The organism is Saccharopolyspora antibiotica, from assembly GCF_047200635.1.
Lineage (GTDB): Bacteria > Actinomycetota > Actinomycetes > Mycobacteriales > Pseudonocardiaceae > Saccharopolyspora_C.
Genome location: NZ_JBJZOI010000015.1, coordinates 111,159 through 158,473, shown reverse-complemented (window position 1 = coordinate 158,473; position 47,315 = coordinate 111,159). Strand labels below are relative to the sequence as shown.

Sequence of the window (47,315 nt, the reverse complement as noted above, 5' to 3'; positions counted from 1 at the left end):
CTCCCCCCCCCCCCGGGGTCGGGTCCGCGTCCGCACCAGCGGCGGCGACCAGCGCACCGGCACCGGCCGGTGCGGCAGCACAGCGAAGCGGGAGGAGGGGCGCCCGGTGAGTGCCAGGGAATGGCTCGACAAGGACTTCTACGGCGAGCTGGGCGTGTCGTCCGACGCGAGCGCTGACGACATCAAGAAGGCGTACCGGAAGCTGGCGCGGGAGAACCACCCCGACGCCAATCCCGGCAACAGCACGGCGGAGGCCAAGTTCAAGGCGGTCTCCGAGGCGTACGGCGTGCTCTCCGATCCGGAGAAGCGCAAGCAGTACGACGAGGCGCGCCGCCTGTTCGGCAGCGGCTTCGGCGGCAACCAGGGCGGCTTCGGCGGTTTCGGCTCCGGCGCGGGAGCGGGCGGCTTCGACCTCGGCGACCTGTTCGGCGGCGCCGGTGGCGCCCGGCCCGGCGCCGGTGGCGCGGGTGCCGGCGGACTCGGCGACCTGTTCGGCGGGCTGTTCGGCGGCGGCGGTGGTGGTGGCCGTCGCGGCGGCACCTCGGCCGCGAGCAGGCCGCAGCGCGGCTCGGACGTGGAGACCGAGGTCCGCATCGACTTCGCCGAGGCGGTGCGCGGTGCCACCGTGCCGCTGCGGCTGTCCAGCCCGGCGACCTGCCTGACCTGCCACGGCTCCGGCGCGAAGCCGGGCACCCGTCCGCGCACCTGCGGCACCTGCTCCGGCGCGGGCCTGGTGACCCGCAGCCAGGGCGCCTTCGCGTTCAGCGAGCCCTGCCCGGACTGCCGCGGCCGCGGGCAGATCATCGACGACCCGTGCCCGGACTGCCGGGGCGAGGGCGTCTCGACCCGCACCCGGACCCTGACCGTGCGCATCCCGCCCGGGGTGAACGACGGCCAGCGCATCCGGCTCGCCGGGCAGGGCGAACCGGGGCGCAACGGCGCGGCCGGCGGCGACCTGTTCGTCGTGGTGCACGTGAACCCGCACCGGGTGTTCGGACGATCCGGTGATGATCTCACGGTCACGGTTCCGGTGACCTTCCCCGAGCTGGCGCTGGGCACTACGTTGACCGTGCCGACCCTGGACGGGAAGGTCTCGCTGAAGGTGCAGCCCGGTACCGCCAGCGGGCGGACGCTGCGGGTGCGCGGCAAGGGCGTGGGCAGGAAGTCCGGCGGAGCCGGGGACCTGCTGGTCACCCTGCAGGTCGTCGTCCCGTCCGCGCTGGACGATGCGGCGACCGAGGCGTTGCGGTCCTACGCGGAGGCCACCGCGGAGCACGAGCCGCGTGCGGAGTGGGACGAGCTGCTCGGGAGGTAGGCATGGGTGATGGTCCACGAGCCCGGCTGGGCGTGGCGATCGGCTTCCCGCCGGGTGCCAACGAGGACACGCCCGTCTTCGTGATCTCAGTGGCGGCGGAGCTCTCCGGGCTGCACGCCCAGACGCTGCGCAGCTACGACCGGCTCGGTCTGGTCTCGCCGGGTCGCACCCCGGCGGGCGGGCGGCGCTACTCGGCCCGCGACATCGCGCAGCTGCGCGAGGTGCAGCGGCTCTCCCAGGAGGAGGGCGTCAACCTCGCGGGCGTGAAGCGGATCATCGAGCTGGAGAACGAGGTCGACGCGCTGCGCGACCAGGTGCAGGGCCTGATGGAGGAACTGACCACCGCCTACGCGGCGGTCGAGCAGAAGGCCGCCCAGGTCCACGCGTCCTACCGCCGCGATCTCGTTCCGCTGCACCAGGAAACGGCCCTCGTCGTGTGGAAGCCCGAATCCCGGCGCTGATCTCCCCGGCGGCCCGCCCGCGTCGCGGGCGTCCGCCGCATCCCCGGCGCGGCGAGCGCGGGGCCCGCCGCCTCAGTCCAGGGCGAAGGGGTCGTAGTGGATCTGGTCCAGCGGCACCCCGGTGACCAGGAGCTTCGAGACCGTGGCGCGGACCATCGCGGGTGAGCCGCTGATCAGGACCTCGTGGCCGGACCAGTCGTGCTGCGCCACCACCTCGGGCAGCGAGCCCTGCTCGGCGATCGTCGCCGTCGGGTCGTCCTCCAGCACCGGCACCACGTGGAACCACGGGTTCGTCATGGCGACCCGCTGCAGGTTCGGCAGGTCGTAGAGGTCGTCCCGGGTGCGCCCGCCGTAGTACAGCCGCACCTGCGGGTTCCGGCCGTACTGGGCCAGGTCCTCGACGATCGCGCGCATCGGTGCCAGGCCGGTGCCACCCGCGATCATGAGCACGTCCCGCTCGTTCTCCCGGTCCACGTGCAGGTGGCCCATCGGCGACCCGATCCGCCAGCGGTCTCCGCGCTGGGTGTGCCCGACCAGCGCGCGGCTCACCCAGCCGCCGTCCACCGAGCGGACGTGGAACTCCAGCACGCCGTCCTCGCCGGGCTGGTTCGCCGGGGTCAGGTAGCGCCACAACCGGGGGCGCTGCGGCACCTCGACGCTCACGTACTGGCCCGGTTGGTAGGGCACCGGATGATCGGTCTCGACCCGGATCACCGCGAGATCCCTGGTCAGCCGGGTGTGGCCGATGACCTCGCCGTCGTACCAGGCGGGCCCGTCGTCCTCGTTCGCCGCAGTGATCATCGCGGTCGCCATCACGGTGTAGGCCTCGGCCCAGGCGCGCTCGACCTCCTGGGTCCAGGCGTCCCCGGAGTGCTTCTTGATCGCGGCGAGCAGCGCGGTCCCGACGGCCTCGTAGTGCTGGGCGACCACGCCGAACTTGCGGTGGTCCCTGCCGAGCTGGTGCAGGAAGGGCACCAGGTCGTCCGGGCGGTCGATCATCTGGATGATGTGCACCAGCGCCCGCATCAGCCGGTCGCGCACCGTCTCCATGTTGGCCGAGAAGAGCTCGCGGGTGCCGGGGGCGATGCTGAACAGCATCGCGTAGAAGAACCGGGCGACCTCGTCGGATCGCGCCTCGATGCCAGCCCAGCTCTCCCGGATCAGGTGGACCATCTGGCTCGCGCGCTCGGGCGTCGGCCGGTTCGGACGGGGTCCCGGGCTCAGTACGGCGTTCGCTGACATGGTTCGGTCGTGGTCCCCACGGAGTCGGAGTGGCACCTGGTCCGGTGCGCGGTGCTGCTGGCGTGACTGTCCCCCGACGTGCAGGACCATAACGCCTCGTCGTCCCTCACACTATTGATCCCACGGATGAGGGCGTTTCGACTACACACGGTAGATCGTTTGGGAATGTTCCGGGGAAACCTGCGGCTGATGGTGTGGATCGTGGCGTGCACATGACACTCTGTGCGCGTGCGTTCCGACATTCAGCCCGCTGACCCCTCGACCGGGGGACGCGGCGACGAGGCGCTCCGGCGCGGGCCGAGCCAGGAAGCCGACCGCGGGGACGCCGAGCTGCCCGGATCCGACGGCGAGCACTTGCTGCAGGACGCCTACGGGACGCGGCAGCGCGCGCGGCGGTTCTACGACGACCAGGTCCTCGACCACCTCAACCCGACGATGCGCGAGTTCATCGGCCGCATGGAGCTGGCCTTCGTCGCCACCTCCGACTCCCGGGGCGAGTGCGACTCCAGCCTGCGCGCGGGCCCACCCGGGTTCATCGAGGTCCTCGACGACCGCCACCTCGCCTACCCGGAGTACCGGGGCAACGGCGTGCTGGCGAGCCTGGGCAACATCACCGAGAACCCGCACGTCGGCATCCTGCTGGTCGACTTCGCGGAGGACCTGATCGGTCTGCACGTCAACGGAGTCGCCGAGATCGTCGAGGACGCCGAGCTGCGCGAGCGGCATCCCGGGCTGCCGGAGGAGTTCGACCGGGGCCGAACCCCGGAGCGCTGGGTGGTCGTCGAGGTCGAGGAGGCCTACATCCACTGCCGCAAACACATCCCGCGCATGGTCCCGGTGCTGCGCAAGCGCAGCTGGGGGACCGACGACGCCAAGCGCAAGGGTGGCGACTACTTCGGCGCGAAGTCCGGCCGGGCCGACCGGTCCTGAGCCGGGCGCGGCACCCCGGAAGCCGGGCGCGATCGGGCGAACGGGACACTGGAGATGCGCGGGAACGCGCGCCAGTGCAGGTCGGAGGGCGGAGACGGCCGTGGTCGAGGAGATCGAGACGCCGGTGGACGGACCAGCAGCGGGTTCCGGACCCTCCGATCGGGAGCGCCGGAGAGCGGCCGAATCGGTCGAGCGCGAGCTCGTGATGATGTTCCGGCGCGCTCGCAACTTCTCCATGACGGTGGCGTCCCAGGTGCACCCGGACCTCGATCCCGCCTCCTACAGCCTGCTGCTGATGGTCGACGACGCCGGCTCGCTGCGCGGGATGGACGTCGCGGACCGGACCGGGCTGGACAAGTCGACCGTGAGCAGGCAGATCGCCACGCTGGTCGAGCTCGACCTGCTGGAGCGGGTGCCGGACCCCGACGACGGGCGGGCGCGGCGGATCCAGCTGTCGGCCTCGGGTCGTTCCCGCCTGGCGCAGGTGCGCAAGCAGCGCCGCGAGCACATGCACGGCGAGTTCGCGCACTGGTCCACCGACGACCTCAAGCAGCTCTCCCGCCTGCTGGGGCAGCTGAACCGGATGTTCTGAGCCCCACCCCGCCGCCGCACCGAGTCCGGCCGGGTGAGGTGGCGCAGCGCACCCTCAGGTAAGTTGCCTTCTGCAACTAACGTCCCATATAGTTGCGTGCAGCAACTAAAGGATGGGGCTGATGGGACCGACACCGGAAACGTGCGGCGAGCTGCTCCGGCCCATGCGCACTCTGATGGGCCTCAAGCAGGCCGCGATGCAGACGCTCCAGCACTCCAAGAACGACCTGCCCTACGCCGCCACCGGCCTGCTCGGCGAGCTCGTGCACTGCGGGGAATCACGAGCCTCCGAGCTGGCCGCGCATCGCGTGGTCGACGCGTCCGTGGTGAGCAGGCAAGTGTCCCAGCTCGAACAGGCCGGGCTGATCACCCGGCGCCCCGATCCGCGGGACCGCCGCGTGGCGCTGCTGCGCGCCACCCCCGAGGGCGAGCAGGCGCTCGCCCGGATCGAGCGGCGCCGCGCCGAATGGCTCAGCGAGGCGCTGCGCGACTGGGACGAGAACGAGATCCGCCACCTGGCGGGACTGCTCGACACCTGCGTCACCGACATCCGGCGAGCGGTGGTTCCCGAGCACCACGACGAACCCCGGGCCGAACCAGCCGCCGCGCACCCCGGCGACGGTCCCGAGCCCCCCGCGCAGAAAGGAACTCGATGACACGCTCGACGCTCGGCGAGGCCGCGCCGGCGAGCTCGGCATCGACCGCGAGTCCGGGAGCCGCCGGCAACGGCAGGCACCAGCGGACTCCGGACGTGCCGGCCGCTGACTCGCCGATGACCCACCGGCAGATCCTCGAGGCGATGTCCGGGCTGATGCTGGCGCTGCTGGTCGCCATCCTCAGCTCGACCATCGTCTCGAACGCGCTGCCGCGCATCCTGGCCGACCTGGGGGGAAGCCAGAGCCAGTACACCTGGGTGGTCACGGCGATGCTGCTGACCTCCACCGCCTCCACCCCGATCTGGGGCAAGCTCTCCGACCTGTTCAGCAAGAAGCTGCTGTACCAGATCGCCATCACCGTGTTCACGCTCGGCTCGGTGCTCGGCGGCTTCGCGCAGACGATGCCGCAGCTCATCGGGTTCCGCGCCGTGCAGGGCATCGGCATGGGCGGCCTGCAGGCGCTGATCCAGGTCGTGATCGCCGCGATGGTCGCGCCGAAGGAGCGCGGGCGCTACAGCGGCTACATCGGGGCCACCTTCGCGGTGGCCACGGTCAGCGGGCCGCTGGTCGGCGGCCTCATCGTGGACACCTCCTGGCTCGGCTGGCGCTGGTGCTTCTGGGTGACCGTGCCGATCGCGGTGATCGCGTTCATCGTGCTCGGCCGCACGCTGAAGCTGCCGGTGATCAAGCGCCCGGTGCGCATCGACTGGTTCGGCGCGCTGTTCCTCGTCGGCGGCGTGAGCCTGCTGCTGGTGTGGGTCTCGCTGGCGGGCAAGCAGTTCCCCTGGGCGTCCCCGGAGACGGCCGCCTACGTCGGCGGCGGGATCGTGGCGCTGATCATCGCCGTGATCATCGAGTCCCGGTTCCCGGAACCGATCGTTCCGCTGAGCATGTTCCGCAACCCGACGGTGACGCTGGCGACGATCAGCACCGTCGCGGTCGGCACCGCGATGTTCGGCGGGGCGGTGTTCCTCGGGCAGTACTTCCAGATCGCGCGCAGCTACACCCCCACGCACGCCGGGCTGATGACGCTGCCGATGGTGCTGGGGCTGTTCCTGTCCTCCACGCTCTCCGGCCAGATCATCTCCCGGGGCAGCGGGCGGGTGAAGCCGTTCCTGATCTTCGGTTCGATCGTGCTGGTGGCGGGCATGGGCCTGCTGTCGACCGTCGACCACACCACGAACCTGGTGCTGGTCGGGGTGTACCTGGCGCTGATGGGCATCGGCGTCGGCTCGCTGATGCAGAACTTGGTGCTGACCGTCCAGAACGTCACCACCGGCAAGAACGTCGGCTCGGTGACCTCGGTGGTCACCTTCTTCCGGACCCTGGGCGGTTCGGCGGGCGTCTCCGTGCTCGGCGCGGTGCTGGCGTCCCGGGTCACCGACTACGTCAACGAGGGCCTGGCTGAGCGGGGCGTGTCGACCGGCGGCGGGGCGGCGGGCGGCGGCTCGCTGGACATCGGCGCCCTGCCCCCGGCGATGCAGGAGGTGGTGCGCGCGGCCTACGGCGACGCCATCGGAGACATCTTCCTGGTCTCCGCCTGCATCTCGGTGATCACGCTGCTCGCGGTGGTGTTCATCCGGGAGGTCCCGCTGCGCACCACCATCGACTCCCCCGGAGAGGCCGAAGCTGTGGACAACCGCCAGCTACCTGTGGACAACTCGGCGGAGCGGACCGCATCGGCGGTCGCTCAGCAGGGTGGTTCTGCGCAGCTCGCCGCAGTGTCGCCCGAGGCGGGACCGCGCCACGACGAGCCTGTGGACAACTCTGTGGGCAACCACTCCCGTTCCTGGTCAACGACGCCGGTGTGGAACAACCACAGCACCGAGGGCAGCTTCCTGGCCGGCGATCTCGCGGGGGCCGGGCACGAGGGCCCCGACGGCGGTGGCCTGTTCGTGCACGGCTCGGCGCAGGACTCGGCGGGCCAGCCGGTCGCCGGCGTGGTGCTCACCCTGACCGACTCGCTCGGCAGGCAGGTGGAGCGGGCCCGGACCGCGCCCGACGGCGGCTTCCGGCTCGACCTCACCCACGGCGGCACCTACGTGCTCATCGCGGCCGCGGGCACCTACCAGCCCACGGCCTCGATGGTCGTGGTCAGCGACAAGCCGGTGCGCCACGACGTGCGGATGTTCGGCTCCGGCGCGATCACGGGCGCGGTGCGCTGCGGTGAGCGCGGGATCTCCGGGGCCACCGCGGTGCTCACCGACCTGCGCGGCGAGGTCATCGGCTCGGCCGCCACGGGACCGGACGGCGGGTACGAGTTCACCGACCTCGTGGGCGGCTCCTACGCCCTGACCGCGACCGCCGAGGGCTTCCGCCCGGCCGCCCTGCCGGTGGTGGTCGGGGACGGCGAGCGCCTGGAGATCGACGTGTCGCTGCAGACCGGCGCCTCGCTGACCGGGGTCGTCCGCTCCGCGAAGCTGGGACTGCCGGTGCCCGACGCGCGGGTGACCCTGCTCGACGCGGCCGGGGAGGTCGTCGCGGCGGTCACCACCGACGGCGAGGGCGACTACGCCTTCACCGACCTGCCCGACGGCGACTACACCGTGATCGCCACCGGGTACCCGCCGGTCGCCGCTCCGCTGCGGCTCGCGGGCGAACGCACCACCCACGACGTCGAGTTGGGGCACTGAGCATGACGGCGGTCGAGAACAGCAGGAGCGACGTGGACGGCGCGGGCGGGGTGACCGCCACGGTGCGCACCGGTGACGGCTGGCCGGTGCCGGAGGCCGCGCTCACGCTCATCGACGCGGGCGGCGGTCAGGCCGCCCGCGTCCGCAGCGACGAGGAGGGCGCCGCCGTGGTCACCGGGCTGCGCCCCGGCACGTACACGGCGATCGTCACCACGCCCGGCTACGAACCGCTCGCGCGCACCACGCTGGTGCGGGCCGGTCAGGACGCCCGGCTGGGCGTGCTGGAGCTGCGCCGGGCGGGAGGCGCCGAGCTGCCCGCCCCGGGCACCTGGGTGATCGATCCCGCGCACTCCTCGGTCCGGGTCAGCGCCCGGCACCTCGGGATCACCAGCATCCACGGGCGGTTCACCGAGTTCAGCGGGGAGATCGAGGTCGGTGACCCGGTCGAGTCGACCGAGGTGCGGGTGCGGATCGACGCGGCCAGCGTCGACACCGCCAACCAGCAGCGGGACGCGCACCTGCGCACCGCGGACTTCCTCGACGTCGAGCGGCACCCGGAGATCACCTTCACCGCCACCGGGCTGCGTCCCGCCGGCGGGGAGCGCTGGGAGCTCGCCGGGGACCTGACGCTGTGCGGGGTGACCCGCCCGGTCGTGCTGGACACCCACTACGCCGGGGTCGGGCCAGATCCGTGGGGCGGCTCGCGGGCCTCCGCCTCGGCCACGGCCGAGCTGCGGCGGGAGGACTTCGCGATCACCTTCAACCAGGCGCTGCGCACCGGGATCGCCGCGATCGGCACGACCCTGCGGGTCGACATCGACGTGCAGGCGGTCCAGCAGGGCTGATCGGGGGAACCGCCCGCGCGGCGGGCGGTTCCGCGGGGGTTGTGCGACCTGCGCGGGAAACGAGCGGAAGGGGCGTTCGCCGGAGCGGACGCCCCTTCCGCGGGTCAGATCCGGGTCAGGAGACCTTCGTCGGCTCCTCGACCTGGGCCATCTCGCCGGTGCGGAGCTTCTCGCGGAAGCTCTTGAGCTCCCGCTTGACCACCGGCAGCAGCAGGTACAGCCCGATGATGTTGAACAGGGCCAGCGCGAACAGCACCGCGTCGGCGAAGTTCAGCACGCTGGTGAGCGTCAGCACCGAGCCGATCACGGTGCAGGTGCAGAAGATCACGTTGTAGATGATCTCGTTGGCCCGGCTCTTGCCGAACAGGAACAGCCAGGCCCGCTGGCCGTAGTAGCCCCAGGTGATGATCGTGGAGACCGCGAACAGCGCCACGGCCAGCGTGAGCACGTAGGGGAACCACGGCAGCACCGTGCCGAACGCCTCCGACGTGACGGTGACGCCGTCCGGGGTCTCCCCGCCGTTGATCACCTGCTGCTGGGCGTTGACCCAGAAGTCGGTGCGGGAGATGACGATGGTCAGCGCCGTCATGGTGCAGACGATCACCGTGTCGATGAAGGGCTCCAGCAGCGCCACGAAGCCCTCGGTCACCGGGTGGCGGGTCTTGACCGCCGAGTGCGCGATGGGGGCCGAGCCCAGCCCGGCCTCGTTCGAGAACGCCGCGCGCTGGAATCCGATGATCAGCACCCCGATCGCGCCGCCGAACCCGGCGGCCGGGGTGAACGCCCCGCGAATGATCTCGCCGAACGCCGCGGGCACCGCGGTGATGTTCACGCCGATCACGATCAGGCAGGCGAGCACGTAGACGATGCCCATCGTGGGCACGAGCTTGCTGGTCACCGCGCCGATGGACTTGATGCCACCGATGATCACCATGCCGATGAGCCCGGCCAGCACGAGGCCGAAGATCAGCGCCGCGCCATCGCTGGCCAGGTAGCCCTCCTCGCCGCCGGTGACGTTGCGGAGCTGGGCGAAGGTCTGGTTCGCCTGGAACATGTTGCCGCCCGCGATCCCGAAGAACAGGATCATGATCGCGGCCAGCACCGCGAGGACCTTGCCCAGCCCGGCGCCGAAGCTGCCGGGGAAGCGCTCCGCGATGCCCTTGCGCAGGTACTGCATCGGGCCGCCGGAGACCGTGCCGTCCTCGTGGATCTCCCGGTACTTCACGCCGAGGGTGCATTCGACGAACTTGGTGCACATGCCCAGCAGGCCGCACACGATCATCCAGAAGGTGGCTCCCGCGCCGCCCACGGTGACCGCGACGCCGACGCCGGCGATGTTGCCGAGCCCGACCGTCGCGGAGACCGCGGAGGACAGCGCCTGGAAGTGCGTGATCTCGCCGGGGTCGTCCGGGCGGGAGTACTTGCCGCGCAGCAGCGCCACCGACAAGCCGACCGAGCGGAACTGGATGAACCCGAACGCGACGGTGAAGACGACGGCGGCGATCACCAGCCAGGCCACGATCCAGGGGAAGGTGATGCCGAAGATGGTCAGCTCGCCGAACACGAGGTTCGAGAAGCCGTCCGAGATGGGCTCGAAGACGGTGTTGATGGCGTTCTCGACGCCGGAGAGCGCGCCGCCTTCGGCAGCGAGCACGTCGGTGTGCGTTGGTGGGCTCGCGAGGAGCGGGCCGGATGCTTCTGGCATCTGGGAAGTGGAGCAACCCCGCATTTAACACTCAATACTTTTGGGTGATTTCCGTGTGAAATCGCTCCCGAATCGAGACTCAACGTGATCAACACTAGTCCGATCGGGGCGCGATCGCGCAGTGAACGGAGGAAGGCGTGCCAACCCGCGGTGATCAGTGTAGGGTTGAGTGCAGTTGGCTCAACTTTCCTGACGGGATTCTGCCCCTCGCGATGCGGCGCTCCCGCCGGGTGGGCGCGGCGGGCGCCCGGCGCGAGCATGGACTCCACGCGAAGACCGACGAGGTGAGGAATGGACGCTTTCAACCCGACGACCAAGACCCAGCAGGCGATCTCCTCGGCGGCGCAGGCGGCCACGGTGGCCGGCAACCCCGACGTGGGATCGGCCCGGCTGCTGGGCGCGCTGCTCGCCCAGGGCGACGGCATCGCGGCCCCGCTGCTGACCGCCGTGGACGCCGACGTCGCCGAGGTGCGCCGCGAGGTCGAGGCGCTGATCAACGCGCTGCCCACCGCCTCCGGCTCCACCGTCTCGGCCCCGCAGCTGTCCCGCGACGCGCTCCGGGCCGTCACCCACGCCCAGCACCTCGCCACCGAGATGGGCGATGACTACGTCTCCGCCGAGCACCTGCTGGTCGGGCTCGCCGCCGACGGCGGCGCGGTGGCCGACGTGCTGCGCAAGCACGGCGCCACCCCGGAGGCGCTGCGCGAGGCCTTCTCCCAGGTCCGCGGCTCGGCCCGGGTCTCCAGCCCGGACCCGGAGGGCACCTTCAAGGCCCTGGAGAAGTACGGCCAGGACCTCACCGACCGCGCCCGCAACGGCCAGCTGGATCCGGTGATCGGCCGCGACTCGGAGATCCGCAGGGTGGTGCAGGTGCTGTCCCGCCGGACCAAGAACAACCCGGTGCTCATCGGCGAGCCCGGCGTCGGCAAGACCGCCATCGTCGAAGGTCTCGCGCAGCGCATCGTCGCCGGTGACGTCCCCGAATCCCTGCGCGGGAAGCGCGTGGTGGCGCTCGACCTGGGCTCGATGATCGCGGGGGCGAAGTACCGCGGCGAGTTCGAGGAGCGGCTCAAGGCGGTGCTCAAGGAGATCACCGACTCGGCCGGTGAGGTCGTCACGTTCATCGACGAGTTGCACACCATCGTCGGCGCGGGCGCGACCGGCGAGGGCGCGATGGACGCGGGCAACATGATCAAGCCGATGCTGGCCCGGGGCGAGCTGCGCATGGTCGGCGCGACCACGCTCGACGAGTACCGCGAGCACATCGAGACCGATGCCGCGCTGGAGCGCCGCTTCCAGCAGGTCATGGTCGGCGAACCGAGCCCGCAGGACACCGTGGCCATCCTGCGCGGGCTCAAGGAGCGCTACGAGGTGCACCACGGCGTGCGGATCACCGATGGCGCGCTGGTCGCCGCCGCCACCCTGTCCGACCGCTACATCACCGCGCGGTTCCTGCCGGACAAGGCGATCGACCTCGTCGACGAGGCCGCTTCCCGGCTCCGCATGGAGATCGACTCGCGGCCGGTGGAGATCGACGAGGTGGAACGCGCGGTGCGCCGCCTGGAGATCGAGGAGATGGCGCTGGCCAAGGAGTCCGACGCGGCCTCCGTGGACCGGCTGGCCGCGCTGCGCGGGGAGCTGGCCGACCGGCGCGAGCGGCTCTCCGCGCTCACCGCCCGGTGGCAGGGCGAGAAGGAGTCCATCGACAAGGTCCGCGACCTCAAGACGCAGCTGGAGCAGCTGCGCGGCGAGTCCGACCGCGCCGAGCGCGACGGTGATCTGGGCAAGGCGGCCGAGCTGCGCTACGGCCGGATCCCCTCGCTGGAGAAGCAGCTCGTCGCCGCCACCGAGGCGCAGACCGAGAGCAAGGCGATGCTGCAGGAGGAGGTCACGCCCGACGACGTCGCCGACGTGGTGAGCGCCTGGACCGGCATCCCCGCCGGGCGGTTGCTGGAGGGCGAGACGGCGAAGCTGCTGCGGATGGAGGACGAGCTGGAGGCCCGCGTGGTCGGCCAGGCCGAGGCGGTGCGCGCGGTCTCCGACGCTGTGCGCCGCGCCCGCGCGGGCGTCGCCGACCCGGATCGGCCCACCGGTTCCTTCCTGTTCCTCGGCCCCACCGGCGTGGGCAAGACGGAGCTGGCGAAGGCGTTGGCCGGGTTCCTGTTCGACGACGAGCGGGCGATGATCCGGATCGACATGAGCGAGTACTCCGAGAAGCACTCGGTGGCCCGCCTGGTCGGTGCCCCGCCCGGTTACGTCGGCTACGACCAGGGCGGTCAGCTCACCGAGTCGGTGCGCCGCAGGCCCTACTCGGTGGTGCTGCTGGACGAGGTGGAGAAGGCGCACCCGGACGTGTTCGACGTGCTGCTGCAGGCGCTCGACGACGGCAGGCTCACCGACGGCCAGGGCCGCACGGTGGACTTCCGGAACACGATCCTGGTGCTCACCTCGAACCTCGGCTCGCAGGCCATCGCGGATCCGAACCTGACCGACCAGCAGCGCGACGACGCGGTGCTGTCGGTGGTGCGCCAGCAGTTCAAGCCGGAGTTCCTCAACCGGCTGGACGACCTGGTGGTCTTCCACTCCCTGTCCACCGAGGAGCTGACGTCCATCGTGGACATCCAGGTGGACCGGCTGGCGCAGCGGCTCGGCCAGCGCCGGCTGGTGCTGGACGTGCGCCCGGCGGCGCGGGAGTGGCTGGCGATCAACGGGTTCGACCCGGTCTTCGGCGCCCGCCCGTTGCGGCGGCTGGTGCAGTCGGCGATCGGCGACCAGCTCGCCAAGCAGCTGCTCGCCGGTGAGGTGCGGGACGGCGACGAGGTCGTGGTCGACGTGGCGGAGGACCACTCGAAGCTCGTCGTCCGGCCCGGCTGACGGGCCGTTCCGGAGCGGTTCGCGCCTCGTCCGGGCGGGGGAGCCCCGGCGGCTCCCCCGCAGCCCTCGCGGGGGCCGAGGAGGTCCGGCCCGGCCCCGCTCAGGTGTCCCCGGGATCAGCGGCGGAGGTGCTCGCCCAGGCGAGCGCGGAGAACAGGGCGGCGACCGCCGCGAACACCAGGGTGCTGGTGACGAGACCGGCGCGCGTCGTGAGCACGCCGAGCCCGACGGCCGGGATCGTCGCCGACAGGTACGCCACGATGTAGATCATCGACGAGGTCGCGGCCCGGTTCTCCGGATCGGCCAGGCCCGTGAGCAGCCGGAACCCGCCCATGAACATCGTCCCCCAGCCCACGCCGACGACGGCCGAACCGAGGAAGAACCCCACCGCGCTGCCCCCGAGGGCCGAGGCCGCCACCACGGCTAGCCCGGCGATGAGCACCGGGGCGGCCACCCGCACCGCTCGTCGGCCGAGCCACCCGGAGCAGACCAGCTGGCTGATCGAGCCCACGCCGGTCACCGCGGCCACCGCGAGCCCGCCGACCAGGTAGGGCGTGCCGCTGACCAGGCTCTTGGCCACCGAGGGGCCCAGCGACATGAACATCCCGCCGATCGTCCACGCGGCGAGCATCGTCGTCGCGAGCAGCGCGAACGCCTTCCCGCGCCCGGCCGGGACCGCTGGCCGCCGCGGGCGCAGCGCGCGCGGCAGCGGCCGCGGTTCGGTGCGCACCGGCTCCGGCATCATCCCCACCAGCGGCAGCGCCACCGCGAACGCGACGACGAGCAGCAGGTAGGCCAGCGCGGTCGGGGCGGGCGCGAACTGCACCAGCGCCCCGGAGATCCCCGAGCCGAGCGCCATCCCCGCCCCGGCCGCGACCCCGTTCACCGTCGCGCCCCGGTTGCTGCCCGGCGGCTGGAAGTCCAGCAGCGCACCGCTCATCGCCCCCGTCGCCGCGCCGGTGGCGATCCCCTGCAGCGCTCGGCCCACCAGCAGCCAGCCCACGCCCGGGGACAGCGCCAGCACCAGCACCGCGACGATCTCCAGCAGCAGCGCGGCTCCCAGCACCGGACGCCGGCCGATCCGGTCCGAGAGCGCCCCGAACAGCAGCAGCGACACGAGGATGCCGACCATGTAGGCCCCGAAGACCTCGGTCAGCACGGTCGCGGAGAACCCCCAGCGCTGCTGGTAGAGCGCGTACATCGGGGACGGCGCGGTCGAGGCCATCAGGAACAGGGCCAGCAGCGCGCCGACGAACCAGAAGGCGCCCCGCCGGGACATCGCCGGGCGGTGGGCCGCCGCCCGAGGCGGGTGGTCGAGCGCGAGCTCGGGGGTGGTCATGGAACTCCTCGGAGCGGAGCGGATGATTCCGCTCCGGGCCAACCCGGCAGCGGAACGGAACATTCCGCTGCCGCGTAGCCTGTGGCCATGAGCACAGCGCAGCGCTCCGCCGGGTACGCCGACCGCGTCGTCGAGGCGGCGCGGGAGGTGTTCGCCGAGCAGGGCTTCGGCGCGCCCGTCGCCGAGATCGCGCAGCGGGCCGGGGTCGGCGTGGCCAGCATCTACCGGCGCTGGCCCAGCAAGACCGAGCTCGCCGAGCAGGTGCGGATCAGCTGCCTGAGCCGGATCGCGGCCGAGGCCGGGGCCGCGGCCGCCGAGGAGGCCGACCCGTGGCGGGCGTTCACCCGCTTCCTGTTCCGCTGCCTGGACGAGGGCAGCGGCGTCGGCACCGTCCTGCCGCCGGACGGGCCGGAGACCGCGCGCTCGGCGGAGTACCACCGGGTCCGGCAGGAGATGGCCGACTCCGTCTCCGCGCTGGTCCGCGCCGCCCACGAGGCGGGAGAGCTGCGTCCCGAGATCACCCCCGCCGACGTGGTGCTGCTGTTCAAGCACCTCAACCCGGCGCTGCCGACCGCCGAGCCGCGGCGCGCCGAGCTGCGCGCCCGCTACCTGGCGGTGTTCGTCGCGGGCCTCCGCTCGGGCGGTCCGGCGGAGCTGCCCGGCCCGGCCCCGGACTGGGCCGAGGTGCACGCGATGAGCCGCACCGCCCCCGCCTGAGCCACCCTCGGGCCGGGCTGACCGGGTGTCCACCGGTCGGCGCGCGGGCCGGTCGCAACGGCCGCTCCGGTGCCCGGCCGCTCCGGAGCGCGCACCTGCCGCGAGCCATCCGCGCAGGGCAGCTCGCTCGGATGGCGCAATTCCCGATCCGGCACCCCGGCGATCTTCGCGGTGACGGGCGACGGGGCTACCCTGCGCGGTGTGGGTATCCCTGCCTGGGTCTGGTTCCTCGTCGCCGTCCTCGCGATCGCCGCGGGCGTCGCGCTGCTGATCGCCGACCGCGCACGACGCGCCCCGAACAACCGGGAGCGGCGGCGCTGGGCGGCGCTGCGCGGCTGGCAGTTCGCCGAAGCCGACCAAGTGCTGCCGACGCGCTGGGAGCGCGGCGCGCTCGCCCAGCACGGTGGAGCGACCGCCACCGACGTCGTCGCGGGCTCCACGTTCACCGCCGACGGCCGCCGCCAGGTCTACGTCCTCGACCTCACCGTCGGGAACAAGGTCGCCACCGTGCTGGCGGGCGTGCGCTGCCGCCGCGCCGTCAGCACCACGCTGGAGCTGTGGCAGCCGGACGTGCCGGTGCCGCAGGACTCCGGGCTGGACCTGCTCGGCCCGGTCGGCTCCCGCTACGCGTTCGTCACCGAGGTGGCCGCCGCCCGGCCGCTGGTCACCCCCTCGCTGGTGGAAGCCGCCGAGGAGGTCGGGCCGGACGTCACCGTGGTGTGGCTGGAGCAGGACTGGGTGCTGGCCGCCGTCGAGCCCGACGGCGCGGACCCGGCCCGGCTGGAGCGGCTGCTGCGGGCGCTCGGCGAGCTCGCCGACGTCATCGACCCGTTCGAGACCGACCCCAACGAGGACGAGGACGCCGAACCCGAACCCACCCGGCGGATCGGCGGCAGCGGCGCGACCTCCCCGGCCGACACCCAGGAGACGGTCCGGGTGCAGCGCGCCGAGCACTCCGAGAACCAGTCCTGACCGCGGCGGGGCCCGAGGGCGATACGGTGCGGACCATGCCTACCGCACTCGTCACCGGCCCCACCGCCGGAATCGGCAACGCCTTCGCCCGCAGGCTGGCGGCCGAGGGGCACGACCTGGTGCTCGTCGCCCGCGACGCCGCCCGGCTGGAGGCGCTGGCCGAGGCGCTGCGCGCCCGCCACGGCGTCGAGGTGGAGGTGCTCGTCGCGGACCTCGCCGAGGACGCCCAGCTGGCCGAGGTGGAGCGGCGCGTCGCCGACCCGAGCAGGCCGGTGGACGTGCTGGTCAACAACGCGGGCTTCGGCACCGCGGGCTCGTTCTGGGACACCGACGCCGCGACGCTGCAAGCGCAGCTCGACCTCAACGTGGCCGCCGTGCTGCGGTTGACGCACGCGGCGGTGCGGACGATGCGGCAGCGCGGCGGCGGGGACGTGATCAACCTGTCCAGCGTCGCGGGCTTCTTCCCGGTGGCGGGATCCACCTACGCCGCCACCAAGTCCTGGGTGACGACCTTCTCCGAGGGCTTGGCCGGTTCGCTCACCGGCACCGGCGTGCGGGTGCTGGCGCTGTGCCCCGGGTTCACCCGGACCGAGTTCCACGAGCGCGCCGGACTGTCCATGCAGCGGCTGCCGAAGGCGTTCTGGCTGCGCGCGGACGACGTGGTGCACCAGGGACTCGCCGATCTGCGGCGCGGGCGCTCGGTGTCCATCCCCAGCCCGCAGTACAAGGCCCTGGTCACCATCGGCCGGCTCATCCCCCGCCCCGTGCAGCGCTTCGTCGTCGCCCGCACCGTCCCGGGCCGCACCTGACCTCAGGCCGGACGGGCCGTTCGCCGCGAGGCGGCGGTGGCGCCCGACCTGCGGGCCGGGCGGACCCGGCGCGGCAGTAGGATCTGCGGCCGTGACTCAGGTCGACCAGCAACGACGCGCCGAACTCGCCCAGCTCGTCACCGAGCTCTCCGTGGTGCGCGGCAAGGTGACGCTGTCCTCCGGCAAGGAGGCCGACTACTACGTCGACCTGCGCCGGGCCACGCTGCACCACGCGGCCGCCCCGCTCATCGGTTCGCTGCTGCGCGAGCTCACCGCCGACTGGGGGCACACCGCGGTCGGCGGGCTCACCCTCGGCGCCGATCCGGTGGCGAGCGCGATGATGCACGCCCCCGGCCGCCCGCTGGACACGTTCGTGGTGCGCAAGAACGCGAAGGCGCACGGGATGCAGCGGCGCATCGAGGGCCCCGACGTCGCGGGCCGCCCGGTGCTGGCCGTCGAGGACACCTCGACCACCGGCGGGAGCGTGCTCACCGCCGTCGAGGCGCTGCGCGAGGAGGGCGCCGAGGTCGTGGGCGTGGTGACCGTGGTGGACCGGGGCACCGGCGCGAAGGAGGCCATCGAGGCCGAGGGCCTGACCTACCGCTCGCTGCTCGACCTCGCCGACCTCGGTCTGGCCTGACCGGCCCCCCGTGGACGCCGTGCTCCCGATCGCCCTGCTGCTGATCGTCCTGATCCTGGCGGCCGGGGTGCTGGTGGCCGTGCTCGGTCGCAGGCGCGCGGTGGCGAACTACCGGCGGCTGCTGGCGGCGGGGTCCGACTGGCGGCAGGTCCCCGGGAACCAGGTGTGGCGGCGGGTGCGGGCGCTGCGCGAGTTCGCGAGCTCCCGGGGGTTGCAGGACCACTTCCACCTCGCCGGGACGCACCGCGGCCACGGGTTCGAGGCGGTGCAGTACCGGCGCCCGCCGGGCCACGGGCAACGCCTGTTCACCTTCGGCGTCGCCGTGCTGCTGCCGCGCCCGGTGCCCGGGCCCGAGCTCCGGCTCACCCGGGCGGGTGCCTTCGGCGGGCTCGGGCAGGACCTGCGGGTGGAGCTGGGCGACCCGGAGTTCGACCGCGTCCACCTGCTCACCTGCCCGGACCCCGGCTTCGCCCGGCGCGCGCTCCCGGGACCGCTGGCCCGCGCGCTGCTCGACGACGAGCGGACCTCCGGCGTGGTGCTGGAGTTCGCTCCGGAGCACCTCGTCGCCTTCCGCCCCGGCCCGGCGTCGCCGGAGTCGGTGCTGCCGCTGCTGGAGCTGCTGATCGACGTGCGCGGCCGGGTGCCGTGGGAGGAGGCGAGCCGGTGATGGACCAGGACACCGAGCTCCCCGGGCCGACCGAGTGGGGGACCGAGGTCGGCGTGGGCCCCTGGGAGGGGCCGTGGCCGGAGGACGAGCGCTACGACCCGGAGCTGCTGGAGCACGGCGACCGGCGCAACGTCGTCGACCACTACCGCTACTGGCGCCGGGACGCGATCGTGGCCGACCTGGACGCCCGCCGGCACGACTTCCACGTGGCGATCGAGAACTTCCAGCACGACCACAACATCGGCACCGTGGTGCGCACCGCGAACGCCTTCGCCGCGCGGGCCGTGCACATCGTGGGCCGCCGCCGCTGGAACCGGCGCGGCGCGATGGTCACCGACCGGTACCAGCACGTGCACCACCACCCGGACGTCGGCGCGCTGCGGGAGTTCGCCGCCGAGCGGGAGCTGGCGGTGGTGGCGGTGGACAACACGCCGGGCGCGACGCCGATCGAGCGCACCGCGCTGCCGCGGCGCTGCGTGCTGCTGTTCGGCCAGGAGGGCCCGGGGCTGCGGGAGGACTCGCGGGAGACCGCCGACGTGGTGGTGTCCATCGCCCAGTTCGGCTCCACCCGGTCGATCAACGCCGGGGTCGCCGCCGGCATCGCGATGCACGCCTGGATCGCGCAGCACGCGGACCCGTCCCGCGCCTGGTGAGCCCGCCCGACGCGAAGAAGCCCGGCCGGAGCGGTCCGGCCGGGCTTCGCGGGGGAGAGCGTCGGGTCAGGCGGCGTTCTTGGTCTTCGCCCGGCGGCCCCGCACGTACTCGATGATGATCGGCAGGATCGAGACGAAGACGATCAGCAGCGCCATCGCCTCCAGGTTGTCCCGGATGATCGGGATGTTGCCGAGGAAGTAGCCCAGCACCGTCATCCCGGCCGCCCAGAGCACGGCGCCGATGGCGGAGTAGGAGAAGAACTTCCGCTGGTCCATCTGGCCGACCCCGGCGACGGCGGTGATGAAGGTGCGCACGATCGGCACGAACCGGGCGAGGATGATCGCGCGGGCGCCGTAGCGCTCGAAGAACTCGTGGGTCTTGTCCACGTGCTCGGCCTTGAACAGCTTCGAGTCGGGCTTGCTGAACAGCGCGGGGCCGACCTTGCGCCCGATCCAGTACCCGGTCACGTTGCCGACGAACGCGCACAGCGACAGCAGCAGGCAGGTCAGCCAGATCGGGGTGGAGATCGCGCCGGTGGCCACGAACAGGCCCGTCACGAACAGCAACGAGTCACCCGGCAGGAAGAACCCGATGAGCAGGCCGCACTCCGCGAAGATGATCAGGCAGACGCCGATCAGCGCGAACGGGCCGAGCGAGCTGATGATGTTCTCCGGATCCAGCCAGGACGGCAGCAGCGCGAGCGTGGACGTTCCGGAGGCGTCGAGCATCGCGTGGAGTTCGGTCGTCACGCTGGCCAACGGTACCGGTGCCCGGTGGACGCGGGACGCCAGCCCGAGGACCACCGGGGGCGGGCCGCGAGGCGCCGCGCCACGGGGCGCCCGGTGATGTCCGCCTCGCCTGGTCAGGCGAGGGTGAGCACCCCGGCTAGGCCGCCGGCGAGGACGCCGAGCACGACCGCGAACAGCAGCACCTGGCCCACCGGCAGCCTCGACCGCGGCGGCGGGCCCGGGGGCACCAGCGGTGCGGGCGGCGGGCCCGGCTCGACCTGACCGGACTGCCCGCCCGCGGCCTGCGCGCGCAGCGCGGCGGACAGCACGCTCTCCGGCGTGTCGCGCGAGCTCTCCATGCCCGCCAGCCTAAACCGCCGCGCCGCCCGGAGCGGCCGCGGTCGGGCAGGCCTCCCAGGTGCCTGACTTCATCACCCGCCGGAGCCGGAGGTCGTCGTCGAGCAGCACGAGGTCGGCGCTCAGGCCGGGGCGCAGCGAGCCCACCCGGTCGCCCGCGCCGAGCAGTTCGGCGGGCCGGGTCGAGGCGGCGTGCACGGCGGTGGTGACCGGCATCCCGACCTCGGTGACCAGGTTCCGGAACGCCACGTCCATGGTCAGCGTGCTGCCCGCCAGCGAGCCGTCGGCGAGCCGGGGCTCCCCGTCCACGACGGTCACCGGCAGCGCGCCGAGCTCGTAGTGGCCGTCCCCGGCGCCGGTGGCGCTGATCGCGTCGGTGATGAGCGCGGTGCGGCCGGTGCCCGCGTGCCGCGCGGCGAGCCCGACCACCGCGGGGTGCAGGTGCACCAGGTCGCAGATGAGCTCCACCGTCACCCGCTCGTCCTCCAGCAGGGTTCCGATCGGGCCGGGCTCGCGGTGGTGCAGCGGGCGCATCCCGTTGAACAGGTGAGTGGCGACGGTGACGCCCGCGTCCACGGCCGGCCGCACCTGCTCGGCCACCGCGTCGGTGTGGCCGATCGCCGCGATCACGCCCGCGTCGACCAGCTCGTGCACGGCGTCCACCGCCCCGTCGAGCTCCGGGGCCAGCGTCACCATCCTGATCGACCCCCGCCCCGCGGCGAGCAGGCCGCGCACCGAGCTCCGCTCTGGGGCGCGCAGCAGCGCGGGGTCGTGCGCGCCGCAGCGGGCAGCGGACAGGAACGGGCCCTCCAGGTGGATGCCGTCGAACAGGCCGTCCACCACCAGCTCCTGCAGCGCGGCGACGTCGTCGGCGAGCTCGGGCAGCGGCGCGGTGACCAGGCTGGCGAGCAGCGTGGTGGTGCCGTGCGAGCGGTGCGCGGCCACCGCGGCCCTGGTGCGCTCGGGGTCGCGGCCGCTGAACGAGCCGCCTCCGCCGCCGTGGCAGTGCACGTCGACGAAGCCGGGGACCAGCCAGCCCGAGCCCAGGTCGGTGGCGTCCTCCGGAGCGGGTCCGGTGCCCAGCTCCTCGATGGTCGTGCCGGTCAGGCGGATCCAGCCGTCCTCCAGCACTCCGTCGGGGGTGACGATGCGGCTCGCGGTCAAGGTGCGGGCCCCGGCGTCGTCCGTGCTGGTCACTGGTCGTCCCCACTTTCGTTCGTCGCACCCCGCCGCCGTCGGCGGCCTGCGGGTGCGGTCGGTGCCGCGCTCGGGTGCGGCGGTGGCCGTGGTGGTCCCGCGTCGGTGCCCCATCCTGCGACACGGGACCGGAATGGTCTACACCAGCGCGGTGTGGTGTTCGCGGCGCGGTGCCGGGCGGAGCAGGACCCCTGGCGACCGGGTGAAATCGAGGTGCGGAACGGGTGATCTTCGCGGTCCCCCGGATGGCGGCACCGCGCCGCGGCGGGCGGGGCGGGACCCGCGATCCGGGGCGGAGCGGCGGTCGCGCTCCGCGAGCGGGCTCGCCCGGACAGCTGATCTCCGCATCGCTCCGAGGGAGGACGGTGAGCGGTGTCGGTCACCGTCCCCGGCGCTCAGTGCGAGCGCATGATGCGCTGCAGGGCCTCCAGGCCGCGGCTGGCGGTGGACTTCACGGTGCCCTTGGAGACGCCGGTGGCCTCGGAGATCTCCGCTTCGGTGAGGTTGCCGTAGTAGCGCAGCACCAGCACCTCGCGCTGCCGGGGCGGCAGCTCGGACAGCGCGGCGACGACCGCCTGGTGCTCGGCGGTGAGCATCGCCAGCGACTCGGCGGAGCGGGCGTCGGCCTGGTGCGGTGGCTGGTACTCGCGGGCCGTCTTGCGGCGCCGCAGCACCGAGCGGCTGCCGTTGACCACGGCCGTGCGCAGGTAGCCGACGGCGGCCTTGGCATCGCGCAGGCCGGACCAGTTGCGGTAGAGCCCGGTGAACGCCTCCTGCACCACGTCCTCGGCCGTCGCCGGCTCGTCGACCAGCAGGATCGCCAGCCGGACCATGCGCATCCGCTGCTGTCGGTACAGGTCTTCGAGCGTCAGCGGCTGGTCGGTCGCGTTGGACGCGGTGTCGATCGCGCGGAGGTGTCCCAGCGTCTGCTCGACGCTGCGCTCGACCCCCGATGAGGAATCCCCGAACATGATCTGAAAGTACCGGCTCACCGGTCTTGTGTCCCTCGGCCGGGTAGCGTCCGACGCGAGTCGGTGATCAGGGAGGTCCGAAATGGCGAAGTTCGTCGTCGAAATGGTCTACGGCCAGGACGAGGAGAAGCGGCTGGCCGTGCGCCCCGCCCACCGGGATTACGCGAAGGAGCTGGCCGAGCGCGGCGAGCTGCTGGCGGCGGGGCCGTACCAGGACGGCGCGGGCGCGCAGCTGATCTACGAGGCACCCGACGAGGCGGCGGTCCGGGGCCTGCTCGACGCGGATCCGTACCTCCGGGAGGGGGTGCTGGCCTCGACCACGATCCGTGAGTGGAACGCCCTCGTCGGAGCCTGGATTTCATGATCAAATAATCTGGTCGGGCGAGGCCCTGTCCCTGATCGTGTGAGGATCGCGACAGCGGTGCCGATCCGCACCGATCCAGTGGTCTTCCCTATGACGCGAACGGGTAGCGCTGACCTCCGCAGGCCCGCGCGGACCTCGCGCGCCCTCGTAGGATTCGGCGCGGCTTCCCGCCGCCAAGAACGACTCCATCCCGAGGAGGACGACCGATGCCCATCGCCACCCCCGAGGTCTACGCGGAGATGCTGGACCGGGCGAAGTCCAGCGAGTTCGCCTACCCGGCCATCAACGTGACGTCGTCGGAGACGCTCAACGCGGCCCTGCGCGGCTTCGCCGAGGCCGAGAGCGACGGCATCATCCAGGTGTCGACCGGTGGCGCGGAGTTCGCTTCCGGCTCGAAGGTCAAGGACATGGTCACCGGTGCGACCGCGCTCGCGGAGTACGCGCACGTGGTCGCCGCCAAGTACCCGGTGAACATCGCGCTGCACACCGACCACTGCCCCAAGGACAAGCTGGACGGCTACGTCCGCCCGCTGATCCGGATCAGCCAGGAGCGGGTGGACCGCGGCGAGAACCCGCTCTTCCAGTCGCACATGTGGGACGGCTCGGCCATCGAGCTGCACGAGAACCTGCAGATCGCCACCGAGCTGCTGGAGACCGCGGCCAAGGCGAAGATCATCCTGGAGCTGGAGGTGGGCGTCGTCGGCGGCGAGGAGGACGGCGTCGCCAACGACATCAACGAGAAGCTCTACACCGCCGCGGGCGACTACGAGCACACCGTCGACGCGCTGGGCTCCGGCGAGAAGGGCCGCTACCTGCTGGCGGCGACCTTCGGCAACGTGCACGGCGTCTACAAGCCGGGCAACGTCAAGCTCCGCCCGGAGATCCTCAAGCAGGGGCAGGACGTGGCCTCCGCGAAGCTGGGCCTGCCCGCCGGGTCGAAGCCGTTCGACCTGGTCTTCCACGGCGGCTCCGGCTCGCTGCTGGAGGAGATCCACGAGGCGGTCTCCTACGGCGTGGTGAAGATGAACATCGACACCGACACCCAGTACGCCTTCACCCGGCCCATCGCCGATCACATGCTGAAGAACTACGACGGCGTGCTCAAGATCGACGGCGAGGTCGGCAACAAGAAGGTCTACGACCCGCGCAGCTACCTCAAGGCCGCCGAGCAGGCGATGGCCGCCCGGGTCGCGCACGGCTGCGAGACCCTCAAGTCCGCCGGCCGGATGCTGGCCGGCTGACGAACGCCCCCGCACGCGAACGCCACCCCGGAGCCCCGGCTCCGCCGCCGGGGTGGCGTTCGCGCGTCGGATGGCAGGATGACGCCATGACGAACCTGCTGGAGCCACCGGAAACGCTGCTGCCGGAGAACACCCCCGCGCAGGCAGCTCTCGACGCCGGTACCGACCCGGCGCAGGTCGCCGCCGAGCACCCCGCCTTCAGCTCCGCCTGGGCGCAGCTCGGCGAAGCCGCCCTGGAGCGGGGCGAGGTCATCGCCGCCTACGCCTACGCGCGGACCGGCTACCACCGCGGGCTGGACGCCCTGCGCCGGTCCGGTTGGAAGGGCTTCGGCCCGGTGCCGTGGCGGCACCGCCCGAACCAGGGCGTGCTGCGGGCCGTCGCCGTGCTGGCGAAGGCCGCGAACGCGATCGGCGAGAACGAGGAGTTCGACCGCTGCCGCCAGCTCCTGCTCGACAGCGACCCGGCTTCGGTCGAGGCGACCGGCCTGGCCTGACGCCCGGTGCGGGAGGGTCCGCCGGAACCGGATCCTCCCGCGAGCCGCCGCCCGCTCCCGCCTTCCCGGCGGGGAGCTCCGCTCGCCCCGCTCCAGGTCCGTCCACTGCGGAGTGATCAGGAGGACGTCCCGGCGCTGTTCCTGGGCGCGCCCGCGTGGCGCAGAATGAGCGCGTGCATCGGGTGCGGCAGGAGTTGATCCGGCGGTTGCGGCGGCTGTTCCGGTCGGGGGTCCCGATCGTGCAGTGCGCCGTCGCCGCCGGCCTCGCGTGGGCGGTGGCCAGGAGCGTGGTGGGGCATCCGGAGCCGTTCTTCGCGCCCATCGCGGCCGTCGTCTCGCTCGGCGTCTCGCTGGGGCAGCGGCTGCGGCGGGCGCTGGAGCTGGTGGTCGGGGTGAGCATCGGCATCGGGGTCGGCGACATCCTCATTTCGGCCATCGGCACCGGCCCGTGGCAGATCGCGCTGGTCGTGGCGCTGGCGATGAGCACCGCGGTGCTCGCCGACAGCGGGGCGATCATCGTGCTGCAGGCCGCGTCCTCCTCGGTGCTGGTGGCGACGCTGCTGCCGCCCGCATCGGCGGGCGGGCTCACCCGCATGGTCGACGCGGCGGTCGGTGGGTTGATCGGCTTCGCGGTGGCGGCCCTGCTGCCCGCGAACCCGCTGGCCGTGGCGCACCGCAACGGGCGGCTCGTGCTGGGGGCGCTCACCGACGGCCTGCGCGGAGTGGCCTGGGCCGTGTCCCGTCGGGACACCGCGCTCGCGTCGGACACGCTGGCGAAGGTGCGCAAGAGCCAGAGCCTCGTCGACGAGTTCCGCACCGCGCTGGACGCGGGAGGGGAGATCGCGAAGATCGCGCCGATCCGCTGGCGCAGGCGCGGTGACCTGGCCCGCTACGAGGCGGCGGCCACGCCCATCGACCGGGCGCTGCGCAACACGCGGGTGCTGGCGCGGCGCGCGATGGCGGCGCTGCGCGACGACGAACCGGTGCCGGGCCCGCTGCCCGGGCTGCTGGAGGAGCTGGCCGGATCGGTGGTGCTGCTGCGGGACGAGCTGGCCGGCGGCAACGAGCCGCTCCAGGCCCGCGAGGCCGCGCGCTCGGTGGCCCGCCGGTCCTCGGTGGAGCTGCTGGGGGACGGCGACTTCTCGATGCAGGTGGTGGTGCTGCAGGTCCGCTCCATCGCCGTCGACCTGCTCCAGGCCTCCGGTCTCACCCGCGTCGAGGCGATCTCCGCCCTCCCGCCCCTGCACCCCCGGGGCGAAGCCGACCGCGGCTGACCGCCCGGCTCCGGACCGACCGACGCGCGCTCGGCGCGGGCCGGCCGGAGCCGCGGTGCAGATCAAGCCATGGTGTGCCGCACGATGGTCTGGTCCCGGCCGGGACCGACGCCGATGGCGGACATGCGGGCGCCGGAGAGCTCTTCGAGGCGCAGCACGTAGTTCTGGGCGTTCACCGGCAGGTCCTCGAAGGAACGCGCGGCGCTGAGGTCCTCGTGCCAGCCCGGCAGCTCCTCGTACACCGGCACCGCGTGGTGCACGCCGGTCTGCGTCATCGGCATCTCGGTGACCCGCTGCCCGTCCACGTCGTAGGCGACGCACACCGGGATCGCGTCCAACCCGGACAGCACGTCCAGCTTGGTGAGGAAGTAGTCGGTGATCCCGTTGACCCGCGTCGCGTAGCGCGCGATCACCGCGTCGAACCAGCCGGTGCGCCGCGAGCGCCCGGTGGTGACGCCGAACTCACCGCCCTGCTTGCGCAGGTTCTCGCCCGCCTCGTCGGTGAGCTCCGTCGGGAACGGCCCCGCCCCGACGCGGGTGGTGTAGGACTTCAGGATGCCGATCACGGCGTTGATCCGGGTCGGCCCGATGCCGGAACCCGCGCACGCCCCGCCGGAGGTCGGGTTCGAGGAGGTCACGAACGGGTAGGTGCCGTGGTCCACGTCCAGCAGCGTGCCCTGCGAGCCCTCCAGCAGCACCGTCTCGCCGCGCTCCAGCGCCTCGTTGACCAGGAGCTTCGTGTCGGCGATGCGACCGGCGAAGCGCTCGGACTGCTCCAGGACGGTGTCCACGACCTCGTCGGCGTCGAGCGCGCGGCGGTTGTAGACCTTGACCAGCAGCTGGTTCTTGAGCTCCAGCGCGGCCTCGACCTTCTGCCGGAGGATCTTCTCGTCCAGCAGGTCCTGCACGCGGACGCCGACCCGGGCCACCTTGTCCTGGTAGGCCGGGCCGATGCCGCGGCCGGTGGTGCCGATCTGCTTCTTGCCCAGGTAGCGCTCGGTGACGCGGTCGATCGCCACGTGGTACGGCATGATCATGTGCGCGTCGGCGGAGAGCAGCAGCCGCGAGGTGTCCACCCCGCGCTCCTCCAGCCCGGCCAGCTCGTCCAGCAGCACGCCCGGATCGACGACCACGCCGTTGCCGATCACGTTCGTCACCCCCGGGGTGAGGATGCCGGAGGGGATGAGGTGCAGCGCGAAGTCCTGCCCGTCCGGCAGCACCACGGTGTGCCCGGCGTTGTTGCCGCCCTGGTAGCGCACGACCCACTGCGCCTGCTCGCCGAGCAGGTCGGTCGCCTTGCCCTTGCCCTCGTCGCCCCACTGGGCTCCGATCAGCACGATCGCCGGCATGTGAAACTCCAACCTGGACTGTGGGTCCGCGCGAGCGACTTCCCGCCTCGACGCGACACTGATGCCGGTCGATCAGGGTAAACCAGGAGCGAAACGTGAGTACCACTGCACTGTCCTGCACAAATGGTGATTACTCCACGTTCACGGGTGATCACGCCGAGTGGTTCCGGGTGTCGCCCTCCCCCGGGAAGGCCGAGGTCGATCCGCTGTTGCCCGACGGCCCCGGGCGGGTCGTGGTCCAGGGTACCGACGCCGACCTGGCCGCCGTGGTGCTCCGGCTGCTGCGCCGCAACCGCGTCGGGGACCTCGCCGTCGGCTACGTGCCGGTGGCCGAGTCTCCCGCGACCCGGCTGTGGGGGCTGCCGGTCGGTCCGGAGGCGGTGCGGCTCGCCTTCGAGGGCGCGCCCCGGCCCGCGCCGCTGGTGCGCGACGACGGCGGCGGGCTGATCGTCGCCTCCGGGCGCGTCGAGCCGATCACCGGACAGGTGTACTGCGACGACCGCCGGGTGCTGCACGGTCCCGCGCGCTCCCTGGAGGTCGCCCCGGATCCGGACGCCGCGCCGCTGGCGGAGCCCACCGCCGACCCGCTGTCGGCGAACCTCGACCCCGCCTCGGACGGGCTGCTCGTCACCGTCGCGCGCCGCGGCCTGCTGCGCACCCGGCGCGAGGTGGCGCGCGGCCGTGCCGTGCAGGCCGGGTTCCGGGAGGCGACCGTGCTCCGCGACGGCGTCCCGCACCCGCGGCCGGTGGGCAAGTGGGCCTGGTACCGGCACACCGAGGACCTGCTCCTCGTCCGGCCGTGACGCGCGGGGCGACCCCGGTGGCACCGCCGCGACGTCCGGATCCCCCGGTCCGGAGGCCGCGGCGCTGGCGCATTCACGACAGGTGACCGCCTAGTCACTTCGGGGCATTGTCATGGCCGCCGCGCTGGTCGAGGGTCAGGATCGACATCGGCGAGATCAGCCACTGGGAGGACCCATGACGTCGACCCGTTCGCTCCGCGCCGCCCTCACCGCGCTGCCCCTGGCGGGCGCCCTGTCGCTGGCAGCCGCCGTGCCCGCCGGTGCCGAGCCGCCCGGCATCCCCGATCCGGCCACCGCGCAGACCCAGCTCGACGAGCTCCGGGTCGCGCCGGAGGGTTCCTCCGACGGCTACGACCGCGACCGGTTCCCGCACTGGATCGGTGGCGCCGACGGGTGCAACACCCGCGAGTCGGTGCTCAAGCGGGACGGGGAGGACGTCGAGGTGGGTTCCGACTGCTACCCGACCTCGGGCACCTGGAACAGCCCGTACGACGGCGGGTCCTGGACCAAGCCGTCCGATGTGGACATCGATCACGTGGTGCCGCTCGCCGCCGCCTGGCGCTCCGGGGCCTCGGAGTGGACCGACGACCAGCGCGAGGCGTTCGCGAACGACCTGGAGGGCCCGCAGCTGATCGCGGTGACCGACAACGTGAACCAGCAGAAGAGCGACCAGACCCCGGACGAGTGGATGCCGCCGGAGGCGGGCTACCACTGCACCTACGCCTCGATGTGGATCGGTTCGAAGAGCAAGTACGAGCTGACCGTCACCGAAGCGGAGAAGACCGCCCTCAAGGACGCCCTGGGCACCTGCTGATCGAGGCCCGGCGGTGGCGCTCCCGCCGCCGGCCTCCGCCCGTCCCGGGTTCAGCGCCCGCGGGCCTCCACCGCGATGTCGGGGTGGTCGCTGAAGAGGCCGTCGACGCCCAGGGCGAACAGCGCGTCGAGGTAGCCGAAGACGTCGCCGAACCGCCCGGGCACCTCCGAGGAGCGGAAGTCCGCGGGCAGGAACTCGTTCTCCGCGCGCACGGAGTACGGCACCACCTGGAGTCCGGCGGCCTGCGCGTCGGCGGTCACCGTCGTGGGGCCGGTGAGGCGGCCGCCCTCGTCGAGCGGCAGCAGCACCCTCGCGTCCGGACCGAGGACGTCGGCGTAGCCGGCGATCTCGCGCAGCCCCTCCGGGGTCACCAGGTCGGCGTAGGTGCGGGGATCGCCGGAGTCGGCGAAGTCCGGTGGGGCGCCCTCGGCGCCGATCAGCTGCACCAGCCGCACCCGCGACGAGCGGTCCAGCTCGCGCAGGTTGCCGACCTCGAAGGACTGCACCACGACCTTCGCGCCCGGCCGGTTGAGGCCGTTGCGCTCCAGCACCCGCACCACGCGCGGCTCCAGCGGCAGGCCGAGGCGGCGGAAGTGGCCGGGGTGCTTGGTCTCCGGCGCCACGCCGATCTCGCGGTGCAGCTCCACCGACAGCCGGGCGGCGAGGTCGACGACCTCCTGGAAGGTCGGCACCTCGAAGCGACCGTCGTAGATCGCGTTGTTCGGCCGCAGCCGCGGGACGCGCTCCCGCGCCCGCAGCGCCTTGAGCTCGGCGAGGGTGAAGTCCTCGGTGAACCAGCCGGTCAGCGCGACGCCGTCCACCCTCTTGGTGGTCCTGCGGTCGGCGAACTCCGGGTGCTCGGCCACGTCGGTGGTGCCGCTGATCTCGTTCTCGTGCCGGGACACCAGCACCCCGTCCCGGGTGGGCACCAGGTCGGGTTCGACGTAGTCGGCGCCCATCCGCGCGGCCAGCTCGTAGGAGGCCAGGGTGTGCTCCGGCCGGTAGCCGGAGGCGCCCCGGTGCGCGAACACCTCGACGTGATGCTCGGGAGCCGCCGGAACGGCGGTCGAGGGGAGCTGGGCGACGGCGCCGAGCGCGGTGACCGCCGAGACGGCGAGCGCCGCCAGGCGCGTCCGGTGCACCATCTTGCCTCCAGGGGAGTTCGCCGCGCGGGAGCGGGCCGCGCGCCCGGTCCGACCCTGCCCCGGGCGATCGACGACCGCGGCACGAGCGTCCGGCGGGCGGGTGAACTCCCGCTGCGCGACCGGTCCGTTCCGGCAGGTGTGTCCGGTTCGCCACAGCGCGGCGGGGGGCTGGCGCCAGGCGGCGGGCGGACGCTCTACGCTTCCGCACGTGCGAATCCTCGTGATCGGTTCGGGCGGCAGGGAACACGCGATCGTGCTGGCGCTGTCGAAGGACCCGGCGGTGACCGCCCTGGCCTGCGCTCCCGGCAACGCGGGCATCGCCGCGCTCGCCGAGCCCCGCGCGGTGAACGTCGCCGACCCGGTGGCGGTGACCGAGCTGGCGACCGGCTGGAAGGCCGACCTGGTCGTGTTCGGTCCGGAGACCCCGCTCGTCGCCGGTGCCGCCGACGCGGTCCGCGCCGCGGGCATCCCCTGCTTCGGCCCGTCCAGGGAAGCCGCGCGCATCGAGGGGTCCAAGGCGTTCGCGAAGGACGTCATGGTCGCCGCGGGCGTGCCCACCGCGCACAGCGAGACGGTGGACAACCCCGCGCGGCTCGACGCCGCGCTGGCCCGCTTCGGCCCGACCTGGGTGGTCAAGGACGACGGGCTCGCCGGGGGCAAGGGCGTGCTGGTCACCACCGACTTCGACGCGGCCCGCGCGCACGCGCTGACGCTGCTCGACGACGGGCACCCGGTGCTGCTGGAGTCGTTCCTGGACGGCCCGGAGGCCTCGCTGTTCTGCCTGGTCGACGGGACCACGGTGGTGCCGCTGCTGCCGGCGCAGGACTTCAAGCGCGTCGGCGACGAGGACGCGGGCCCGAACACCGGCGGCATGGGCGCCTACGCGCCGCTGCCGTGGGCGCCGGAGGGCTTCACCGACACCGTCGTGCGCACCGCGGTGCAGCCGGTCGTGGACGAGCTGGCGAAGCGCGGCACCCCGTTCTCCGGCCTGCTCTACGCGGGCCTGGCGCTGACCTCCAACGGGCCGCAGGTCATCGAGTTCAACTGCCGGTTCGGCGACCCGGAGACGCAGGCGGTGCTGGCGCTGCTGCACACCCCGCTGGCCGGGCTGCTGGACGCCGTGGCGCGCGGCGAGCTCGCCTCGGTCCCGCCGCTGGAGTGGGAGCCGGGCGCCGCCGTGACCGTCGTGGTCGCCGCCGAGGGCTACCCGGGCCGGCCCCGGGTGGACGACGTGATCACCGGGGGCGACGGGCCCGGCGTGCTGCACTCCGGCACCCGGCGCCGGGAGGACGGCGCCGTGCTGTCCGCGGGCGGCCGGGTGCTGTCGGTGGTGGCCACCGGCGCGGACCTCACCGCGGCCCGCGAGGAGGCGTACCGGCGGGTGTCGACCGTCCGGCTGCCGGGCTCGCACCACCGGGTCGACATCGCGCTGCGCGCCTCTCGCGGGGAGATCGCCCCGCCCGGCTGACCGGCCTCCCCGCATCGCACCGCGCGCGAGCCCCGCCGGGGCCGCGCGGTCGTGCTCTCCACCGCTCTCGCGCGGAAAGCCCGCCGGACGGGCCCCGTTGCTGATAAGCACGTCTCGAAGCGGAACGGCGTGCCGGTGCGGCGCGTCCGACGCGGTGTCCGGGGCCGACGGTCGGCCCGGGGATGTCCAGCGAGGAGTGGTCGTGCCTGACACGGGTGGCAACGTGGCGGCCTTGGAGGAGTGCCGCTCCGCGATGGAGGGCGCGGCGGGTCCGGTCGGCGCCATCGGCGACGAGTTCGAGAACAAGCCCGCCGCCGCCGGGATCTTCGGGGAGCTGGACGCCGCCGCCGGGATGGCCGCCGCGATCGGGGAGCTCGACGGCGAGGCCAAGCGGCAGTTCGACGCGGCCGAGCGGCTGCTGCGCGGCGTCAGCGGGGCGCTCGACGCGGTGCGCCGCGGCGTCGAGGAGGTCGACGGGGCCAACGCCGACTCGATGCGGATCTGACCTCCCGTTCGCGGCCCGGCAGCGCGGGCCGGGGCGGGATCGGTTCCGGGCCGACCAACTGGGGGATGAGATGGGGATTTCGGGAGAGATCGCGGGCAAGCCGGGCGGGACCGCGCTCGCCGAGCAGGTGCGCCGGATCGAGGACGCCGATCCGGAGGCGATCCGGGACGTCGCGCGGCGCTGGCGCGAGTCGGGCGGTGCGACCGAGGACGCGAACGGGCGGGTGCGGACCTCGGCCACCGCGGTGGACGGCGCTTGGCACGGCGCCTCGGCGGACGCCTTCGCCGCTCACATGACCCGGGTGCGCGGCGGGTTCGACGCGGCCGCGCGGGCGCTGGAGGGCTCGGCGGCCGCGCTGGATTCGGCGGCGGACGCGGTGCGGACCGGGAAGGACGCGGTGAGCGCCATCGGCGAGCGGGCGCTGGCCGACGCGCGCCGCGCTGAGGACGCCTTCCGGCGGGCGGAGCGCGCGCACGCCGACGATCCGGTGGCCCGGGAGCTCGCCGCCCGGGTCCGCGACGACGAGATCACCCGCGCCATGGAAGCGCACGCGCGGGAGGCCACCGACGTGGTCGCCGAGGCGAACCGCGGCCTGAGCGCCGCGCTGGACTCGCTCCGCGAGGCCCGGGGCGGGATGGCGGACGCCTTCACCCGGATCCCGGAGGCCGGGAGCGAGGGCATCGCCGCCCCCCGGGAGCAGGTCCGGGAACCGGCGCGGACCGAGCAGGCGGGGACGACCGGCCAGCCGGGGCAGGGGCCGGGGCAGGACGCCGCCGGGGCGGGCGGGACCTCCGGGTCCGGTGGCTCGTCCGGCGGCGGTGGCTCCGAGGGCGGTGCGTCCGGATCCGGCGGCTCGGCCGGCTCGGGCGGTCTCGGCTCCAGCGGCGGGCCGCCGATCGGCGGCCCGCCGCCGGGTGACGTGGCGCGGTGGATCCGGGAGGCCATCAGAATCCTCCAGGCCCACGGCATCCCGGTCACCGAGGACGACATCGACGAGATCGCGACGATCATCCAGAAGGAATCCGGCGGCGACCCGCACGCCATCAACGACTGGGACTCCAACGCGGCGAAGGGGACCCCGTCGAAGGGCCTGATGCAGTGCATCGACCCGACGTTCCAGGCCCACAAGCTCCCCGGTCACGACGACATCTACGACCCGGTCGACAACATCATCGCCGGGGTCCGCTACACCTTCGACCGCTACGGCGGCTTCGAGGGCCATCCGGGCCTGAAGTCGATGGCGGGCGGTGGCGGCTACCAGGGCTACTGATCCGGGTCGGGGAGCGGCGGCGGCCGCGTGGCAGGCTGGGGACATGCTCGATCCCAGCGCACCCGCGGTCGCCCTGCGGGCGAACGTGCCGCCGTTCCAGGTCATGGAAGTGCTCTCCGCCGCGAAAGCCCGGCAGGCGGTGCGCGGCGACGTGGTGTCGCTGGCCGTGGGCCAGCCCTCGACGCCCGCGCCGGCGGCGGTCCGCGAGGCCGCGGCCGAGGCCGTGCGCCGGGACGCGCTCGGCTACACCGAGCAGCTGGGCCTGCCGCAGCTGCGCGAGGCCGTCGCCGGGCACTGCGACCGCGCCTACGGCCTGGCGGTCGGGCCCGAGGACGTGGTCGCCACGACCGGGGCCTCCGGCGCGTTCCTGCTGGCGTTCCTCGCCGCCTTCGACCACGGCGACCGGGTCGCGCTGGCCCGGCCCGGTTACCCGGCCTACCGCAACATCCTCAGCGCGCTCGGCTGCGAGGTCGTCGAGCTGCCCTGCGACGCGAGCACCCGGTTCCAGCCGACGGTCGAGATGCTGGAGGAGCTGGACGAGCCGGTGCGGGGCCTCATCGTGGCCAGCCCGGCGAACCCGACCGGCACCGTGCTCACCGGGGAGGAGCTGGGCGAGCTCGCGGGCTGGTGCGAGCGGCGCGGCGTGCAGCTGATCAGCGACGAGATCTACCACGGCATCGGTTACGGCGAGCCGCTGCGCTCGGCCTGGGAGTTCTCCCGCGAGGCGATCGTGGTGAACTCCTTCTCCAAGTTCTGGTGCATGACCGGGTGGCGGCTCGGCTGGATGCTGGTGCCGCCCCGGCTGCGGCGGGCGGTGGACTCCCTGACCGGGAACTTCACCCTCTGCCCGCCCGCTCTCTCCCAGCACGCGGCGGTCGCGGCCTTCGGCCCGGAGGCCTACGCCGAGGTCGAGGCGCACGTGCGCCGCTACGAGACGAACCGGGATCTGCTGCTGACGGGGCTCGCGGAGCTCGGCGTGCGACGGGTGGCTCCGGCCGAGGGCGCCTTCTACGCCTACGCCGACCTCGGGGAGCTGACCGACGACTCCGCGGCCTGGTGCCGACGGTTGCTGGAGGACACCGGGGTGGCCGTGGTGCCCGGCCTGGACTTCGATCCGGAGCGCGGCGGCCGCTTCGTCCGGATGTCGTTCGCCGGGGCCACCGAGGAGATCGCCGAGGCCATCGCCCGCCTCGCGACCTGGCTCCGCTGACCGGATCGGCTCCGGCCCGGCGGAACCTCGGGCGGGGGTCGTTCGTTCGAGGAGCAGGGACGTTCGATCGGACGGGGTGGTCGTGTGGTGTGGAAGGTGCTCGGCGGGCTGCTGGCGCTCTGGCTGGTGGTCACCGTCGCCGGATTCGTGCTCAAGGGCCTGTTCTGGCTGGCCGTCATCGGCGGTGTCCTGTTCGTGGCGACCGCCGCGATCGGCTGGGCGGGGGACCGCAAGAAGATCGGCTCGAAGTAGCCGCCCGGCGGCCGAGGCCGGTTCGGCCGCGACCGCCCCGCGCCGCGGCCGGGCGCGGCGGAGCCGCTGAGCGGCGGCCTCCGGGGCGCCACCGCCGCTGAGGCCCCGCGAGCCGCCCGCGCCGCCGGAGCGGTGTCAGCCCGCCTGGGGGATTCCCGCCGGCCGGTCGGTGCTGTCGGCGACGCGGCGCAGGACCTCCGCGACGTCTCGGCTCGCGACGTCGCGGTGGGTCACGAAGCGCACGTGGCCGCCCATCGGCACCGCGAGCACCCCGATCCCCGCCAGCCAGTCCAAGGTGAGCGGCACGTCCGGCACCTCGGCCAGCACGATGTTGGTCTGCGGCTCGGTGACCTCCCAGCCGAGCTCGCCCAGACCCGTGGCGAGCCGTCGCGCGTTCGCGTGGTCGTCGGCCAGCTCCGGCACCCGCTCCAGCGCGACCAGCCCGGCCGCCGCGAGCACCCCGCCCTGGCGCACCCCGCCGCCGAGCATCTTGCGCACCCGGCGCGCCTCGGCGATGAAGTCGCTGGTCCCGGCCACCACGGACCCCACCGGCGCCCCGAGCCCCTTGCTCAGGCAGGCCTGCACCGTGTCGACGCCGACGGTGAGCGCGGCGGGCGGCAGCTCCAGGGCGGTCGCGGCGTTCCAGATCCGCGCCCCGTCCAGGTGCACCCGCAGGCCGCGGTCGCGGGCGGCGGCGGCGAGCCGGGCGTGCTCGTGCGGCGGCACCACCGCGCCACCCGCCGCGTTGTGCGTGTTCTCCAGGCACAACAGGGTGGTGTGCAGGGCGTCGTAGCGGCGGTCCCCGCTCGCGTGCGCGCGGACCGAGTCGGCGGTGGGGCGCCCGGGTCCGGCGTCCCAGTCCAGCGGCTCCGGCATCCCACCCGCCAGCCAGGCCGCGGAACCGAGCTCGTGGTTGAGCACGTGCGCGCCGCGCGGCGCCAGGAAGCGGTCGCCCCGGCGCAGGTGCACGAACAGCGCGATCAGGTTGCCCATGGTGCCGCTGGGCACCCACAGCGCGGCTGCGGTGCCCAGCACCTGCGCGGCCTTCTCCTCCAGCTCGCGCATCGTCGGGTCGTGGTCGAGCACGTCGTCGCCGACCTCGGCACGGGCCATCGCGGTGGCCATCCGCTGATCGGGACGCGTGACCGTGTCGGAACGAAGGTCGATGGAGGCCGTTTTGGTCACGAACCGATCACACCACACCGGCGGGGGGTGCGGGCAACTGGAGGCCACCCGAACCCCGCCGACGGCCGGTGCCCCGGGCGGTCCCCGGGTGCGGGAGCCACCTCGGGAACGGCCCTCGCCGGGGGCGAAACCGCTGGTCGCCTCCCCGCGCCCCGCGTCGTGCGGTGGGGCGGGCGGCGGGACCTCGCGCCGCGGGCGACGGCGCCGCGACTCGCGCCGGGCGACGGGCGGTCCGGCCCCTGCGCCGTCGGCGGAGGCTCTAAGGTTTCCTCTCGCGTGTCATCGGTTCCCGGCGGCGTGCAACCGCCGGGGACGGGAGCACCGTCCCAGTAGTGCAAGCACGGACGAGCGGAGTGTCCGCGTGGACCAGCGCGAGGAGCAGGAGTTCGCGGAGTATTTCGCGGCTCGGCGGGAGGCGGTGCGTCGGATGGCGTACATGATGTGCGGTGACTGGCACCGCGCGGACGACCTGGCCCAGACCGCGTTCATCTCCCTGCACCGGCACTGGCGCAAGGTCCGGGACAAGGGCGCGCTCGACGCGTACGTGCGCCGCACCCTCAGCCGCGCGGTGATCGACGAGTCCCGGCGCCCGTGGCGGCGGGAGCGGTTCACCGACGTGCTCCCGGACCGGCCGGTGGAGTCCGGGGCGGTCGACGACGGCATCGCCACCAGGCAGACGCTGGTCGCGGGCCTGCGCAAGGTTCCACCGAAGCAGCGCGCCGTGCTGGTGCTGCGATTCCTGGAGGGGCTCGACGTCGCCGGGGTCGCCGAGGTCATGAAGTGCAGCGAGGGCACCGTGAAGAGCCAGTCGGCCCGAGGGCTGGAGGCGCTGCGGGAGGCCCTGGGCGGCCAGCTCGACGATCTTCGATCGACGTCGTGAGGAGGTGCGGCAGATGAACGAGACCGAGCTCGAACAGCTCTTCAAGAACGCGGCCGGCGACGCGCCCGAGGCGTCCTTCGGCACCGACGACGTCGTGCGCGGGTCGCGCCGGGTCACCGCCCGCCGTCGCACGGCGCTGGCCGGCGGCTCGCTGGTCGCGGCGGCCGTGCTGGTCGGCGGCGTGGGCGTGGGCACCGGCCTGCTCGGCCAGGCGGGCTCCCCCGTCGCGCAGCCCCCGGCGGAGCCGACGCAGTCGCCGATGGCGCTCCCGAACGAGCAGCCGGGCACCGGCACCACACCGCGCTCGGGGCCGATCACCCTGGGCGACCCGATGGCCGCCGACGGCTGCGGTCCGGCGGACGCGGCGCTGTCGGCCGCGCTGCGCGAGCGGCTGCCGGAGTCGGCGGGCACCACGCCCACCGGGGCGCGCGGGTCCTGCCCGATCGGTGCGCGCACGGCCGCGGTGCCGATCCGCGAGGGCGCCACGGCCGGGAAGATCTCGGTGATGGTGAGCCCGCGCGGTTCGCGGCCCGCGCCGACGGAGGGCCGCGCGGCGAACACGGCCGTGGCCGAGGTGCCCACGGCGAGCGGCCGCACGCTCACGGTGCTCAGCGAGCCGGAGGGCTCGGCCAGGGCTCCGTTCGCGGACCGGGTCCCCGTCCTCGCCGACGAGCTTGCGCCGCGGTTCTGAACCGGACCCCGATGCGGGGCCGCGCGGCGGTGGGCGGGGCCGTCAGCCCAGGTGGGACCGCAGCACCCGGCGGGCGGCGGCGCGCGGATCGGGATCGCTCTCGATGAGCGCGTTGAGCACCGCGCCGTCCACCAGGAAGATCAGCTCGGTGAGCCGGTCGGGGCCGACCGGCCTGCCGCTGCGCTCCAGGATCTCGTGCAGCAGCTGGCGCAGCTCCCCGGTCAGCTCCCGCATCAGCGGCGCGAGGTACGGCCGCCGGGGCGAGCCCACCAGCCGCTCGTAGCGCAGCAGCACCGGTTCGGTCCCGCCGTCCCGCGAGTCGCGGCCCAGCAGCAGGTCCAGCACCAGTTCCGCGACCGCGTCCGCGGTGCGCAGCTCGGCGGCCAGCGCGTCCAGCCGGGCGCGGCCCGCGGCCAGCTCGGCGCGGCCCTCCTGCTCCACGGCCGCCGCGATCAGGTCGTCCAGCGAGTCGAAGTAGTAGGTGGTGGAGGCGAGCGGCAGCCCGGCCCGCTCGGCCACCGCGCGATGCCGGACCGCTTCGAGCCCGCCATCGGCGAGCAGCTCCACCGCCGCCTCGACCAGGGCCCTGCGGCGGCGCTCGCCCTTCGGGGTGGCCGCTGTCATGTCCGCCGATCCTAACCGTCCGCTTCGGACGCGAGCCCGGACGCTTCCGCCGTCGCCGGGGGCGGCGCGGCCCCGGGCGCCTCGCCGCCCGCGCGACCGGTCCTCCGGTGGTGAGCGGGCCGGGAACCGCCGGGAAGTATCCTGGCCAGTCGTGACGGTCAAGCCCCACCTCCCGAACGTGCTCGCCCACCGCTACGCCTCGCCGGAGCTGGTCGAGCTGTGGTCCCCGCGGCACAAGATCGTGCTGGAACGGCAGCTGTGGCTGGCGGTGCTGCGCGCCCAGGCCGACCTCGGCGTCGACGTGCCCGAGGGCGCGGTCGCCGACTACGAGCGGGTGATCGACCAGGTGGACCTGGACTCGATCGCCGAGCGCGAGCGGCAGACCCGGCACGACGTGAAGGCCCGGATCGAGGAGTTCAACGCCCTCGCCGGTCACGAGCACGTGCACAAGGGCATGACCTCCCGCGACCTCACCGAGAACGTCGAGCAGCTGCAGGTCCGCCGCAGCCTGGAGCACGTCCGCGACCGCGCGGTGGCGGTGCTGGCGCGGCTGGCGAAGCTGGCCGCCGAGCACGGCGAGCTCGTGATGGCGGGCCGCTCGCACAACGTCGCCGCCCAGGCCACGACGCTCGGCAAGCGCTTCGCCACCGCCGCCGACGAGCTGCTCGTGGCGTTCGGGCGGCTGGAGGACCTGCTGGCCCGCTACCCGCTGCGCGGGATCAAGGGCCCGGTCGGGACCTCGCAGGACATGCTCGACCTGCTCGGGGATCCCGCGAAGCTCGCCGAGCTGGAGCGCCGCGTCGCCGCGCACCTCGGCTTCGGCACGGCGCTCACCAGCGTCGGCCAGGTGTATCCGCGCTCGCTGGACTTCGAGGTCGTCACCGCGCTGTCCCAGCTGGCCGCCGCGCCCTCCTCGGTCGCGAAGACGATCCGGCTGATGGCCGGGCACGAGCTGGTCACCGAGGGCTTCCAGCCCGGCCAGGTGGGCTCCAGCGCCATGCCGCACAAGATGAACACCCGCTCCTGCGAGCGCGTCAACGGCCTGTCCGTGGTGCTGCGCGGCTACGCCTCGATGACCGGGGAGCTGGCCGGGGACCAGTGGAACGAGGGCGACGTCTCCTGCTCCGTGGTGCGCCGCATCGCGCTGCCGGACGCCTTCTTCGCCTTCGACGGGCTGGTGGAGACCTTCCTGACGGTGCTCGACGAGTTCGGCGCCTACCCGGCCGTGGTCGCCCGCGAGCTGGACCGCTACCTGCCGTTCCTGGCCACCACCAAGGTGCTGATGGCCTCGGTGCGGGCCGGGGTCGGTCGCGAGACCGCGCACGAGGCGATCAAGGAGAACGCGGTGGCGGTGGCGCTGGCCATGCGGGAGCGGGGCGTCGAGCGCAACGACCTGCTCGACCGGCTCGCCGCCGACGAGCGGATCCCGCTGGACGGGACCGCGCTGGCCGAGCTGCTGGCGGACCGGCTCTCGTTCACCGGCGCGGCGGGCGACCAGGTCGCGGCCGTCGTCGCCGCGGTCGAGGAGATCGCCTCCCGGCACCCGGAGGCGGCCGCCTACGCCCCGTCCCCGATCCTCTGACCTCGCGGGGCGCTCCCCGCTCACCCGGTCCCGCCGGGTGAACGGGGAGGGCCTGTTCGCCCCGGCCAGCGAGGCCCGCGCGCCGGTGGGGGACAATCGCCGGGTGGTCGCACTCTCCGCATACCCGCAGATCGCCGCGGGCAAGGTTCGCCAGCTGCACGCCGTGGACGACGAGCACCTGCTGATGGTCGCGTCGGACCGCATCTCGGCCTACGACCACGTGCTCGACACGCCCATCCCGGACAAGGGGCGGGTGCTCACCGCGATGAGCGTGTTCTGGTTCGACCTGCTCGCCGACGTGGTGCCGAACCACGTGGTCGCCGCCGACGACCCGCGCATCCCCGCCGAGGTGCGGGGGCGGGCGCTGCTGGTGCGCAGGTTGGAGATGCTGCCGGTGGAGTGCGTGGCCCGCGGCTACCTCACCGGCTCCGGCCTCGCCGATTACCGCGCGACCGGCGCCGTCTGCGGCATCGAGCTGCCGCCTGGCCTGACCGAGGCGTCCCGGCTGCCGGAGCCGATCTTCACCCCGGCCGCGAAGGCGGAGCTGGGCGCGCACGACGAGAACGTCAGCTTCGACGCCGTGGTCGCCGAGGTCGGCCGGGCACGCGCCGAGCAGCTCCGCGAGCTCACGCTGCGGGTCTACGCGCGCGCCGCCGAGCACGCCGAGAGCCGGGGAGTGATCCTCGCCGACACCAAGTTCGAGTTCGGCGTGGGCGCGGACGGCCTGGTGCTGGGCGACGAGGTCCTCACCCCCGACTCCTCCCGGTTCTGGCCCGCCGCCGGCCACGAGGCGGGCCGGGCGCGGCCGTCCTTCGACAAGCAGTACGTGCGCGACTGGCTGACCTCGCCGGAGTCCGGCTGGGACCGGTCCTCGGACGTGCCCCCGCCGCCGCTGCCGGAGGACGTCGTGGCGGCGACCCGGGCGCGCTACGTGGAGGCGTACGAGCGGATCACCGGCCGGGACCTCGCCGACTGGCCGACCCCGGCCTGACCGGACGTTCGCCGGATCCGCGCCCGCCGGTCACCGGCCCGTCAGGGTCTCGCCACCCGGATCCGCCCCAATGGTGAGCCGTGGGTACCTCGCTGGTCGTCTCGTTGTCGGGGCTCGGGGATCGAGCCCTGGACCGCTGCGCCGCGTTCGCCGCTGAGCTGGACCTGCGGCGGATTCCGCTGACCCTGCTCGTCGCGCCGCGCCCGAGCGGTGCCGCGCCACCCGCCCCGGACCGCCCGTGCGCCGCGTGGGCCCGCGCCCGGCAGCGCGGGGGTGACGCGGTGGCGCTGCACGGCTTCGACCACGCCCCCTCCGGTCAGCGCCTGCTGCCGAGGGTGGTGTCCTCGGGCGCGCTGGCCGCGGTGCGGGGCGCCGAGTTCGCCGCGCTCCCGGCGCACGAGGCGGGCCTGCGGCTGCGCGCCGCGAGCGCCGCGCTGGAGCGGCTGGGCCTGCGCACCGACGTCTTCGTGCCGCCGCGCTGGCTGTCCTCCCCGGGCACTCTGGCGGCGCTGCGCCACCAGGAGTTCGCGGTGTGCGCGGACGCGCTGACCGTGCACGAGCTCGGCACGGGCCGGGTGCACCGCGCCCGGTTGCACGCGCTGGGGCCGGGGGCGCGGGCGGAGCCGTGGTGGTGCCGCGCGCTGCTGCTGGGCGCGGCCCGCGCTGCGCGGCGGGGGCGGTCGGTGCGGCTCGCGGTGGACGCGGCCGACCTGGCCCGGCCCGGCCCGCGCACGGCGGTGCTGGAGGCGATCGACCTGGCGCTGCACCACGGCGCCCGCCCTGCCACCTACGCCGCGTTCGCGGGCGCGCCCGCGCCGAAGCGGCGTCGTGCGGTCGGGCCGGTGCTCAACCTCGACCCGCTGTCGAGCTGACCGCCGCTCGCCGGGACCGGTTCGGGTCAGACGGTGGTCGGCTCGGCGCGCTCCAGCACGGCGACGTCGGTGCCCTGCGGCGCGAGCTGCTCGAACATCCGGTAGTGCATCGCGGGCGAGGCCAGCACGGCCTCGTGGATCGGCACCGCCGCGCGCGGCGCCACGGCCCGCAGGAAGTCCACGGCCTCGGACAGCTTCAGCCACGGGGCCCCGGTGGGCAGCCCCAGCACGTCGATCCGCTGCTCGGGCACGTGGAACGAGTCGCCCGGGTGGTAGAAGGCGCCGTGGTCGACGACGAGCCCGATGTTCTCCGGCACGGGCACCTCGGGATGGATCTCGGCGTGCGTCCCGCCGACGACGTGCACGGCGGCCCCGCCGAGCTCCAGCGCGTCGCCGACCCGCGCGACCTCCGGGCGGAAGCCCTGCTCGGAGAGCACCCCGGCGGTCTCGGAGTCGGTGACCAGCCGCGCACCGGGGCTGCCGTCGAGCAGCGCGGGCAGCCGCTCGGCGTCCACGTGGTCGAAGTGCTGGTGGGTGATGAGCACCGCGTCCAGGTCGCGCAGGTCCTCGAACCCGGTGGAGAACGCGCCCGGATCGATCAGCAAGCGGGCCCGCTCGGTTTCGAGCAGGACGCACGCGTGTCCGAAGTGGGTGATCTTCATCGGCTGACCTCCGTGTGGGCTCCGGCACTGTCCCGTCAGCGTCGCAGACCCCCGGGCGGCGGGCCGAGCCGCCCGGCCCGCATCCGCGGCGCGGCGCGGACAACGATTTCCGCGGACCCGCGCGCCCATTCCGGTGCGACGTGGAATGCGGCGGAATCGAGTTCGAGACGAGCTTCCCGTCGCGCCGCTGACCGAGGAGGGTCGCGCGCGACGGGAAGCATCGCGGGGATTCCGCTGGGGGAAATCCGGAATCCCCTCCGCCCCGCGTCGCGCGGTGGGGGAACTCGCGCGCCCGCGGTGGCGGACCACCCGGCCCGTTCGTGCGCGTCCGGGCCGGGAGCTGGGCTTTCGCGAATCGGAGGGTGGCCGGTCGGTGAATCGGCTCCGCTGGTCCGCGGTGCTGCCGGTATTACGCGCGAACCCCCTCGAATGTTCCGGGAAAACCGGTCTCCGTAACGGAGGACACAGCCGGGAGAATGGTTCTCGGCGATCGAATTCGTTCTTCCGGATTGGTCCTGATCGGATCGTTCCGGAAATCGTTCCGCTGGTCACGCTCCCCAGGCGCGGCGTCCGGTCTCGGCCGCCGCGGTGGTGCCACCGGGCTCCCGGACCCCTGTCTGCGAAGGCGAACCCGCAGCTCAGTTACCCTTCGCGGGTACTGCTGGACATCCATCGCCGTCCCTCGCACGGGCGGCTGGATCTGCACGAATCCGGGAGCATCGCCCGTGGCCCGAGTCGTCGTCGACGTCATGCCCAAGCAGGAGATTCTGGACCCGCAGGGTCAGGCGGTGGCCTCCGCGCTGCCCCGGCTCGGCTTCGAGGGCATCTCCGAAGTCCGCCAAGGAAAGCGGTTCGAGCTGGAGGTCGCCGACGACGTCGACGACGCCACGCTCGAGAAGATCGCTGAGACGCTGCTGGCCAACACGGTCATCGAGGAGTGGACCGTGCGGCGGGTGGAAGCATGAGCCCCAAGATCGGCGTCATCACCTTCCCCGGCACCCTCGACGACGTCGACGCGCAGCGCGCCGTTCGCCGTTGCGGCGCCGAGGCGGTCCCGCTGTGGCACGCCGACGCGGACCTGCGCGGCGTGGACGCCGTGATCGTGCCCGGCGGCTTCTCCTACGGCGACTACCTGCGCTGCGGCGCGATCGCCAAGTTCGCCCCGGTGATGGGCGAGGTCGTGCGCGCGGCCGGGCAGGGGATGCCGGTGCTCGGCATCTGCAACGGCTTCCAGATCCTCTGCGAGGCAGGGCTGCTGCCGGGCGCGCTGACCCGCAACTCCGGGCTGCACTTCGTGTGCCGCGACCAGTGGCTGAAGGTGGAGAACAACACCTCCGCGTGGACCTCCCGCTACGACGCGGGGGCCGAGCTGCTGGTCCCGCTGAAGTCCGGCGAGGGCGCCTACATGGCCGACCAGGCGGTGCTGGACGAGCTCGAGGGCGAAGGCCGCGTGCTGTTCCGCTACGCCGAGGACAACCCGAACGGTTCGCTGCGCGACATCGCGGGCATCACCGACGCGCGCGGCCGGGTCGCGGGGCTCATGCCGCACCCCGAGCACGCCATCGACCCGCTGACCGGGCCTACCGACGACGGCCTCGGCATGTTCCTGTCCGTTCTCGACGTACTGGTGGCAGCGTGAGCAACAACCCCGAAGACGCGACCGCGGCGGCGGTGCGCGCCGTCGCAGCCGGGCCGGAGAGCGATCCGGTCGCGGAGCGCCCGGAGCTGGACACCGTGGGTGTCGCGAAGTCCTCGCCGCAGCTCGACCAGCCGTACCGCGAGCTCGGCCTCAAGGACGACGAGTACCAGCGGATCCGCGAGATCCTCGGCCGCCGCCCCACCGACGCCGAACTGGCGATGTACTCGGTGATGTGGAGCGAGCACTGCTCGTACAAGTCCTCGAAGGTCCACCTGAAGTACTTCGGCGAGACGACCACGCCGGAGATGCGGGAGAAGATGCTCGCGGGCATCGGCGAGAACGCCGGTGTGGTCGACATCGGTGACGGTTGGGCCGTCACGTTCAAGCTCGAATCGCACAACCACCCGTCGTACGTGGAGCCCTACCAGGGCGCGGCCACGGGTGTCGGCGGCATCGTCCGCGACATCATGGCGATGGGCGCCCGCCCGGTCGCGGTGGCGGACCCGCTGCGCTTCGGCCCGGCCGACGCGCCGGACACCCGCCGGGTGCTGCCCGGCGTGGTCGCGGGCGTCGGCGGCTACGGCAACTGCCTGGGCCTGCCGAACATCGGCGGCGAGGTCGTGTTCGACGAGTCCTACGCGGGCAACCCGCTGGTCAACGCCATGTGCGTCGGCGTGATGAAGACCGAGGACCTGCACCTGGCGCACGCCAGCGGAGCGGGCAACAAGATCATCCTGTTCGGTGCGCGCACCGGTCTCGACGGCATCGGCGGCGTGTCGGTGCTGGCCTCGGAGACCTTCGACGACGCCGAGGGCGGGGCTCCCTCCGGTCGCAAGAAGCTGCCGAGCGTGCAGGTCGGCGACCCGTTCACCGAGAAGGTGCTCATCGAGTGCTGCCTCGACCTGTACCACTCCGGCCTGGTCGTGGGCATCCAGGACCTCGGTGGCGCCGGTCTGTCCTGCGCGACCTCCGAACTGGCCTCGGCCGGTGACGGCGGGATGCGCGTGGACCTGGACCAGGTGCCGCTGCGCGCCGAGGGCATGAACCCCGCGGAGGTCCTCTCCAGCGAGTCCCAGGAGCGCATGTGCGCCGTCGTCGAGCCGTCCCGCGTGGACGAGTTCATGGCGGTGTGCGCGAAGTGGGACGTGCTCGCGACGGTGATCGGCGAGGTCACCGACGGGGAGAACCTGGAGATCTACTGGCACGACGAACTCGTCGTGGACGTGCCGCCGCGCACGGTGGCGCACCAGGGCCCGGTCTACGAGCGCCCGGTGGAGCGCCCCAGCGCGCAGGACCTCATCGTCGCCGACAACGCGAACACCCTCGCTCGCCCGTCCACCCCGGACGAACTGCGCGAGACCGTGCTGACGATGGCGGCGTCGCCGAACCTGTGCTCCCGCGAGTGGGTCACCGACCAGTACGACCGCTACGTGCGGGGCAACACGGTGCTCGCGCAGCCGTCGGACGGCGGCGTGCTGCGCATCGACGAGGAGACCGGCCGCGGCATCGCGGTGGCCACCGACTGCAACGCCCGCTACACGCGGCTCGACCCGTACGCGGGCGCGCAGCTGGCGCTGGCCGAGGCCTACCGCAACGTCGCGACCACCGGCGCCACGCCGATGGCGGTGACCAACTGCCTGAACTTCGGTTCACCCGAGGACCCGGGCGTGATGTGGCAGTTCCAGGAGGCCGTGCGCGGGCTCGCGGACGGCTGCGCGGAGCTGGGCATCCCGGTGACCGGCGGCAACGTCAGCTTCTACAACCAGACCGGCAGCCAGCCGATCCTGCCGACGCCGGTGGTCGGCGTGCTCGGCACGATCGACGACGTCACCCGCCGCATCCCCACCGGCATCGGTGGCGAGGAGGGCGAGACGCTGCTGCTGCTCGGCGACACCCGCGAGGAGTTCGGCGGCTCGGAGTGGGCGCGCGTCGCCCACGACCACCTCGGCGGCGCCCCGCCGGCGGTCGACCTCGCCCGGGAGAAGCTGCTGGCCGAGGTGCTGGTCGCCGGTTCCCGCGACGGCATGATCTCCGCCGCGCACGACCTCTCCGAGGGCGGGCTGGCGCAGGCGCTGGTGGAGACCGCGCTGATCGGCGAGTGCGGCGCCCGCGTGGTGCTGCCCGAGGGCGCCGATCCGTTCGTGGCGCTGTTCTCGGAGTCCTCGGGCCGCGTGCTGGTGGCCGTGCCGCGCAGCGAAGAACTGCGGTTCACCGAGATGTGCGCGGCGCGCGAGCTGCCCTGCGCGAAGGTCGGCGTCGCCGACGCGGGCTCGTCGACTCTGGACATCCAGGACGTCGCCGAGATCCCGCTCGTGGAGCTCCGCGCGGCCTGGGAGGGCACCCTCCCGGCGCTGTTCGGCTGACCTGACCGACGAACCGGCCCGTCCTCCCGCCGTCGCGGGGGGACGGGCCGTTCTCGTTCGAGGGTCGATCCGATGCGGGCGGAGCGGTTCCGCGCGCACCGGTGCCCGGCCCGCTCGCGGGACGCCCGCGGAAGTCGGAGCCGGGGACGCCCAGCTCGCGGTGGGCGCAGCGGCGCCCCGCGTTCCGCGCCCTCTCGTCGAACCGGCTTCGTCGGGCAGCGGCGTCCCGCTGGTGACCCTCGCGACCCGAGCCGCGGTGGCCTCCAGCGCGAAGCCGCTCGCTCCGGCCCGGAGCGCGGCGAACGGCTCAATCGGCGCGGCACGGCTCCCGCGCGGACGTCTCGGCCCGGTCCGCGTTGCTCCGCTGTGGCACATCGCATTCCGGGACATCCCGCGCGGCCGCCGGGCGTCTTGATGATCGAGAAGCCGATCGAGCCAGGAGGCAGACCATGAAGCTCACCCGCACCGTCGCCGTCACCGCCGTCGCGGGCGCGACCCTCGGCCTGACCACGCTGACCGCCGGTTCCGCGCTGGCGAATCCCAGCGACACGCTGTGCACCAGCGACGACGTGAACGTCGAGGTGACCAGGGACCTCGCCGAGCCGGGCGAGTACGAAGCGTTCCTGGTCAAGTACACCGCGGCCTCCCCGCACACCAACTGCAAGCTGGAGGGCGGCCCCGCCGACTTCGCCTTCTCCGACGGCGCGAACCAGATCCCGGGCGTCGAGGTCCAGGTCGACCACGCCCCGGCGGACCCGGTGAGCGTGGACGGGAGCCTGTTCGGGATCTCCCGGATCCTGCAGAAGGTCGACGCCCCGGCCAACCCGGCCGTGCCCAGCACCGTCGAGTTCAACCTCCCGGGCGTCCCCGACGGCCCCGCCGCCCACGAGATCGCGGCCTGGCCCGCCGACGAGCCCATCCGGGGCGACGTGCTGATCGCCACCCCGATCAGCCAGAGCGCCGCCGAGTGACGCTCCCCCGCGGGTGACCGCCCCGCCCGCCCGGCTGGATCGGGCGGGCGGGGCGGCCGCGAGCCCGGCTCAGCAGCCCTTGATCATCTTGTCGATGGAGCCGGTGAGGCCGTGGTTGAACTCCTTGCTGCTCTTCGTGCCCGCCGGCATGGACAGGCACTCCAGCCAGGTGTTCTCCGCGTCGGACAGCTGCACCGAGACCTTGGCCGTGGTCGAGCAGTGGTTGTTGTAGTAGACCCGGGTGTTGATGGTGCCGGTGGACCAGGACAGGTTCGCCTTGCCGCCCTTGCACGTCACCGAGTAGGTGTGGCCGGCCTTGGTGCCCATGTCCGGCGCGGCCGAGGCGGGCGCGACGAGCAGCGC

The 47,315-nt window shown here is 73.5% G+C and carries 47 protein-coding genes (1 of these 47 only partly in view); 34 read left to right on the top strand and 13 right to left on the bottom strand.

Annotated elements, in window-relative coordinates; genetic code table 11:
* Positions 1-106: 106 nt before the first annotated feature.
* Together dnaJ and ACL03H_RS14770 are read left to right on the top strand one after the other, a co-directional pair.
* On the top strand, positions 107-1,315 hold the full coding sequence (gene dnaJ, locus ACL03H_RS14775) for a molecular chaperone DnaJ (protein ID WP_412811797.1): 1,209 nt from the start codon (positions 107-109) through the stop codon (positions 1,313-1,315).
* A 2-nt stretch (positions 1,316-1,317) separates the two neighbouring features.
* Positions 1,318-1,776 (top strand): heat shock protein transcriptional repressor HspR, encoded by a 459-nt coding sequence (locus ACL03H_RS14770; RefSeq protein ID WP_412811786.1) that lies wholly within the window; start codon positions 1,318-1,320, stop codon positions 1,774-1,776.
* A gap of 72 nt (positions 1,777-1,848) precedes the next feature.
* Here the strand turns inward: ACL03H_RS14770 and ACL03H_RS14765 are convergent, their stop codons facing one another.
* A complete protein-coding gene (locus tag ACL03H_RS14765; RefSeq protein WP_412811785.1) occupies positions 1,849-2,949 on the bottom strand; it encodes a globin domain-containing protein in 1,101 nt (366 codons plus the stop codon).
* Between the two features lie 297 nt (positions 2,950-3,246).
* Between ACL03H_RS14765 and ACL03H_RS14760 the strand changes: the two genes are divergently transcribed.
* The 5 genes from ACL03H_RS14760 (at position 3,247) to ACL03H_RS14740 (ending at position 8,673) form a co-directional block, all read left to right on the top strand.
* Positions 3,247-3,948, top strand: coding sequence for a pyridoxamine 5'-phosphate oxidase family protein (locus ACL03H_RS14760; protein ID WP_412811784.1), 702 nt, complete (start codon positions 3,247-3,249; stop codon positions 3,946-3,948).
* A 100-nt stretch (positions 3,949-4,048) separates the two neighbouring features.
* Positions 4,049-4,540 (top strand): MarR family winged helix-turn-helix transcriptional regulator, encoded by a 492-nt coding sequence (locus ACL03H_RS14755; RefSeq protein WP_412811783.1) that lies wholly within the window; start codon positions 4,049-4,051, stop codon positions 4,538-4,540.
* A 163-nt stretch (positions 4,541-4,703) separates the two neighbouring features.
* Positions 4,704-5,195 carry a MarR family winged helix-turn-helix transcriptional regulator gene (locus tag ACL03H_RS14750; protein WP_412811782.1) on the top strand — a complete coding sequence of 164 codons (492 nt, stop codon included), beginning with the start codon at positions 4,704-4,706 and terminating at the stop codon, positions 5,193-5,195.
* 116 nt (positions 5,196-5,311) lie between these two features.
* Positions 5,312-7,828 (top strand): MFS transporter, encoded by a 2,517-nt coding sequence (locus ACL03H_RS14745; protein WP_412811796.1) that lies wholly within the window; start codon positions 5,312-5,314, stop codon positions 7,826-7,828.
* A gap of 2 nt (positions 7,829-7,830) precedes the next feature.
* Positions 7,831-8,673 (top strand): YceI family protein, encoded by an 843-nt coding sequence (locus tag ACL03H_RS14740; protein WP_412811781.1) that lies wholly within the window; start codon positions 7,831-7,833, stop codon positions 8,671-8,673.
* A gap of 115 nt (positions 8,674-8,788) precedes the next feature.
* Here the strand turns inward: ACL03H_RS14740 and ACL03H_RS14735 are convergent, their stop codons facing one another.
* The gene (locus ACL03H_RS14735) at positions 8,789-10,378 is read right to left on the bottom strand and encodes an alanine/glycine:cation symporter family protein (protein WP_412811780.1); all 1,590 of its coding nucleotides are present in this window, start codon (positions 10,376-10,378) and stop codon (positions 8,789-8,791) included.
* Positions 10,379-10,669: 291 nt separating this feature from the next.
* On the opposite strand from ACL03H_RS14735, the gene clpB reads away from it, so the two are divergent.
* A complete protein-coding gene (gene clpB / locus ACL03H_RS14730) occupies positions 10,670-13,252 on the top strand; it encodes an ATP-dependent chaperone ClpB (RefSeq protein ID WP_412811779.1) in 2,583 nt (860 codons plus the stop codon).
* 100 nt (positions 13,253-13,352) lie between these two features.
* On the opposite strand, the gene ACL03H_RS14725 is transcribed toward clpB, so the two are convergent.
* Complete coding sequence (locus tag ACL03H_RS14725; protein ID WP_412811778.1) at positions 13,353-14,591, bottom strand: MFS transporter; 1,239 nt, start codon at positions 14,589-14,591, stop codon at positions 13,353-13,355.
* 87 nt (positions 14,592-14,678) lie between these two features.
* On the opposite strand from ACL03H_RS14725, the gene ACL03H_RS14720 reads away from it, so the two are divergent.
* From ACL03H_RS14720 to ACL03H_RS14695, 6 genes are all read left to right on the top strand, one after another.
* Positions 14,679-15,308 (top strand): TetR/AcrR family transcriptional regulator, encoded by a 630-nt coding sequence (locus tag ACL03H_RS14720; protein ID WP_412811777.1) that lies wholly within the window; start codon positions 14,679-14,681, stop codon positions 15,306-15,308.
* 201 nt (positions 15,309-15,509) lie between these two features.
* Complete coding sequence (locus ACL03H_RS14715; protein ID WP_412811776.1) at positions 15,510-16,280, top strand: type III secretion system chaperone family protein; 771 nt, start codon at positions 15,510-15,512, stop codon at positions 16,278-16,280.
* Positions 16,281-16,315: 35 nt separating this feature from the next.
* Positions 16,316-17,089 carry an SDR family NAD(P)-dependent oxidoreductase gene (locus ACL03H_RS14710; protein ID WP_412811775.1) on the top strand — a complete coding sequence of 258 codons (774 nt, stop codon included), beginning with the start codon at positions 16,316-16,318 and terminating at the stop codon, positions 17,087-17,089.
* 91 nt (positions 17,090-17,180) lie between these two features.
* Positions 17,181-17,729: an orotate phosphoribosyltransferase gene (gene pyrE, locus ACL03H_RS14705; protein WP_412811774.1), complete on the top strand. Its 549-nt coding sequence runs from the start codon at positions 17,181-17,183 to the stop codon at positions 17,727-17,729.
* Between the two features lie 10 nt (positions 17,730-17,739).
* Positions 17,740-18,396 carry a hypothetical protein gene (locus ACL03H_RS14700; RefSeq protein WP_412811773.1) on the top strand — a complete coding sequence of 219 codons (657 nt, stop codon included), beginning with the start codon at positions 17,740-17,742 and terminating at the stop codon, positions 18,394-18,396.
* On the top strand, positions 18,396-19,049 hold the full coding sequence (locus ACL03H_RS14695; protein WP_412811772.1) for a TrmH family RNA methyltransferase: 654 nt from the start codon (positions 18,396-18,398) through the stop codon (positions 19,047-19,049). The genes ACL03H_RS14700 and ACL03H_RS14695 overlap by 1 nt, the downstream gene beginning before the upstream one ends.
* 66 nt (positions 19,050-19,115) lie before the next feature.
* Here ACL03H_RS14695 and ACL03H_RS14690 read toward each other — a convergent pair whose 3' ends face one another.
* From ACL03H_RS14690 to ACL03H_RS14675, 4 genes are all read right to left on the bottom strand, one after another.
* Positions 19,116-19,778, bottom strand: a complete 663-nt coding sequence (locus tag ACL03H_RS14690) for a VTT domain-containing protein (protein WP_412811795.1) — start codon at positions 19,776-19,778, stop codon at positions 19,116-19,118.
* A 134-nt stretch (positions 19,779-19,912) separates the two neighbouring features.
* Positions 19,913-20,137, bottom strand: coding sequence for a hypothetical protein (locus ACL03H_RS14685; protein WP_412811771.1), 225 nt, complete (start codon positions 20,135-20,137; stop codon positions 19,913-19,915).
* A gap of 10 nt (positions 20,138-20,147) precedes the next feature.
* The gene (gene nagA / locus ACL03H_RS14680) at positions 20,148-21,332 is read right to left on the bottom strand and encodes an N-acetylglucosamine-6-phosphate deacetylase (protein ID WP_412811770.1); all 1,185 of its coding nucleotides are present in this window, start codon (positions 21,330-21,332) and stop codon (positions 20,148-20,150) included.
* A gap of 395 nt (positions 21,333-21,727) precedes the next feature.
* Complete coding sequence (locus ACL03H_RS14675) at positions 21,728-22,303, bottom strand: SigE family RNA polymerase sigma factor (RefSeq protein ID WP_412811794.1); 576 nt, start codon at positions 22,301-22,303, stop codon at positions 21,728-21,730.
* An 82-nt stretch (positions 22,304-22,385) separates the two neighbouring features.
* Here ACL03H_RS14675 and ACL03H_RS14670 point away from each other — a divergent pair, with 82 nt between their 5' ends.
* The 4 genes from ACL03H_RS14670 to ACL03H_RS14655 all read left to right on the top strand — a co-directional run bounded on the left by ACL03H_RS14670 (position 22,386) and on the right by ACL03H_RS14655 (position 25,676).
* Positions 22,386-22,667, top strand: a complete 282-nt coding sequence (locus tag ACL03H_RS14670) for a YciI family protein (protein WP_412811769.1) — start codon at positions 22,386-22,388, stop codon at positions 22,665-22,667.
* A 206-nt stretch (positions 22,668-22,873) separates the two neighbouring features.
* Positions 22,874-23,908 carry a class II fructose-bisphosphate aldolase gene (gene fbaA / locus ACL03H_RS14665; protein WP_412811768.1) on the top strand — a complete coding sequence of 345 codons (1,035 nt, stop codon included), beginning with the start codon at positions 22,874-22,876 and terminating at the stop codon, positions 23,906-23,908.
* Between the two features lie 86 nt (positions 23,909-23,994).
* Positions 23,995-24,402, top strand: coding sequence for a DUF3151 domain-containing protein (locus tag ACL03H_RS14660; RefSeq protein ID WP_412811767.1), 408 nt, complete (start codon positions 23,995-23,997; stop codon positions 24,400-24,402).
* A gap of 173 nt (positions 24,403-24,575) precedes the next feature.
* Entirely contained in the window at positions 24,576-25,676 is a 1,101-nt protein-coding gene (locus ACL03H_RS14655) for an FUSC family protein (protein WP_412811766.1), read from the top strand.
* Positions 25,677-25,738: 62 nt separating this feature from the next.
* Here ACL03H_RS14655 and ACL03H_RS14650 read toward each other — a convergent pair whose 3' ends face one another.
* The gene (locus tag ACL03H_RS14650; RefSeq protein ID WP_412811765.1) at positions 25,739-27,025 is read right to left on the bottom strand and encodes an adenylosuccinate synthase; all 1,287 of its coding nucleotides are present in this window, start codon (positions 27,023-27,025) and stop codon (positions 25,739-25,741) included.
* 95 nt (positions 27,026-27,120) lie between these two features.
* Here ACL03H_RS14650 and ACL03H_RS14645 point away from each other — a divergent pair, with 95 nt between their 5' ends.
* Together ACL03H_RS14645 and ACL03H_RS14640 are read left to right on the top strand one after the other, a co-directional pair.
* Positions 27,121-27,828 (top strand): hypothetical protein, encoded by a 708-nt coding sequence (locus ACL03H_RS14645; RefSeq protein ID WP_412811764.1) that lies wholly within the window; start codon positions 27,121-27,123, stop codon positions 27,826-27,828.
* A gap of 175 nt (positions 27,829-28,003) precedes the next feature.
* Complete coding sequence (locus ACL03H_RS14640) at positions 28,004-28,642, top strand: HNH endonuclease family protein (protein ID WP_412811763.1); 639 nt, start codon at positions 28,004-28,006, stop codon at positions 28,640-28,642.
* A 50-nt stretch (positions 28,643-28,692) separates the two neighbouring features.
* On the opposite strand, the gene ACL03H_RS14635 is transcribed toward ACL03H_RS14640, so the two are convergent.
* Positions 28,693-29,787 carry a glycerophosphodiester phosphodiesterase gene (locus ACL03H_RS14635; RefSeq protein ID WP_412811762.1) on the bottom strand — a complete coding sequence of 365 codons (1,095 nt, stop codon included), beginning with the start codon at positions 29,785-29,787 and terminating at the stop codon, positions 28,693-28,695.
* 208 nt (positions 29,788-29,995) lie between these two features.
* On the opposite strand from ACL03H_RS14635, the gene purD reads away from it, so the two are divergent.
* From purD to ACL03H_RS14610, 5 genes are all read left to right on the top strand, one after another.
* Positions 29,996-31,255, top strand: coding sequence for a phosphoribosylamine--glycine ligase (purD, locus tag ACL03H_RS14630; protein WP_412811761.1), 1,260 nt, complete (start codon positions 29,996-29,998; stop codon positions 31,253-31,255).
* Positions 31,256-31,457: 202 nt separating this feature from the next.
* On the top strand, positions 31,458-31,760 hold the full coding sequence (locus ACL03H_RS14625; protein ID WP_412811760.1) for a hypothetical protein: 303 nt from the start codon (positions 31,458-31,460) through the stop codon (positions 31,758-31,760).
* A 70-nt stretch (positions 31,761-31,830) separates the two neighbouring features.
* Positions 31,831-33,030 carry a transglycosylase SLT domain-containing protein gene (locus ACL03H_RS14620; protein ID WP_412811759.1) on the top strand — a complete coding sequence of 400 codons (1,200 nt, stop codon included), beginning with the start codon at positions 31,831-31,833 and terminating at the stop codon, positions 33,028-33,030.
* 43 nt (positions 33,031-33,073) lie between these two features.
* Entirely contained in the window at positions 33,074-34,240 is a 1,167-nt protein-coding gene (locus ACL03H_RS14615) for a pyridoxal phosphate-dependent aminotransferase (RefSeq protein WP_412811758.1), read from the top strand.
* Between the two features lie 84 nt (positions 34,241-34,324).
* Positions 34,325-34,492, top strand: coding sequence for a hypothetical protein (locus ACL03H_RS14610; RefSeq protein ID WP_412811757.1), 168 nt, complete (start codon positions 34,325-34,327; stop codon positions 34,490-34,492).
* 135 nt (positions 34,493-34,627) lie between these two features.
* Here ACL03H_RS14610 and ACL03H_RS14605 read toward each other — a convergent pair whose 3' ends face one another.
* Positions 34,628-35,677, bottom strand: coding sequence for a threonine aldolase family protein (locus tag ACL03H_RS14605; protein WP_412811756.1), 1,050 nt, complete (start codon positions 35,675-35,677; stop codon positions 34,628-34,630).
* 361 nt (positions 35,678-36,038) lie between these two features.
* Between ACL03H_RS14605 and ACL03H_RS14600 the strand changes: the two genes are divergently transcribed.
* Positions 36,039-36,557: a SigE family RNA polymerase sigma factor gene (locus ACL03H_RS14600; RefSeq protein ID WP_412811755.1), complete on the top strand. Its 519-nt coding sequence runs from the start codon at positions 36,039-36,041 to the stop codon at positions 36,555-36,557.
* 13 nt (positions 36,558-36,570) lie between these two features.
* Complete coding sequence (locus ACL03H_RS14595; protein WP_412811754.1) at positions 36,571-37,248, top strand: hypothetical protein; 678 nt, start codon at positions 36,571-36,573, stop codon at positions 37,246-37,248.
* Between the two features lie 42 nt (positions 37,249-37,290).
* Here ACL03H_RS14595 and ACL03H_RS14590 read toward each other — a convergent pair whose 3' ends face one another.
* The gene (locus ACL03H_RS14590) at positions 37,291-37,872 is read right to left on the bottom strand and encodes a TetR/AcrR family transcriptional regulator (RefSeq protein ID WP_412811753.1); all 582 of its coding nucleotides are present in this window, start codon (positions 37,870-37,872) and stop codon (positions 37,291-37,293) included.
* Positions 37,873-38,023: 151 nt separating this feature from the next.
* Between ACL03H_RS14590 and purB the strand changes: the two genes are divergently transcribed.
* The 3 genes from purB to ACL03H_RS14575 all read left to right on the top strand — a co-directional run bounded on the left by purB (position 38,024) and on the right by ACL03H_RS14575 (position 41,317).
* Complete coding sequence (gene purB, locus ACL03H_RS14585) at positions 38,024-39,454, top strand: adenylosuccinate lyase (protein ID WP_412811752.1); 1,431 nt, start codon at positions 38,024-38,026, stop codon at positions 39,452-39,454.
* Between the two features lie 103 nt (positions 39,455-39,557).
* Positions 39,558-40,445, top strand: a complete 888-nt coding sequence (locus ACL03H_RS14580) for a phosphoribosylaminoimidazolesuccinocarboxamide synthase (protein ID WP_412811751.1) — start codon at positions 39,558-39,560, stop codon at positions 40,443-40,445.
* An 80-nt stretch (positions 40,446-40,525) separates the two neighbouring features.
* The gene (locus ACL03H_RS14575) at positions 40,526-41,317 is read left to right on the top strand and encodes a DUF2334 domain-containing protein (RefSeq protein WP_412811750.1); all 792 of its coding nucleotides are present in this window, start codon (positions 40,526-40,528) and stop codon (positions 41,315-41,317) included.
* A gap of 26 nt (positions 41,318-41,343) precedes the next feature.
* Here ACL03H_RS14575 and ACL03H_RS14570 read toward each other — a convergent pair whose 3' ends face one another.
* Positions 41,344-41,979 (bottom strand): MBL fold metallo-hydrolase, encoded by a 636-nt coding sequence (locus ACL03H_RS14570; protein ID WP_412811749.1) that lies wholly within the window; start codon positions 41,977-41,979, stop codon positions 41,344-41,346.
* A 725-nt stretch (positions 41,980-42,704) separates the two neighbouring features.
* Here ACL03H_RS14570 and purS point away from each other — a divergent pair.
* The 4 genes from purS to ACL03H_RS14550 all read left to right on the top strand — a co-directional run bounded on the left by purS (position 42,705) and on the right by ACL03H_RS14550 (position 46,952).
* On the top strand, positions 42,705-42,944 hold the full coding sequence (purS, locus tag ACL03H_RS14565) for a phosphoribosylformylglycinamidine synthase subunit PurS (protein WP_412811748.1): 240 nt from the start codon (positions 42,705-42,707) through the stop codon (positions 42,942-42,944).
* Positions 42,941-43,618 carry a phosphoribosylformylglycinamidine synthase subunit PurQ gene (gene purQ, locus ACL03H_RS14560; protein ID WP_412811747.1) on the top strand — a complete coding sequence of 226 codons (678 nt, stop codon included), beginning with the start codon at positions 42,941-42,943 and terminating at the stop codon, positions 43,616-43,618. The genes purS and purQ overlap by 4 nt, the downstream gene beginning before the upstream one ends.
* A gap of 86 nt (positions 43,619-43,704) precedes the next feature.
* Positions 43,705-45,981: a phosphoribosylformylglycinamidine synthase subunit PurL gene (gene purL, locus ACL03H_RS14555; RefSeq protein WP_412811793.1), complete on the top strand. Its 2,277-nt coding sequence runs from the start codon at positions 43,705-43,707 to the stop codon at positions 45,979-45,981.
* 449 nt (positions 45,982-46,430) lie between these two features.
* Entirely contained in the window at positions 46,431-46,952 is a 522-nt protein-coding gene (locus ACL03H_RS14550; RefSeq protein WP_412811746.1) for a DUF4232 domain-containing protein, read from the top strand.
* 69 nt (positions 46,953-47,021) lie between these two features.
* On the opposite strand, the gene ACL03H_RS14545 is transcribed toward ACL03H_RS14550, so the two are convergent.
* Positions 47,022-47,315 carry the 3' portion of a hypothetical protein gene (locus tag ACL03H_RS14545; RefSeq protein ID WP_412811745.1) on the bottom strand. Its footprint extends 60 nt past the window's final position, so the window shows 294 of its 354 coding nt (coding positions 61-354); its start codon lies off the right edge, out of view — the gene reads right to left on this strand; the stop codon is at positions 47,022-47,024.

Excerpts from the sequence above, each read along its gene's own strand:
- ACL03H_RS14720 (WP_412811777.1), top strand. The coding sequence starts at position 14,679 with ATGAGCACAGCGCAGCGCTCCGCCGGGTACGCCGACCGCGTCGTCGAG.
- ACL03H_RS14710 (WP_412811775.1), top strand. The coding sequence starts at position 16,316 with ATGCCTACCGCACTCGTCACCGGCCCCACCGCCGGAATCGGCAACGCC.
- ACL03H_RS14550 (WP_412811746.1), top strand. The coding sequence starts at position 46,431 with ATGAAGCTCACCCGCACCGTCGCCGTCACCGCCGTCGCGGGCGCGACC.
- ACL03H_RS14725 (WP_412811778.1), bottom strand. The coding sequence starts at position 14,591 with ATGACCACCCCCGAGCTCGCGCTCGACCACCCGCCTCGGGCGGCGGCC.
- ACL03H_RS14570 (WP_412811749.1), bottom strand. The coding sequence starts at position 41,979 with ATGAAGATCACCCACTTCGGACACGCGTGCGTCCTGCTCGAAACCGAG.
- ACL03H_RS14750 (WP_412811782.1), top strand. The coding sequence starts at position 4,704 with ATGCGCACTCTGATGGGCCTCAAGCAGGCCGCGATGCAGACGCTCCAG.
- ACL03H_RS14675 (WP_412811794.1), bottom strand. The coding sequence starts at position 22,303 with ATGTTCGGGGATTCCTCATCGGGGGTCGAGCGCAGCGTCGAGCAGACG.
- ACL03H_RS14615 (WP_412811758.1), top strand. The coding sequence starts at position 33,074 with ATGCTCGATCCCAGCGCACCCGCGGTCGCCCTGCGGGCGAACGTGCCG.
- ACL03H_RS14770 (WP_412811786.1), top strand. The coding sequence starts at position 1,318 with ATGGGTGATGGTCCACGAGCCCGGCTGGGCGTGGCGATCGGCTTCCCG.
- ACL03H_RS14670 (WP_412811769.1), top strand. The coding sequence starts at position 22,386 with ATGGCGAAGTTCGTCGTCGAAATGGTCTACGGCCAGGACGAGGAGAAG.
- fbaA (WP_412811768.1), top strand. The coding sequence starts at position 22,874 with ATGCCCATCGCCACCCCCGAGGTCTACGCGGAGATGCTGGACCGGGCG.
- purQ (WP_412811747.1), top strand. The coding sequence starts at position 42,941 with ATGAGCCCCAAGATCGGCGTCATCACCTTCCCCGGCACCCTCGACGAC.
- ACL03H_RS14620 (WP_412811759.1), top strand. The coding sequence starts at position 31,831 with ATGGGGATTTCGGGAGAGATCGCGGGCAAGCCGGGCGGGACCGCGCTC.
- clpB (WP_412811779.1), top strand. The coding sequence starts at position 10,670 with ATGGACGCTTTCAACCCGACGACCAAGACCCAGCAGGCGATCTCCTCG.
- ACL03H_RS14765 (WP_412811785.1), bottom strand. The coding sequence starts at position 2,949 with ATGGTCCACCTGATCCGGGAGAGCTGGGCTGGCATCGAGGCGCGATCC.
- ACL03H_RS14685 (WP_412811771.1), bottom strand. The coding sequence starts at position 20,137 with ATGGAGAGCTCGCGCGACACGCCGGAGAGCGTGCTGTCCGCCGCGCTG.
- ACL03H_RS14650 (WP_412811765.1), bottom strand. The coding sequence starts at position 27,025 with ATGCCGGCGATCGTGCTGATCGGAGCCCAGTGGGGCGACGAGGGCAAG.
- ACL03H_RS14635 (WP_412811762.1), bottom strand. The coding sequence starts at position 29,787 with ATGGTGCACCGGACGCGCCTGGCGGCGCTCGCCGTCTCGGCGGTCACC.
- ACL03H_RS14695 (WP_412811772.1), top strand. The coding sequence starts at position 18,396 with ATGGACCAGGACACCGAGCTCCCCGGGCCGACCGAGTGGGGGACCGAG.
- ACL03H_RS14660 (WP_412811767.1), top strand. The coding sequence starts at position 23,995 with ATGACGAACCTGCTGGAGCCACCGGAAACGCTGCTGCCGGAGAACACC.
- ACL03H_RS14640 (WP_412811763.1), top strand. The coding sequence starts at position 28,004 with ATGACGTCGACCCGTTCGCTCCGCGCCGCCCTCACCGCGCTGCCCCTG.
- ACL03H_RS14595 (WP_412811754.1), top strand. The coding sequence starts at position 36,571 with ATGAACGAGACCGAGCTCGAACAGCTCTTCAAGAACGCGGCCGGCGAC.
- ACL03H_RS14745 (WP_412811796.1), top strand. The coding sequence starts at position 5,312 with ATGACCCACCGGCAGATCCTCGAGGCGATGTCCGGGCTGATGCTGGCG.
- ACL03H_RS14590 (WP_412811753.1), bottom strand. The coding sequence starts at position 37,872 with ATGACAGCGGCCACCCCGAAGGGCGAGCGCCGCCGCAGGGCCCTGGTC.
- ACL03H_RS14735 (WP_412811780.1), bottom strand. The coding sequence starts at position 10,378 with ATGCCAGAAGCATCCGGCCCGCTCCTCGCGAGCCCACCAACGCACACC.
- ACL03H_RS14690 (WP_412811795.1), bottom strand. The coding sequence starts at position 19,778 with ATGCTCGACGCCTCCGGAACGTCCACGCTCGCGCTGCTGCCGTCCTGG.
- ACL03H_RS14740 (WP_412811781.1), top strand. The coding sequence starts at position 7,831 with ATGACGGCGGTCGAGAACAGCAGGAGCGACGTGGACGGCGCGGGCGGG.